This is a genomic window from Pantoea sp. CFCC18179 (assembly GCF_059412405.1).
In genome coordinates this window covers 228,863-285,792 of record NZ_JBNBPM010000005.1, presented here as the reverse complement: position 1 = coordinate 285,792, position 56,930 = coordinate 228,863, and the positions used below count along the sequence as shown (strand labels likewise).

Genomic DNA, 56,930 nt, shown 5'->3' with positions numbered 1-56,930 from the left:
GCTGGCGATTATCTCCGCATTCGTTGGACTGATTTTATCGTGGCATTTCTCGCTGCCGGCTGGACCGGCGGTGGTGCTGAGTGCTGCGGTGCTATTTCTGCTTTCTGTTTTGACAGGACCATGTGGCGGCCTGTTGCGCCGTAAATAATGAAACCAATAAGGGGATATGAATGAAAAAGTTACCGCTGAGTTTGGCGATGGGCATGATGTTAGCGAGCCCGCTGACGATGGCGAAAACCATAGATGTTGTAGCCAGTTTCACTGTGCTGGCGGATATCGTCAAGCAAGTGGGCGGCGAGCACGTACAGGTTAAATCGTTAGTTGGCCCGAATGGCGATCCACATACCTTTGAACCGACGCCGCAGGATAGCCAGGCGTTGTCAAAAGCGGACGTGGTATTTGTTAGTGGTTTGGGCATGGAAGGCTGGATGGATCGCCTGATCAGCGCTTCAGGCTATAAAGGCACCATTGTGGTTGCGTCGAACGGCGTGAACACGCGCAAAATGGAAGAGGATGGTAAAACCGTCACCGATCCACACGCGTGGAACAGCATGCAAAACGGTATGATCTACGCTACCAACGTGATGAATGCGTTGATCAAAGCCGATCCGCAAGACGCGGCGGATATCCGTAAAAGCGGTGAAAGCTATATTCAGCAGTTGCAGAAACTGGATAGTTGGGCGAAAACAGCGTTTGCCGACGTGCCAAAGAACAAACGTAAAGTGCTGACCAGCCATGATGCGTTTGGTTATTTTGGCCAGCGTTATGGCGTGAGCTTCCTTGCGCCAGTGGGTTTCTCAACTGAAGCCGAAGCCAGCGCCAGCGATGTTGCCTCGATCATCAAACAGCTGAAGGCCGAGCACATCAAAACTTACTTTATGGAGAATCAAACCGATCCGCGTTTGGTGAAACAGATTGCCAGCGAAACTAATGCACAGCCGGGCGGTGAATTGTATCCAGAAGCGTTGTCAGAGGCCAATGGCCCAGCCGCGACCTATGTCGCTGCGTTCAAGCACAATGTCGATACCATGTTGCAAAGCATGAAGTAAAAAAAAGGCCGGGGAGCATCCCGGCCAATTATCACGACACTTTCCTACCTTTTTTTCTTTCTTCCCTGAACCGCCTTAAAGCGCGGGTTGGTTTTGCAAATCACATAAATGCGACCTTTACGACGCACCACTTTGCAATCTTTGTGACGGGTCTTGGCAGACCGCAATGAACTCAATACCTGCACGATAATTCTCCGGCTTACTTGTTGCGCGTCAGGAAGCTACCGAAACGCTGGTTGAAGCGCGCGGTGCTGCCTTCTTTGGCGAAGTCTTTCTGCTTGCCGGTATAGAACACGTGGGATTTAGAGGAAACATCCAGCGTCACGTACGGCAACACTTCACCTTCGAACTCAATGGTGCGCTCCGTTTTAATCGTGGAGCCGATTTTGAAATATTCGTTAGCTGAGGTGTCGTGGAACACCACTGGGCGATAATGGGGATGGATATTCGGTTTCATCATAACCTCGATATGTAATGTTATACTATAACAATAGTATGAACCCGAAGCAGAATGATTGCAACCGTGTCGAATATGAGGAATTGGCGAGGGCAGGGAAGTGGCAATAAAAAAGGCCGCATCGGCGGCCTTTTCATCAGGAGGAGAACTTAGTGTTTGTGCTCGACAGGATGTCCCTGTTCAATCTCCGCTTTGTTCTTGCTAAAGCGACGACGCACGACCACGAAGAACACCGGAACGAAGAAGATAGCCAGCGCGGTCGCTGTTACCATCCCGCCCATTACGCCAGTACCTACCGCATTCTGTGCGCCAGAACCGGCACCGGTGCTGATTGCCAGCGGCATTACGCCAAGGATAAAGGCCAGTGAGGTCATCAGAATCGGACGCAGACGCATACGAGATGCTTCCAGCGTTGATTCAACCAAGCCTTTGCCTTCCTTCTCCATCAAATCCTTAGCGAATTCAACGATCAGGATGGCGTTCTTCGCCGACAACCCTATGGTGGTTAACAAGCCCACCACGAAGTAGACGTCGTTACTCAAGCCACGCAGCGTGGTGAAGATCAGCGCACCGACCACACCCAGCGGTACCACCAACATTACTGAGAATGGAATCGACCAGCTCTCATACAGCGCTGCCAGACACAAGAACACCACAATCAGCGAGATGGCATACAGCGCTGGTGCCTGGTTACCGGACAAGCGTTCCTGATAGGACATGCCGGTCCAGTCGTAACCGATACCCGCAGGCAGTTTCGATGCCAGTTGTTCCATCAGGTTCATCGCATCACCGGAGCTCTTACCTGGCGCTGCTTGGCCGAGAATCTCCATCGATGGCAAGCCGTTATAACGTTCCAGACGCGGTGAACCGTACTGCCATTTCGCCGACGCGAAGGCGGAGAACGGAACCATGGTGCCGCCGCTGTTACGCACGTACCACTTGCTGATATCGTCCGGCAACATACGTGAATCGGCCTGGCCCATGACGTACACCTTCTTCACACGACCGCGGTCGATGAAGTCGTTGACGTATGAACCGCCCCACGCGGAGCCCAGCGTGGTATTGATGTCAGACAGCGACACACCCAACGCCTGCGCTTTTTCCTGATCGATAATCAGTTTGTATTGCGGCGTATCTTCCATACCGTTTGGACGCACGCCCACCAACGTATCCGGATGCTGGGCAATCATGCCGAACAACTGGTTACGCGCGGCGGTCAGCTTCTCGTGACCCAGGTTACCCTGATCGGTCAACATGAAGTCGAAGCCGGTGGCGTTACCCAATTCGATAATCGCTGGCAAGTTGAACGGGAACACCATCGCATCTTTGATTTGACCGAGCGCCTTCATGGCACGACCGGCAATCGCAGGCACTTTCAGGTTGGCATCGCCACGCTCATCCCACGGTTTGAGGCTGACGAACGCGATACCGGTGTTCTGTCCACGACCGGCAAAGCCGAAGCCGTTAACAGTAAACACCGAATTCACGCTGTCTTTCTCTTTGTTCAGGAAGTAATCCGTCACTTGATCCAGCACTTTCTGGGTACGTTCCTGGGTTGCGCCGGCCGGCAGCTGCGCCTGCGCCAGTAACAGACCCTGATCCTCTTCCGGCAGGAAGGAGGTTGGCAGTTTCAGGAACAAATACGCCATGCCCACCACAATCACCAGATAGATCAGCAAGTAACGGCCGGTGCTACGCACAATGTGGCCAACGCTATCCACGTAGTGGTTGGTGCTCTTATCAAACAGGCGGTTAAACCAGCCGAAGAAACCGGTGGTTTTGCCGTGCTCGCCTTTCTTAACGGGTTTCAGCATGGTGGCACACAGCGCTGGCGTTAGAATCAACGCCACCAGCACCGACAGCGCCATCGCTGAAACGATGGTGATTGAGAACTGACGATAAATTACGCCGGTTGAACCGCCAAAGAATGCCATCGGAATGAATACCGCTGACAACACCAAGGCAATACCGACCAATGCGCCCTGAATCTGCTCCATCGAACGTTTGGTGGCTTCTTTCGGCGGCAAGCCTTCTTCAGCCATAACACGTTCGACGTTCTCGACCACCACGATGGCGTCATCCACCAGCAAGCCGATGGCGAGCACCATCCCGAACATCGTCAGGGTGTTTATCGAGTAGCCAAAGGCGCTGATAATCGCAAAAGTACCCAGCAAGACGACCGGAACGGCGATGGTTGGAATCAACGTCGCGCGGAAGTTTTGCAGGAACAGATACATCACCAGGAACACCAGCACGATCGCTTCGAACAGCGTTTTCACTACTTCGAAAATCGAGATCTTAACGAATGGCGTGGTGTCATACGGGTAAACGGTTTTCATGCCAGCCGGGAAGAACGGCTGCAATTTTGCCAGCTCGCCTTTAACCGCATCAGCGGTATCCAGCGCATTCGCACCGGTTGCCAGTTTGATACCGATACCGGAAGCCGGTTTACCGTTATAACGGGCAATGATCTCGTAGTTTTCACCACCGAGTTCAATTTTCGCCACGTCACGCAGACGCACCTGCGAACCGTCCTGATTCACTTTCAGCAAGATATTGCCGAACTCGTCTGCGGAAGTCAGACGGGTTTGCGCAATGATCGAGGCATTCAGCTGCTGGCCCGGCACTGGAGGCGTACCACCCAACTGACCGGCGGCGATCTGGGTGTTCTGTACTTTCAATGCACTGATCACATCCACTGGCGTCAGTGAATAGTTGTTCAGCTTGTGCGGGTCGAGCCAAATACGCATCGCGTACTGCGCACCAAACACCTGCGTATCACCGACACCAGGCATACGGCTGACCGGATCTTTGATGTTAGAAGCAACATAGTCAGAGATATCGTTCTGCGTCATGCTGCCGTCATCACTGACGAAACCGGCCACCATCAGGAAGCTACTGGAGGATTTCTTAACCTGAATCCCCTGTTGCTGCACTTCTTGCGGCAGTAATGGCGTGGCCAGCTGCAGTTTGTTCTGCACCTGAACCTGCGCAATATCCGCGTCAGTACCTGACTGGAAGGTCAGCGTCAGCGTCAGCGTACCTGACGAGTCACTGCTCGATGACATATACATCAGGCCATCGATACCGTTCATGTTTTGCTCGATGACCTGCGTCACCGAATCCTGCAGCGTTTTCGCATCAGCACCAGGGTAAGTGGCCTGGATTTCAACCGCCGGCGGCGCAACATTGGGATATTGCTCAATCGGCAGGCTGATAATCGATAGCACACCGGCCAACATGATGATGATGGCGAGCACCCAAGCAAAAATGGGGCGATCAATAAAGAACTTAGCCATGTATCAGTGGCTCCTGTTTATGACGATGATTTAGCAGACGGTGATTCTGGCGCAGCTTTGGCATCATCGGAGACTTCTTGTGGCGTTACCTGCGCACCCGGTTTGGCACGCTGGATACCGGTGGTGATCACCCGATCGCCTGCTTTAAGACCTTCCGTCACCAGCCATTTGTCGCCAAATGCCTGATTAGCGGTGATATTACGAGATTCCACTTTGTTATCTGCACCGACGACCATCGCCGTAGCCTGGCCGGTAGGGGTACGCGTTACGCCCTGTTGCGGCACCAGCAATGCATTGGGATTGGTACCTTCGTCCAGACGTGCACGTACAAACATGCCTGGCAGCAGGCGACCGTCCGGATTGGGGAAGATGGCACGCAGGGTAATTGAACCGGTGGTTTCATCCACGGTCACATCAGAGAATTCCAATGTGCCTGGCTGGCTGTATGCGCTACCGTTTTGCATCAACAAGGTGACGTTGGCTTTACCGTCATTCTGTTTAAGCTGACCCGATTCCAGTTCACCGCGTAAACGCAGGAATTCATCGCTGGATTGGGTCACATCGACATACATAGGATCGAGCTGTTGTACCGTTGCCAGCGCCGTGGTTTGCCCGCTGGACACTAACGCACCTTCGGTCACTGACGATTTACCAATACGACCACTAATCGGCGAGGTCACTTTGGTATACGCCAGATTGATGCGTGCGGTTTCAACATTGGCTTTGGCAGCCTGAACTGCCGCGGCGGTCTGTGCGGCGGTACCCGCGGCGGTGTCATAATCCTGCTGACTGATGTACTTAGTACCCAGCAGCGGCTTATAACGGGTGATAGTTAACTGCGCAACGCGCGCATTGGCTTCGGCCTGGACTAAATCGCCTTTCGCGCTGTCATACGCGGCCTGATAAGTGGCGGGATCAATCTGATACAGCGATTGACCGGCTTTGACGTCACTACCTTCAACAAAATTGCGCTTCAGAATAATACCTGACACCTGAGGACGAACTTCCGCAACGCGGAACGCCGAAGTACGGCCCGGCAACTCAGTGGTAATTTTCAATGGCTCGTTTTTTAACGTCACAACACCCACTTCTGGGGGCTGCTGCTGGGCGGCTTGCTGGGATTTATTATCATCACATCCTGTTAACACAAAGCTGCCTGAAAGCATCAGGACGGCCGCCAGAGGCGCTAATCCTCTGTTTTTATTCATAAATAAACCTCTAGTGTCCGATATCAAATGATCAATGGATCACAAACCGATAAACCCATTGCTGCGTTAAAACACGGGTCGTGCTATGGTACATACATTCACAAATGTATGTAAACTTGATAGTTTGTAAAAAAAGCCCTCTATGGCACGAAAGACTAAAGCGCAAGCTCTTGAAACACGGCATCAAATACTTGACGCCGCATTAGCACACTTCTCTATACACGGTGTGGCCGCCACGTCTCTGGCGGATATCGCAACAGCGGCCGGCGTCACGCGCGGAGCTATCTACTGGCATTTCAAAAATAAAGCCGATCTATTACATGAGATCTGGCTGCGTTGTGACGCTGGGCTGGACGATGTGGACCTTGAGTATCAGACAAAATACCCTGGCGATCCACTTTCTGTTGTACGTTCAATGTTGATCTATATCCTTGACGCCACTGCAAAGGATCCGCAAAGACGCGCATTAATGGAGATTATCTTTCATAAATGTGAGTTTGTCGGCGAAATGTCGACGTTACAGGACATGCAGCAAAGTTTACTGCAAGAGTGTTACGATCGAATTGAAAACGTACTACGTCTTTGTATTGATGCGGGTCAGTTACCGGCGGGACTGAACACACGCCAGGCCGCACTGCTGATGCGCGGCTATATTAATGGCATGATGGAAAGCTGGTTATTCAATCCACAAAGCTTTGATCTGGCGGAAGATGCGCCGCAATTGGTGGATGCATTTCTTGATATGCTGCGGCTTAGCCCGACGCTCATCACTCAGCCTTAGTTTCCGCCGCCTGTTTTTGCTGGTAATCACGCTGCACAATCGCCAGCGCCGCTAAAACCGTGGCGGTGGGAACCTGATTCTCTTCCAGCAGTTGAATCAAATCGACGGCCAGTTTCACTTCATCCGGTGCGCTCTCCAGTGACATCACTCCTCCTAAATACGTAATTTTGCCGCGACCAGCAGCATCAATAGTGCGCCGATTAGCGCGCTGATAAATCCGGCTGGCGCAAGGGTGGCAAGATCGCCGGTGGTAAAATACGTGGCGATATAGCCACCAATCAGCGCGCCAATCATGGCCAGCATCAGCGTGGGAACGAATCCGCCCGGACGGCCGGGAAAAATCACTCGCTTGCACCAGCCTGCGGCCAGGCCAATTACTATCCACATCACCAGCGTCATGATTTTGCTCCTCTTTCTATTGCCATGAGTATAGAGGAAAAGCAGCAACGATCAGCGGGCGGTAAATTGCAGCTCCAGTTTGTAAATCGCCGCGCGGCAACGTGCCAGGCGCTCTTGCAGCTGATCGACTTCACGCATTAATTGCTGCTGGATGCTCAAGGTTTCTGCGCGCGCCAAATGCTGCTCACGCTGTGCAATCATCGTCAATAAGCGTTGTTCATAGCCTTGATACTCATCAAGCTTGTGCTGACGCGGATCGACACGCGGACGTTCGCGCTGTACGCGCAGTTGTTGGCTCTGACATTCACGCTGCAACGCGGCAATTTGATCGACCACTTTCTCTGCTAACCACTGACGACGCGCCACATCGGTATCCGTGGCGCTTAACTGGCTGATGTTGCCTTCCAATTCACTCAGATAATCGGCCAGGCGTGTGCCGCGGGTGCGAAACAGCTGTGTATCGAAACGCGGCTGACGACAAGCACCATCCGGCTGCTGCGCAATTTGCTGGCGCAGTATATCTAGCACGGCGTGCAGGCGCTGTTGTGCGGGCGGTTGGGGCATCACTCTGTTTCCGTCTGTGTTAACGTAACGCTGTTTTGACTCATTTCAGGCATCAGGCATGCAGCGTATTTTACTACTGAGCCTGGGCTGGCTGGCGATTGTGCTAGGAACGCTGGGCATTGTATTACCTTTATTACCGACGACGCCATTTGTGTTGCTGGCGGCCTGGTGTTTTGCCCGTTCCTCGCCGCGTTTTCATCATTGGTTGCTGTGGCAATCGCCGTTTGGTCGTTATATCCGCCATTGGCAGCAGCATCGCGCGATGCCGCCCGGTGCCAAGTTGCGCGCCATGTTGCTGATTGTGATTACCTTTTCTGTGTCAATCTATCTGGTCAATCTGCTGTGGGTACGCATGATGCTGGGCGTGATGTTGTGCCTGTTGCTGCTGTTTATGTGGCGCATTCCGGTGGTAGCAGAAAGCAGCGACAACGCTGAACCGTAGCGTCAGGGTTGCATTTAGCCGGGTATTTGCATAGATTTGGGCATCTTCGTGTGTGGCTTCCCCTATTAACGTCTCTCCTGAACCCGGTTTCCGGGGTTTGGCGCTAGAGAAGCTGCGCGTATTAGATATTTTCTCCAGGCGTAACATTTATGACCGCAACTGCGCAGCAGCTTGAACTCATCAAAAACAGCATCAAAAGCATCCCTGACTATCCGAAGCCGGGCATTTTGTTCCGCGACGTCACCAGTTTGATGGAAGATCCGCAGGCGTATGCTGCGTCGATCGCCATTCTGGTTGAGCGTTATCGTGGCAAAGGCATCACCAAAGTGGTGGGAACCGAAGCACGTGGCTTCCTGTTTGGTGCGCCAGTCGCGTTGGGTTTGGGCGTGGGTTTTGTGCCGGTGCGCAAGCCGGGTAAACTGCCGCGTGAAACCTTCAGTGAAAGCTACGAGTTGGAATACGGCACTGATGCGCTGGAACTGCACAAAGATGCCATAAAACCAGGCGATGTGGTGCTGGTGGTGGACGATCTGCTGGCAACCGGCGGGACGCTGGAAGCGACGGTCAAACTGATCCGCCGCGCCGGTGGTGAAGTAAAAGATGCCGCCTTCGTGATCAATCTGTTCGATTTAACCGGTGAAGCACGCCTGACCGCCATGGGCGTTCAGTGCTTTAGCCTGGTGAATTTCCCCGGCCACTAAGGCCTGTGCGCTCCGCGGTGTGGCGGGGCGCAACCTCCGCAAAGTTATCGGTTGCTGATCCCGTTGTGGCTGTTAAACTACTGCCAAAATAAACAGGGTTTGCGATGCTGCATTTTCTCCCTTCTCCCTAAAATCCAGTGATTGAATCCACATGAGCTATCAGGTACTTGCGCGAAAATGGCGTCCCCAGGCTTTCGCTGACGTAGTCGGTCAGGAACATGTGCTGACTGCGCTGGCCAACGGGTTGTCACTGGGACGAATCCATCATGCTTATCTCTTTTCTGGCACGCGCGGCGTGGGTAAAACCTCCATCGCCCGTCTGCTGGCAAAAGGGCTGAATTGTGAAACCGGCATCACCTCGACGCCGTGCGGACAATGCGATAACTGTCGCGAAATCGAACAAGGCCGTTTTGTCGATCTGATTGAGATCGATGCGGCTTCGCGTACCAAAGTCGAAGATACGCGCGATTTACTCGATAACGTGCAATACGCCCCGGCGCGTGGCCGCTTCAAGGTCTACTTGATCGATGAAGTGCACATGCTGTCACGTCACAGCTTCAACGCACTGTTGAAGACGCTGGAAGAGCCGCCTTCACACGTTAAATTCCTGCTGGCGACCACCGATCCGCAGAAGCTGCCGGTGACCATTCTGTCGCGTTGCCTGCAATTCCACCTTAAAGCGCTCGACGTCGAGCAGATTCAGCAACAGCTGGCGCATGTGTTAACGCAAGAGCAGATCGCTGCCGAGCCGCGCGCATTGCATCTGCTGGCGCGCGCTGCCGACGGCAGTATGCGTGATGCCTTAAGCCTGACCGATCAGGCGATTGCCATGGGGCAGGGCAGCGTCACCCGCGACACCGTAGCGCAGATGCTGGGTACGCTCGACGATGAACAGCCGTTGGCGTTGATTGAAGCGCTGGTTGATGGGCAGGGTGAACAGGTGATGGCGCTGCTGAATCAGGCGGCGTCGCGCGGCGTGGAGTGGGAAGCGCTGCTGGTGGAAATGCTGCGCTTGCTGCACCGCATCGCCATGGTGCAACTGTTGCCGAGTTCGCTCAGTGATGACGATATCAGCCAGGCCGATCGCCTGCGTGAACTCGCGCGCGTGCTGCCGCCTGCCGATGTGCAGCTTTATTACCAAACGCTGTTGATGGGGCGCAAAGATTTGCCGCTGGCGCCGGATCGTCGCCTCGGCGTGGAAATGACGCTGCTGCGCGCATTGGCGTTTCATCCGCAAGCCACTATTGCTGAACCGGTTGCGCGTCCCAGCTTAATGCCGCAGGCCGCACCGCAAGTTGCCGCCAGCGCCGCGCCTGCCAGCGCAAAACCTGCGGCAACGCAGCCGCAAATGGCACCACCTGTTAACGAAGCACCGCCAATGTCGGATGATTATCCCGATATGCAGCCGTCGCCCGATCTGCTCCCCGATTCCACCAGCCAGTTATTACAGGCGCGAACGCAGTTGCTGCGTCAGGGAGCCGGCAAAGCAAAAAAGAGTGAGCCGGCAGCGCGTTCCGCGCGGCCGGCGAATCCGGCGCTGGAACGTCTCGCCAGTGTCACTGAACGCGTGCAGCAGCGTGCCACTGAATCCACGGTAAAAGCGCCAGCCAAACCGGAAGCTTATCGCTGGAAAACGCAGTTGCCGGTGGAAGACAAGCCTGAACCGGTGGCGACGCCAAAAGCCTTGCGTTCAGCGCTGGAGCATGAGAAAACGCCTGAGCTGGCGCTGCGTCTGGCAGAAGAAGCCCAGCAGCGCGATGCGTGGGCAGCGGAAATTGCCGCGCTGACGCTGCCGAAACTGGTGCAGCAAGTGGCGCTCAACGCGTGGAAAGAAGTGGCCGAAAACGGCATTACGCTGCATTTGCGTAGCAGCCAACGGCATCTAAATTCTGCCTCTGCTAAGCAATCGCTAACAGAAGCGCTGAGTCAATCAGCCGGTCAGCCGGTTGAATTGACCATTATTGAAGACGATAATCCCCAGGTATTGACGCCACTGGAGTGGCGGCAGGCCATTTATGAAGAGAAGCTGACGCAAGCGCGTCAGTCGATCAGTAGTGATACCCACATTCAGACATTGCGTCGATTCTTCGATGCCGATTTGGATGAAGAGAGTATTCGACCGGTGTGAACATGCTGCCGCGCGTTAATTGCGCGCAGCCCCAGCAGAGAGAGAAAACTATGTTTGGTAAAGGCGGATTGGGCAACCTGATGAAACAGGCCCAGCAGATGCAAGACAAAATGGCCAAGGTTCAGGAAGAGATCGCCGCGCTGGAAGTCACCGGTGAATCTGGTGCTGGCCTGGTTAAGGTAACCATCAACGGTGCGCACAATTGCCGTCGTGTCGAAGTCGATCCAAGCTTGCTGGAAGATGACAAAGACATGCTGGAAGATCTGATTGCTGCGGCTTTCAACGATGCGGCACGCCGTATCGATGAAACGCAGAAAGAGAAAATGGCGTCCGTTTCTAATGGTATGCAGCTGCCACCTGGCTTCAAGATGCCGTTCTGATGCAAACCAGTCCACTGCTTGAATCTTTGATGGAGTCGTTGCGTTGCCTGCCGGGCGTTGGCCCAAAGTCGGCGCAACGCATGGCTTTTCAGCTGTTGCAGCGCGATCGTAGCGGTGGCATGCGTCTGGCGCAGGCATTGACCCGCGCGATGTCGGAAATCGGCCATTGCGCCGATTGCCGCACCTTCACCGAGCAGGAAATCTGCACCATCTGCGCTAATCCGCGTCGTCAACAAAACGGCCAGATTTGCGTGGTGGAAAGCCCGGCAGATATCCACGCCATCGAGCAGACCGGCCAGTTTGGCGGCCGCTACTTTGTGCTGATGGGCCACTTGTCACCGCTGGATGGCATTGGTCCGCAGGATATTGGCCTGGATCGGCTGGAGCAGCGTCTGGAAAGCGAAACCTTAACCGAGGTGATCCTCGCCACCAATCCCACGGTGGAAGGGGAAGCCACAGCCAACTACATCGCTGAGTTGTGCGGGCAATATGGCGTTGATGCCAGCCGCATTGCGCACGGCGTACCGGTTGGCGGTGAACTGGAAATGGTCGATGGCACCACGCTGTCGCACTCGCTCGCTGGACGCCACAAGATTAAATTCTAATCACTTGCCGATGTCTTCACGGACATCGGCTTGAATTCTCCCGCTTCATCCCCATTTATCTCTCAACGTTTCATTAACCCCGATTCAGTTGAGGTAGCAATGACCACCATTAAAGGACAAGAGACGCGTGGCTTCCAGTCAGAGGTAAAACAACTTCTGCACCTGATGATCCATTCCCTCTATTCAAATAAAGAGATTTTCCTGCGCGAGCTGATTTCCAACGCTTCAGATGCCGCCGACAAACTGCGTTTCCGCGCGCTGTCGACGCCCGATCTGTATGAAGGCGACGGCGATCTGCGCGTACGTATCTCGGTCAACCCGGAAAACCGCACGCTGACGCTCAGCGACAACGGTATTGGTATGCGTCGCGATGAGGTGATTGAAAACCTCGGCACCATCGCCAAATCCGGCACCAAATCTTTCCTTGAATCGATGGGTTCCGATCAGGCTAAAGACAGCCAATTGATCGGCCAATTCGGCGTTGGCTTCTACTCGGCCTTTATCGTGGCCGACAAAGTCACCGTGCGCACCCGTGCCGCTGGCGCAAAAGCCGACGAAGCGGTGTTCTGGGAATCGGCGGGCGAGGGCGATTACACGCTGGGCGAGATTGAGAAAGCCGATCGCGGCACCGAAATCACGCTGCACTTCCGTGAAGGCGAGGATGATTTCCTCGATGCATGGCGCGTGCGTAACGTGATCAGCAAATATTCCGATCACATCGCGCTGCCGGTTGAAATCGAAACCAAAGACGAAGAGAGCGGCGAAAGCAGCTGGGAAAAGATCAACAAAGCCCAGGCGCTGTGGACGCGCAACAAGTCTGAGATCAGCGACGACGAGTACAACGAGTTTTACAAACATATCGCCCACGATTTCAGCGATCCGGCGATCTGGAGCCACAACCGTGTGGAAGGTAAGCAGGAGTACACCAGCCTGCTGTATCTGCCGTCCCGCGCGCCGTTCGACATGTTCAATCGCGACAGCAAGCACGGCCTGAAACTGTATGTGCAACGCGTCTTCATCATGGATGACGCTGAGCAGTTCATGCCGAACTATCTGCGCTTTGTGCGTGGGCTGATTGATTCCAACGATCTGCCGCTTAACGTCTCGCGTGAAATCCTGCAAGACAGCCGCGTAACGCAAAGTCTGCGCGCCGCGCTGACCAAGCGTAGCTTGCAGATGCTGGAAAAACTGGCAAAAGACGACGCGGCAAAATATCAGCAGTTCTGGAAAGAGTTCGGTTTGGTATTGAAAGAAGGCCCAGCTGAAGACAACGCCAACCAGGAAGCGATTGCCAAGCTGCTGCGCTTTGCCACTACTCAGAGCGAAGGCGCTGAGCAGACCATTTCGCTCGAAGATTATCTGACGCGTATGGTGGAAGGTCAGGACAAGATTTACTACATCACCGCTGATAGCTATGCCGCGGCGAAGAGCAGCCCGCATCTGGAGCTGTTCCGCAAGAAAGGCATCGAAGTGCTGCTGCTTTCCGATCGCATCGACGAATGGATGATGAGCTACCTCACCGAGTTCGACGGTAAAACCTTCCAGTCAGTGAGCAAAGCAGATGATTCGCTGAGCAAGCTGGCCGACGAAGAGACCGAAGAGCAAAAAGAAGCGGAAAAAGCGCTGGAGCCGTTTGTTGAGCGAGTGAAAACCTTGCTGGGCGAGCGCGTGAAAGAGGTGCGTTTAACACATCGCCTGACCGATACACCAGCGATCGTCACCACCGATGCCAATGAAATGACCACGCAGATGGCGAAGCTGTTCGCGGCGGCAGGTCAGGAAGTGCCGGACGTGAAGTACATCTTCGAAATCAATCCGGATCATACGCTGGTGAAACGTGTGGCGGATACGCAGGACGAAACGCGCTTTGCCGAGTGGGTTGAGTTGCTGCTGGATCAGGCGCTGCTGGCGGAACGCGGCACGCTCGACGATCCAAACCAGTTTATCCGTCGTATGAACCAGTTGTTGACGGCGTAAGCCAGAGCACGGTCGGCATCAATGCCGACCCTACGTTCGGACCCTTAAGGTCGCCATTCATGGTGACCTTTTTTTATTCCTTTAACGGCTTAATGCAACGCCTGATCGCGCAACCAATCGCGAAACAAGGTGATTTCCGCATCGTGCTGGCGTGAAATTTTGGTCATCATCAACGTCGCGCGATCGACGCGCACAAAACCCAACGGCGCGATCAGCGTGCCATCGTTCAACTCCTGACGTACCAACAAGCGCGGCGCCATAATCACGCCCAAACCGTTTCTTGCCGCTTGAATCCCCAACGTCAAATTATCGAAATGCTTACCAATCCAGAAATTACCGCGCGCGCCGCTGGTTTTCGCCCATTCAGCCCACGCATGCAGCCGCGTATCGGCGTGCAGCAGCGGCAGCGTCGCCAGATCCTGTTCACTGTTAAAACGCGCGGCAAACTGCGGAGCGCACAGCGGGCCGATGTAATCATCGCTGATTAGCGTGGCATCAATATCTTCATCCGGCGACTGCTCAGCGCTCAGGATCAACACATCGGTGTGCTCGCTGCGTAGTTGGTCGATCTCAACCAGCGGCTGAAATTGCACTTCAATATCGGGATAGCACTGATAAAAGCTGGCGATGCGCGGAATCAGCCATTGCGAGAGAAAACTCGGTGCGCACGAGACGCTGAGATGATGACGCATGCCGGTGCGAATGCTTTCGCAGGTGGTGGAGAGTTCGCTGAAGGCTTTCTGACAGCTAACCAACAAGCGCTCACCGTGTGAGGTTAATTTGACGCGTCCATTGGTGCGCACAAACAGCGGCTTACCCATCCAGCTTTCCAGCTGGCGAATCTGATGACTTATGGCGCTGTGGGTCACATGCAGACGTTCGGCTGCCACGCTAAAGCTGCTGTGCAGTGCCGCCTGGTGGAAATAATGCAGTGCACGTAACGATGGAAGCGCGGTCATACTCATCCCCTGTGTAAAAACCTAACAGGGATTGTCAGTTTATATCATTTTAATGTCCAGCCGCATTGGCCTAACCTTTCCCCCAGATTATGGCGGGTTGACGGGTGCGCCTCTCTGTGGTTACCCGCCATTTTGCTGCCACCTTTCAGCTCCAGCACACAGCACAATAACAAAGAGAAATGTCACGCGATGGCTCCACAACTTGCTACTGCCAGGGCGGCGGCGGCGCGCGATAAGCTTCGCGGCTTGCTATCCCGTCATTACCGGCTTGAAAATTACGATCTATTCTTTGCGCCTTCGCTGCATATCGCGCGAGTGCTGCTTTCACAACTTTTTCTGCGTCAGGAACAAGCGCGCAATCAAACACGTTACGCCTCGCATTATCCGGTCAGCGAACTCAGCGTGCTGCCAACCTTGCCGATGATGGCGGGCAATGTGGCGTTGGTGGAACACGTTGATATGCAACAGGGACGCGTTCGTGCACTGAGCGAATGCCAAAGCCAGGGCGTGACTGATGCCTCAGAATCCTTTGCCACTCAACTTCATCGCCGCCTGGTGAGCGACGCGCGCTTATTTGTCGCTCGCCTCGATCGCCATGCCGCGCTGTGCGGCGATTTAGTGTTAATCGCCTTGCGCACCGCCGATTTCAGCACGCTGGTGCGCAGCGAACTGCGGCTGTTCGAACAAGGATTAACCTTGGGTGAGGCACCAGCACAGGCGCTGGCAATAATGGATAACGGCGAATGGCGTCCGTTCAATATCGCCACTGTCGAAAGCATCGCGCTGGATTTCCCGTTGATGCTGCACTCCATTCAGCAACCGGGTTTGCCGTTTGCATTGTTCCCGTTACCGGAAGGTCTCAACATCAGCAAGCTGCCGCAGGATATTCAGGTAGTGACTGAGCACAATCGCATGCAGCTGCATGCCAACATCCGCGGTGCGTTAAACAAACATCAGAACGTCACGCCAACGCTTAAAAAACGCCTGAAAGAAGCGCTGGTGCTTAGCCGTGATTCCTAAAAACAGGCGCTCTGCTAGTATTCGCCGCTAAAGCAGGTCAAAGTAGACCTTTGCCGGCGAGCGTGCCCGTTTCCTTGTGGTGCGCGGGTCATAATGGTATGTTCTTCGCCTTCTCAGATTGATCAATGCGATTCGCAAGGGGAATTACGCAATGCGTATTATTCTGCTCGGGGCACCGGGCGCAGGTAAAGGCACTCAGGCTCAATTTATCATGGAGAAATACGGTATTCCGCAGATCTCCACCGGTGACATGTTGCGTGCGGCAGTTAAAGCCGGTTCGGAACTGGGCCAACAAGCAAAAGCGATCATGGATGCCGGCAAGCTGGTAACTGATGAGTTAGTGATTGCGCTGGTTAAAGAGCGTATCGCGCAGGAAGACTGCAAAAACGGTTTCCTGCTCGATGGCTTCCCACGCACGATTCCTCAGGCTGATGCCATGAAAGAAGCGGGAATCAAGGTCGACTACGTGCTGGAGTTTGCCGTACCGGACGAGCTGATTGTGGATCGTATTGTCGGACGTCGCGTGCATGCGCCATCTGGCCGCGTTTATCACGTCGTCAACAAGCCACCGAAAGTGGAAGGTAAAGATGACGTGACCGGCGAAGAGCTGACCACGCGTAAAGATGACCAGGAAGAGACCGTGCGTAAGCGTCTGGTGGAATACCATCAGCTGACCGCGCCGCTGATTGCCTATTACGGCAAAGAAGCGCAAGACGGCAACACCGAATATCACAAAATCGACGGCACACGTCCTGTCGCTGAAGTGAGCACGCAGTTGGCCGAAATCCTCGGTTAAGGCGTTCAAGGGCCGGTTGACCGGCCCTTTTGCAGCAATTGCTTTCCCCTCCCACGTTTTCCGCTACAATTTCCCCCTGATTTTGAATGTGACCCATTCGTTTCGACATCAAGGAAATACAATGAGGCAAGAAAAGCCCGGGGTTTTGCTGGTCAACTTAGGTACACCAGATGCACCCACCACACCTGCGGTTAAACGCTATCTGAAACAGTTCCTAGGTGATCCACGCGTGGTTGATACGCCGCGTTTATTATGGTGGCCGATTCTCAATTTCATTATTTTGCCGTTCCGCTCGCCGCGCGTGTCAAAACTGTATGCGTCGGTGTGGATGGAGGAAGGCTCGCCGCTGATGGTGTTCAGCAAACGCCAGCGTGATGCTTTAGCCCAACGCCTTGATATGCCGGTTGAACTCGGCATGAGCTACGGTCAGCCAAGTCTCGACAGCGCGTTAAAACGTTTACTGGATCAAGGCGTCACCAAGCTGATCGTTTTGCCGCTCTATCCGCAATTCTCCTGCTCAACCGTTGCGGCGGTGTGGGATGGTTTAGCCACCAGCTTCAAGCCACTGCGTTCGTTGCCGGATGTGGCGTTCATTCGCGATTACGCCGAGCATCCGGCTTACATTGCGGCGCTGAAAGCCTCGGTCGAACGTTCATTTGCTCAGCACGGTGAACCCGATTTGTTGGTGCTGTCGTATCACGGCATTCCGCAGCGTTTCGCTGATGAAGGCGATGATTATCCGCAGCGCTGCAAAGACACCACCGATGCGCTGGCCGCCGCCTTGGGCATTGCGCCGCACAAAATCATGATGACCTTCCAGTCGCGCTTTGGTCGCGAACCCTGGTTGACGCCTTACACCGATGAAACCATGCAAGGTTTGCCAGCCAAAGGCATCAAACATGTGCAGGTGATGAGTCCGGGCTTTGCCGCCGATTGTTTGGAAACGCTGGAGGAGATCAGCGAGCAGAACTGCGAATTCTTCCTGCATGCCGGTGGTGAGAAATTCGAATACATTCCCGCGCTTAATGATGATGCTGAGCATATCGAAATGATGGTGCAGCTGGTCAACGCGCGCCGTTAAAGTGGTGGCAGAGAGTGTGTTATCATTCTCTGCCTGATTTTCCCTGACGGCACTCCAGATGAAATTTCCCGGCAAACGCAAATCCAAACACTATTTCCCGGTCAACGCGCGCGATCCGCTGCTGCAAGCCACGCAGCAAGAGCAGGAAGAGGGCAGTTGGGTCGTGGGTATCGACCAAACGCTGGTGGATATTGAAGCCAAAGTCGATGACGACTTTTTGCAGCGTTACGGTCTCAGTGCCGGTCATTCGTTGGTGATTGACGATGTCACCGCGGAAGCGCTCTACAACGAACTGATGCGCGATGAACTGATCAGCCATCAATTTGCCGGTGGCACCATCGGCAATACGCTGCACAACTATTCAGTATTAGCCGACGACCGCTCAGTGCTGCTCGGCGTGATGTGCAACAACATTCAGATCGGCGGCTATGCCTATCGCTACCTGTGCAATACCTCCAGCCGTATGGACCTTAACTTCTTACAAGGCGTTGATGGCGCAATTGGCCGCTGCTTCACGCTGATTGGTGAGCAGGGCGAGCGCACCTTTGCCATCAGCCCAGGCTTGATGAACCAATTACAGGCCGACAGCATTCCCGAAGATGTGATCGCTGGCGCATCGGCGTTGGTGTTGACCTCGTATCTGGTGCGTTGCCAGCCGGGCGAACCGATGCCCGCCGCCACGCTGCGCGCCATTGAATACGCGAAAAAACACAATGTGCCGGTGGTGCTGACGCTCGGCACCAAATACGTGATTCAGGACAATCCGCAGTTCTGGCGCGATTTCCTGCGCGATCACGTGTCGATTGTGGCGATGAACGAAGAAGAAGCGTTTGCGTTGACCGGTGAGCAAGATCCGCTATTAGCGTCGAATATGGCGCTGGATTGGGTTGATTTAGTGTTATGCACCGCCGGGCCGACCGGCTTGTACATGGCGGGATTCACCGAAGACGAGTTCAAGCGCAAAACCAATCATCCGTTGCTGCCAGGCGCGCTGGCGGAGTTCAACCAATATGAATTTAGCCGGGCGATGCGCCACAAAGATTGCCAGCAACCGTTGCGTATCTTCTCGCACATCGCGCCGTACATGGGCGGTCCGGAGAAAATCATGAACACCAACGGCGCAGGCGATGGCGCATTAGCGGCGTTGTTACACGACATCACCGCTAACAATTTCCATCGCCAAAAAGTGCCGAATTCCAGCAAACATGGCCGCGTGTATCTGACCTATTCGTCGCTGGCGCAAGTGTGCAAATACGCCAACCGGGTGAGTTATCAGGTGCTAAACCAGCATTCACCGCGTTTAACACGCGGCTTGCCGGAGCGGGAAGACAGCTTAGAAGAGTCGTATTGGGATAGGTAAATAGGTAGGGTCGCCATTCATGGCGACCTGATTAATTACCGCACAATATTAAATCGGGCATTCACGCACAATCGGATTCTGCGCAATCTCTTCTTCCAGCACATTCAGCATGCTATTAGCAATTTCGCGCTCGCCCATCACCACGCGATTAGCGCCGCGTTCCAAAATGTACGTCACTTCATCGTCGTAATGTGCACGCGCGATAATCTCGATATCGGGACGCTTCTCGCGTGCCGCCGTCACCACTTCGCCCGCTTCATAGCCATTGGGAATGGTCAGCAGCAGCCAGCGCGCGCAATCCAGACGCGCCAGTTCCATGGTATCGACGCGTGCCGCATTGCCCAGCACCGCTTTAATCCCTTGCTCACGCAGCGCTTCAACGCGGGGACGCGAATTCTCGACCACCACCAATGGCACATCGGCTTCCATCAGTTTTTGCCCTAACAGGCTGCCGACACGACCGTATCCCACCAGCACCGCGTGATTACAGATATCCACCGGAATCTGCTTCTCATCTTCAATGGCTTCTTCCAGCGTCTGCTCTTCAATGGTCTCGGTTTTATCGAGATAGCGTTCCAACAAGGTAAACAGAATCGGGTTCAGCATGATGGAGAGGATTGCCGCCGCCAGCACCAGATTACGGCCTTCATCGCTCAGCATGCCGAGTGAGATGCCGAGACCAGCCAGAATAAAGGCGAACTCACCAATCTGCGCCAGGCTGACCGAAATGGTCATCGCGGTGCGACGCGAATGGCCAAGCAACGTCACCAACAACCAGGCTGCAATCGATTTACCCAGCACGATAATTGCCAGCGCGCCCAACACTGCCAGCGGCTGTTCAATCAAAATCATCGGATCAAACAGCATGCCGACCGAAACAAAGAACAGTACGGCGAACGCATCACGCAGTGGCAAGGTATCGTGCGCCGCGCGATGGCTGAGTTCCGACTCGTTCAACACCATGCCAGCAAAGAAGGCACCGAGCGCAAAGGAGACATCGAAGAATTCGACCGCACCAAAGGCGATGCCCAGCGCCAGCGCTAAAACGGCAAGGGTAAACAGCTCGCGTGAGCCAGTGGCCGCGCTTTTGGCCAGAATCCACGGCACCACGCGACGACCCACCACCATCATCAGCACCATAAAGGCGACAACTTTGCCGATGGTTAGCATCAAATCCCACAGCAGCAGCGTTGGGCTGGCGTTGCCCTCTTCCAGCATGCCCGCAATGGCCGGCAGCAGCACCAGCGTCAGCACCATCACCAAATCTTCCACAATCAACCAGCCAATGGCGATTTGCCCACGCTGACTATCAATGAGTTGACGTTCTTCCAGCGCGCGCAGCAACACCACGGTACTGGCGGTTGAGAGACACAGGCCAAAGACCAAACCGGTCATCCACGACCAGCCCATGGTCCACGAAAGCCCCATTCCCAGCAGCGTTGCCACCGCAATTTGCGCGATGGCGCCAGGAATGGCGATAGACTTTACCGACATCAAATCCTTGAGCGAGAAGTGCAATCCGACACCAAACATCAGCAGAATCACGCCGAGTTCAGCCAGTTCCGGCGCAAGATTGGTATCGGCGACAAAGCCGGGTGTGAAAGGGCCAGCGAGCACGCCAGCTAATAGGTATCCAACCAGCGGGGAAATACGCAGGCGATTTGCCAGCATACCAAGGAGAAAGGCGAGGACCAGTCCTCCGACAATGGTAGTGATCAACGGGGTAGTGTGATGCATGCCTGTCTCCTTGTGTGCAAATGTATCCGCTTGTAACAACTTAGTGTAATGCACAATCACGCACTGCGTTTAAACATTTGAGCGGTAAAAGGCGACTAAATTGAAAAAATGAGACTAAAACGCAGCTGAAGCTCCATTTTCCTCAGTTATCTCATAATATCGGCAGATTTCATGCAGAATGAAGGGGGCAAGGAAAAATAGTTGCCCCCCTAAACAGGCTTAGGCGTGACGATTATCAGGCAGGAAAGCGGTCAAAAGGCCGATAAGTGGCAGCCAGGCACAGATTTGATAGACCCATTCGATGCTGGTGTGGTCAGCCACCACGCCCAACACGGCAGCGCCCAATCCGCCCATGCCGAAGGCGAAGCCGAAAAACAGTCCAGAAACCATACCGATACGTGTCGGCATCAGCTCTTGCGCGTACACCAAAATGGCGGAGAAAGCCGAGGCAAGAATCGAACCGATGATCACGCTCAGTACGCTGGTCCACATTAAATTGGCGTGCGGCAGCAGCAGGGTAAAGGGCGCAACGCCAAGGATGGACACCCAAATCACGTATTTACGCCCAATTTTATCGCCAATCGGCCCACCAATAATGGTACCGGCCGCCACCGCGCCGAGGAAGGCAAACAGATGGAATTGCGACGCTTGCACCGAAAGCCCGAATTTCTGCATTAAATAGAAGGTGTAATAGCTGCTGATGCTGGTGAGATAAAAGTATTTGGAAAAAATCAGCAGCAGCAAAATGCTCACCGCCAGCAGCACTTTTTTGCGTGGCAGCGGATTCACCGGCACCACTTTGGCGGCAGATTTGCTGGCACGTTGTTGATGGCTGTACCAACGGCTCACTTGCAGCAGCACGATAATGCCTAGCAAGGCCGCCAGCACAAACCAGCCCAAATGGCCTTTGCCATAAGGCGCGACGATCATCGCCGCCAGTAACGGACCGAGCGCGCTACCAAAGTTGCCACCGACCTGGAACAGCGATTGTGCCAAACCATGCCGACCGCCAGACGCCATGCGCGCCACGCGTGAGGATTCAGGGTGGAACACCGACGAACCGCTACCGACCAGCGCCGCAGCCAGCAACACTTGCAGATAACTGGTGGAGAAGGTCAGCAAAATCAGCCCGCACAGCGTAAAGGCCATGCCGACGGGCAGCGACCAGGGTTTGGGATATTTATCAGTGTAATGGCCGATAACCGGCTGCAATAGCGATGCGGTGACCTGGAAGGTCAGCGTGATCAAGCCGATCTGCACAAAGTTAAGATTGAAATCCTTTTGCAGCATTGGATAGATAGCCAGCAACAGCGATTGCAGCATATCGTTGAGCAGATGCGCGAGGCTGATGGCACCTAAAATGCCAAAAGCAGTACGGCCGGGCGCGCGCGCCGGTGATGCGATTTCACTTGCCATAAAAATCCTGAAGGGGGGTTTTAGTTATCAGATTGTTACTACTTGCTGACTCTATAAGCCTTTCGTCTTGAGTTAAAGGGCCAACTATGCGACACAAGAGGGCGATAAAGCACATTAGGTTTGGAAAACGCAGCATAAGGAGATCGGCTTTGTTTTTATCACCGCATAAAGGGCGCTGGTTGGCGCTGATCATGTTACTGCTGCCAATGCTGGCGCAGGCGTGGCAAACGGATCGCAGTTATCGTTTTAGCATTCTGCACACCAACGATCATCATGGTCGTTACTGGACCAACGCCCAAGGCGAATACGGACTCGCCGCGCAAAAAACCTTGATGGATCAACAGCGCTATGATGTGCAGGCCAAAGGCGGCGGTGCATTGATTCTGTCGGCGGGTGATGTGAATACCGGCGTACCGGAATCGAACATGTTGGATGCCGAGCCCGATATTCGTGGCATGAATTTGGTTGGCTACGATGCGATGGCGTTGGGAAATCACGAATTCGATAAACCGCTCAGCGTGCTGCAAAAGCAGCAGAAGTGGGCCAAATTCCCGTTCCTGTCGGCCAACATTTACCAAAAAGGCACCGATAAGCGCTTGTTCAAACCGTGGGCAACCTTTAATCGCATGGGATTGAAGATCGCGGTGATCGGCCTGACCACCACTGACACGCTGCGCATTTCCAATCCAGAAAACATCGCCACGCTGGATATCCGCGATCCGGTGAAAGAAACCGAGAAAGCGGTAGCCGAATTGCGCGCCAGCGAAAAACCGGACGTGATTATCGCGCTAACCCACATGGGCCACTACGATGACGGCCAGCACGGCAGTAATGCGCCGGGCGATGTCGAACTGGCGCGCAGCTTGCCGCCGGGCACCATCAACGTGATCATTGGCGGCCATTCGCAGGATGCGGTGTGCATGGAAAAAGACAATGTCAGCGTGAAGGATTATCAACCGGGCCAGCCTTGCCAGCCGGATCGTCAGAGCGGTGTGTGGATCATGCAGGCGAAGGAGTGGGGCAAATATGTTGGACGCGGTGACTTCACCTTCAAAAATGGCGAGTTGACGCTGGATAGCTATCAACTGATTCCGGTCAATCTCAAGCACAAAATCAAGAACCTCGACGGCAGCGAATCCTGGCTGACCTGGCAGGAAGAGATCCCACAAAACAGTGCGATGATGAAACTGTTAACGCCGTTCCAATTGCGTGCCGCTAAGCAGCTGGACGTTAAAGTCGGTAGCAGCGACGGCGTATTTGTCGGTGAACGCGACAAAGTGCGTTTTGAGCAAACCAATCTCGGCCAGTTGATTTTGCGCGCGCAAATGGCCGCCACCAAAGCGGACTTTGCCGTCATGAGCGGCGGCGGTATTCGCACGTCTCTGGCGCAAGGCAATCTGAGCTTGCGCGACCTGTTGCAGGTGCAGCCGTTTGGCAATCAGGTGGTTTCCGTTACGCTAACCGGCAATGAGTTGCTGAGTTATCTGGCCACCGTCGCCAACATTAAAATGGATTCCGGCGGCTACGCGCAGTTCAGCAATATCAGTCTGGTGGCGGATGGCCAAGGCGTTAGCGAGGTGAAAATTAACGGTGAGCCGCTGCAAAAAGACAAAACCTATCGCATGGCGACCAATAGCTTTAACGCCAGCGGCGGCGACGGTTATCCCGCGATTGAAACCCATGCCGGTTTCACTAATAGCGGGCAACGTGATGCGGATGTGCTGCGCGAGTATGTTAGCCAGCATTCACCGCTGAAAATCAGCGATTATGCGCCGAATGGCATTGTACATCTGACCGAAGCGCAGATTCAGGAGCGCAACAAAGCGCAGGAGAAGCCACAAAAGAAGCCCAGCTATCCGCAGATGATTCTGGCGTGGATCTGGCCGCGGGCGGCACAACACTAACATCGTGCACTAACCGTAGCGGCGCGATTCATCGCGCTCTTTTGACCTAATTCATCGCGATTAAAATGCGCAATAAATTGCGCCGCTACGGATTGTGCGAGCCTTAACGGCGCAAAATTATTATCACGCGCGACAGGATTTTTGCGTCACCCAACGCTGACGCAATTTATCCCACGCCCAGTTGTAGGCCATGGTATACGGCAGGAAGAACAGGAAGAACGCCACTTCAACCATAAAGGCTTGCAGCAGGCTAATATCCAGCATCCACGCAGCAATCGGTAGACCAATCACAATAAATCCACCTTCAAAGCCCAGAGCATGTAACGCACGCAAACCAAGACCACGTTTAGCCTGCGGCGGCCAGATACGGTCAAAACCGGCGTTATAAATCATGTTCCACAGCATGGCGACGGTCGATAACATGATCGCCAATGCGCCCATCTGAAACAGCGGTTTATCCATAACCCAGGCAGCCAGCGGTGCAACTGTGATAATCGCCAACACTTCAAAGCCTGCGGCATGACAAAAACGTTCTTTCAGCGAACGGGTACGCATATAAACCTCCAAATTGGTTAGGACGCGCATTTTCTCACTGCGTGATGCTAAGATAAAATGAATACCTATCGATAAAAGCGATGGTTCACCATGAAATACTCCCCAGAATCCCTTGAGGCGTTTGTGCAAACGGTGGCGAGCGGATCGTTCTCGGCGGCGGCGCGCGCGTTAGCAAAAAGTCAATCAACCATCAGCAGCGCAGTGGCGAATCTGGAAGACGATCTCGGTTTCACCTTGTTTGATCGCAGTGGACGCCAGCCGGTGCTCACTGAGCAAGGCCAGCGCGCGTTGGCGCAGGTGCAGCAGATTTTGGCGGCCAGTCAGCGGCTGGATGAACTGGCGATGCGCTTGTCGCAAGGCGTTGAGCCGCGCTTGAGCATGGCGATCTCCGACTTCTGGCAGGCCGATCATCACGTCAATTTGCTCAATCGCTTTGAGGCGCGTTATCCCGATATCGAGTTCGAATGCATGATTGCTGAAGATGCCGATGCCATCGATCTGATTCAGGCCGGTCGCGTGCACCTTGGCGTGGTGCGCGCACAACCACAATTGCCGCCAGATATCGCGGTGGCGCGCTTACAGGTTGGCGCGCAGATGGCGATTTATCTGCATCAGGATCACGCGTTTTCGCAGCTGGATCAGGTCAGTGAAGGGCAACTCGGCGAGCTGCGGCATCTGCGGCTCAATACGTGGGTACAAAACCGCGATCCGTTACCGGCCGGGCGCGTCTGGTCGGCGCCGTCTTATTTATTACTGCTGGAAATGGCAGAACAAGGCTTTGGCTGGAGCGTGCTACCACGCTGGCTGGTGGAGCAGTTTGGTCATCAGGTGCTAAAAGAGTTGCCGGTGCCGGGCTGGCCGCAGCGCATTGCGGTGGATGTGATTTGGTCGCGACGCAATCCACCGGGACCGGCTGGGCGCTGGATGATCGATCAGCTTTGCGCCCAGCAGCCCGATTAATCGCGTCGGGCGATATCGGCCAGCGGCGCGTCGAGCAGGCGAGACAAATCTTGTGCCGCCAGTTCCAGATCCAATCCGCGTTTGCCGCCTGAGATAAAGATGGTAGCAAACTCCGCCGCTTGCTGGTCGATCACCGTTGGCAGACGTTTTTTCTGCCCCAGCGGACTGATGCCGCCCACCAGATAGCCGGTTACGCGCTGCGCCAGTTGCGGATCGGCCATATCGGCTTTTTTCGCGCCCAATGCTTTGGCGACTTTTTTTAGGTCCAGCTGAGTCGAGACTGGCGTGACTGCAACCGCTAAGGCTTTGGCGTCACCGTTGAGCGCCACTAACAGCGTTTTGAAAACCTGGCGCGCATCCAGATTCAATTTTCGTACCGCCTCGTCACCAAAATTGGTTTCGTGGCTGTCGTGATCGTAAGGATGCAGGGTAAAGGTGACTTTTTGTTTTTCCAGAAGTTTTACCGCGGGCGTCATGATCGTTCCTTGTTAGGAAAATTCTTATTTCAGTTTTGGTGGAAAAATAGTGGCGAAATTCTGAACTTTGCGCGAGAATTGCCCCGCGCCAGTAAGAGATTGCTGGTGATAACCAAAATCATAAACAAATTCCTCTTTGACGGGCCAATATCACTATTGGCCTTCTTTTTTGGTTTTTTTCACGTTTGGCTACACACATCCGCATCGTCGGTCACCATAAATGGCGACCCTACAACGGCGGTTCAGTGGGCGTATTTCCGCATCATGGGTATTGGTCACCATAAATGGCGACCCTACAAAAACGCTCAGAATATTCGTAGGGTCGCCATTTATGGTGACCGCAAACCGCGTTAACGCTTCAGCAATTCCGGCAAATTATCGTCGCCGTACAGGTGCAACGCGCCGACCGCCACCACATAACGTCCTTTCGGTAACGCCAACAACAACTCGCGCCAATGCTGATTACGGTTGCGCATCAGCGTATCGTTTAACTCGCTACTAAAGGTGCTGGGCAGCGCGACCGGTTGCTGCTTGGGTGGCGTATCCAGCCACCAGCTGATCATGGTTTGCAGCAGGCGCGCGTTGGTGTGCCAATGCTCCAGCGTATCCAACAGCAGCGCTAAGCCGTCCTGCGGCAGCGATTTCAACAAGGCGATCTGCGTTTCCGGGCCTTCCAGCTCGATAATGCGTTTATTCGCCGCCTTCGCTGCCTGCAACAGCTGATAATCAATACCGAACTGTGGACGTAATCCCAGCCGCTGCGCCTGTTGCGCTTGCAACATCAAGGCGATCTGCCAAAACGGCAGCGTGTCAAACACGCTGATCGATAGCGAAACCTCATCGCACAACGCTTGCAGCCGCTGCAGCGTCGCCTCTTCTAAGCGGGTTGCCAGCGGCGGACATTGATCGTCTTCGCTAAACGGCGAGCCGCCTTGAGTGATATCGGCTTCCACCACCAGCGCATCAGCTTTGTTAAGTTGACGCAGCAAACCTGCGGGCAGCGGCTGCATATCGCGCGTGCCCATATGAATGCTGCCCGCCAGATGCAAACGGCGATCGCCCAGTTGGATATCCATGGCCGGCCAACTGTAGCTAGCCGGGAAAAGGGTCGCGATCCGTTGTTGGATGCTGTGCCACAGACCGTGTCTCATTCCCTGTCCTTTTAAATGCAAAAATCCATGCTAGCGATTTCGCTCACTGAAAAACAGGGCCGTGATGGCTATTCACGCGGCGCAGGCTTGAAGCGCAACAAGCGATTCGCATTGCTCACCACGGTAATCGATGACAGCGCCATCGCCGCACCCGCCACAATCGGGCTGAGCAACATTCCGGTAAACGGATAAAGCACGCCCGCCGCAATCGGAATGCCGAAGCTGTTATAGATAAATGCGCCCAGCAAGTTCTGCCGCATATTGCGTAGCGTGGCGCCAGCAATCGACAGCGCATCGGCAACGCAGTGCAAATCGTTACGCATCAGCGTCATCGCGGCGGTTTCTACCGCGACATCGCTGCCGCCGCCCATTGCGATACCGACATCAGCCTGCGCCAGCGCGGGTGCATCGTTGATACCGTCGCCAACCATCACCACTTTGCGGCCTTGCTGCTGCAACTGGCTAATCGCCTGCGCTTTGCCATCCGGTAGCACACCAGCAATCACCTCATCAATACCCGCTTCAGCGGCAATAGCTTGCGCCGTTTTTTGGTGATCGCCAGTCAGCATAATTAAGCGATAGCCTAACTGATGCAGCCGTTGCAGCGCCGCTTGGCTCTCCGGACGCAAGCTGTCGCGCAGCGCGATCAAACCCAGCAATTGATGACGATCGGCGAGCAATACCGGCGTAGCTCCTTGTGCCGCAAAGCGCTCGATATCGGCTTGTGCGGCGCTGTAATCGATGTGCTGTTCATCCAGCAACGCTTGATTGCCCAGCAGCAGCGTTCTGTCGGCAACTTTAGCGCTGATGCCTTTGCCGCGTATTGTACGAAATTGCTTAACCGCCTCGCTGCTGACATCGGGGGCCGCCGCAATAATCGCTTTTGCCAGCGGATGGCTAGAACCTTGCTCCATCTGCGCGGCGGCGCTGAGTACTTGCTGGCGATTCCAGTCGCCATAGATCAACACATCGCTGACCTGCGGCGTGCCGCGCGTTAAGGTACCGGTTTTATCGAACACGATGGTGTCGACTTCGCTGGCGCGCTGTAAGGCATCAGCATCCCGCACCAGCACGCCCAATTCTGCGGCGCGCCCGACGCCTGCAATCACCGACATCGGTGTGGCTAATCCCAACGCGCAAGGGCAGGCGATGATCAGCACCGTGGTCATGATCACCAGCGTGTAAGCCAATTGCGGCTGTGGGCCGACCCAATACCAGATCGCGCCGCTGATTAGCGCAATCGCTACCACCACCGGCACAAACACTGCCGAAATGCGATCGGCTAATCGACCGATATCCGGTTTGCTGCTTTGCGCCTGACGCACCAAATTAATGATGCGTGCCAACGTGGTGTGGCTGCCGGTGGCGCGTGCAATAAAGTGCAGCGTGCCATCTTGCACCAATGTGCCAGCAAAGATTTTTTCGCCGGGTTGCTTGGCTTGCGGCACGGCTTCGCCGGTGAGCATCGCTTCATCAAACCAGGCTTCACCGTTAGAGACTTCACCGTCCACCGGCACGCGATCGCCGGTTACCAGTTTGATGGTCATGCCCGGCTGCACTTCGCTCAACGGCAGCAGCGTTTCGCTGCCATCCTTGATCACGCGCGCCTGCGCTGGAGTTAAATCCAGCAAACGTTCCAGCGCTTTCGAGGCACGCTGGCGTGCCCGTTGTTCCAGCGCATGCCCCAGATTAATCAGGCCAACGATCATCACGCTGGCTTCGAAATAGAGATGTCGCGCTTGATGCGGGAAAAACGCCGGCCACAACGCCACGCTCATCGAATAGAGCCACGCCGCGCCGGTTCCCAACGCCACCAGCGTATCCATAGTGGCGCTGCCGTGGCGCAAACTGCGCCATGCGCTGCGATAGAAATGGCCACCGGCAATCATCATCACCAGCAAGGTGATGACACCCAGCGAACGCCACAGCGTTTGGTTTTCGGCGCTCAGCATCATATTGTCGCCGAGCATGCCCCAAATCATCATCGGCACACCGAGCAGCAATGCTAATGCTGATTGCCAGCTAAAGCGGCGCATCGCTTGTTGGGCGCTAACTTGCTGGCGTTCGCGGCGGGTTTGTTCATCATCGATCACTTCGGCGGAATATCCGGCTTGATCGACGGCGCGCACCAGCGCATCGGCTTCTGCATCCCCTAAAATCAGCGCGCTGCGCTCGCCGAGATTAACGCGTGCCTGGCTCACGCCGGGCACCTTTTGCAGAGCCTGCTCCACACGGCTGACACAACTGGCGCAGCTCATACCACCAATCAGTAAGTGATGCACCGCTTCCGTGGTTGCTGCCGGTTGCGACTCCGTTGTCAGCGCCTCCGGCGGCGGCTCTGTAGCTGTCAACGGTTCAGGCTTTGGGTGGGTTGTGCCGTCTTTTAATACTGCGTGATAACCGGCCTGTTCAACGGTAGCGATCAGGTCGTCAGCGCTCGCCGCACCGGTCACGCGTGCTTCTTGCTGGGTAACCTCGGCTTGTTCAACATCACCGCGTTGTTCCAGTGCTTCTTTTACGCGTTTAACGCAGTGGCCGCAGGATAAGCCATCCAGCGCCAGCAGTTGGGTATGTGACATGCTTAACTCCTCAGTTAATGATTTTGACTGCATGCAAGATATGCATTAGAACTAGATGCTAAACCTTCCCCTGAATGGAAGGTCAAGAGGTGAAAATGAACATCAGCGATGTGGCAAAAAAAACCGGACTCACCAGCAAAGCAATTCGCTTTTACGAAGAGAAGGGCGTGGTGACGCCACCGGCGCGCGGTGAAAATGGCTATCGCCATTACGCAGCGCACCATCTCGATGAATTGAATCTGCTACGCCAGGCGCGTCAGGTCGGCTTCACGTTAGAAGAGTGCCGCGAGCTGGTGGCGCTGTTCAACAATCCGGCGCGGCATAGCGCGGATGTTAAAGCGCGTACTTTGCAGAAAGCGGATGAGATCGCTGCGCACATTGAAGAGTTACATGCGATGCGCGCGCAGCTGCTGGCGCTAGCGGAAGCCTGTCCGGGCGATGACAGTGCAGAGTGCCCGATTATCAATCACCTTGCCGGTTGCTGCCGTCAGGCGGATGGCGAGCGCGGTTGAATCATCAGCGTGATACCGACAACGCCGGTAACGATCACCTTGGTGCCTGCGGGCAGATCGCTATCGGCCTGCACGCGCCAACTGCTGTCGCCAATGCGCACGTGGCCCAAACCGTTTTGCAGCGTGCTATCTAGCGTCAGTTGCATGCCCATCAATTGGCTGCCGCGCTGATTCAGCGTATTGGCTTGTTGCGATGATTCGCGATAGCGCATCCAGCGATACCAGAAAAACACGCAAAGTAACGTCAAAACCGCAAACAAAACGCCTTGTCCGGTCCAGGATAGCGGAATTACCCACTCAGTGACGCCAACCAGCACCGCCGCTAATCCGCTCCACAATAGATAGCCGCTGGTGCCGAGCATTTCGGCAGCCAACAGCAAACCGCCGAGCGTGAGCCAGAACCAGTGTGGATGCGCGATCAGCTCCATCAGGATCATGGTCTTCGCTCCTGACGGCTCTCCTTCAGCAGTTCACTGATGCCGCCAATCGCGCCCATCAAACTGCTGGCATCCAGTGGCATCATTACCAGTTTGCTGTTGTTGGCTTCACCGATTTTTTGCAGTGCATCAGTGTATTTCTGCGCCACGAAGTAGTTCACCGCCTGAATATCGCCAGCGGCGATGGCTTCAGACACCATGCGGGTGGCGGTGGCTTCGGCTTCGGCCTGACGTTCGCGAGCTTCAGCTTGCAGGAAGGCAGAGGTGCGTTCGCCTTCCGCTTTGAGAATTTGTGATTGTTTATCACCCTCAGCGCGCAGAATCGCTGCCTGGCGCACGCCTTCCGCCGCCAGAATGTCGGCACGTTTGGTGCGTTCGGCTTTCATCTGCGCATTCATTGCGGCAATCAGTTCCTGCGGCGGACGCACGTCACGGATTTCGATACGGGTGATTTTCACGCCCCACGGGTTGGTCGCTTCATCGACGATATGCAGCAGGCGCGTGTTGATGTTATCGCGCTGCGACAGCATTTCATCCAACTCCATGCTGCCGAGCACGGTACGGATATTGGTCATGGTTAAGTTAAGGATCGACAGCTCAAGATTGCTGACCTCATAAGCCGCACGTGCCGGATCGACCACTTGAATGAAGCACACCGCATCAATGGTGACGTTGGCGTTGTCTTTGGAGATGATTTCTTGCGAGGGGATATCGAGTACTTGTTCCATCATATTGATCTTGCGACCAATGCGATCCATGAACGGCACCAACAAATTCAGGCCGGGCGCCAGCGTTTTGGTATAGCGTCCAAAGCGTTCAACCGTCCACTGATAACCTTGTGGAACAATTTTTACGCCAGCCCACACCACCACCAGTGCGAACAGAATCAGAACGGGAATCACCGTTAACATATAACCTCCTGGCTGTCAGATTGTCGGGCCGAGTCGCTTCGGCCCGTTTAACGCGCGGTACCGATCAGTACAGCAGCGAGTAAAGCTGGCGACGATAGCGCGTGGCGAGCGTGTCGCCGGTGCCGAGCGCAGCCAGAATTTCCTGGAACATTTTACGTACTTGGCCATCACCGACGCTGAGATCGCTTTTCAGGAAGCCGAACAGCAGTTCCAGCGCTTCTTCGTTGCGGCCCACTTGATGCAGCTGTAACGACAGTTTAGCAGCCAGTTCGGCATTGGTTGGATCGCTGGCTAACTGTTCCTGCAACAGCTGAATTTCAGGCGTATCGGCGGCTTGTTTCAGTAGTTCGATTTGCGAAATCAGGCTTTGATAACGGGTGTCCTGATCCTGCAACGGCACCGCGTCCAGCACGGTTTCCGCTTCATCGCTGCGGTTCAACGTGATCAGCACTTCAGCTAACAGGAAGCCAATTTCACTGTTTTTGTTGCTGAGCTGCCACGCATCTTTCAGCAGCGGCAGCGCTTCCAGCGGTTTACCTTCATGCATCAGTTGCATTGCCTGCTGCGCTTTCATCTCTTCTTCACGTGGCAAGACTTTTTGCAGCAGGGCGCGAATCGCCTCTTCCGGCTGCGGTCCCTGGAAGCCATCTACCGGCTGACCATTCTGGAACAGATACACGGTTGGGATGGAACGCAGGCCAAACTGCGACGCCACCATCTGCTCTTTATCACAGTCGAGCTTCGCCAAAAGAAACTGACCGGCATACTCCTGCGCCAGGCGCTCCAGCACCGGCGTCAGTTCCTGACAATGCTGACTGCGATCGGACCAGAAATAGAACAGCACCGGCAGCTGCATTGACTGCTCTAACGTCTGTTGCAGGTTGGTTTCGTTGATGTCGATAATCAAAGCGTGTGACATGAATACGTCTCTTGGCAGAAAGTGTATTGAAGATATGGGGGCAAGGCGCCCCGGTTCAAGTTCGAATCTGTGTTGCAGCTTAGTTGCTGCGCAAAATGCGATCCAGTATCCAACCTGGCAGCAGACGTTTGAGCAGGCTCATCGCCCAAGTCACCATCGTCACTGGATAGCGCAGGCGCGGATGTTTGCTCTCTAACGCATGACGCAGCTTTGGCAGAATCGCTTCCGGCGGCAAGGTAAAGCGCGCGGCAATGCCCGGATTGCGCACCGGTTTATCTTGTTGACCTTGATGGACGTTGTCGCTAAATCGGGTGCTGATCGGGCCGGGTTCGATCAGGCTGACGCGCACGCCAGAATCGCGGACTTCAAGGCGCAGCGCATCGCTCCACGCTTCCAGCGCCCATTTGCTGGCGGCATACGCGCCGCGTCCTGGCGTGGAGATCAGCCCTAAAACCGAGCTGGTATTAATGATGCGTCCATTCCCGCTGGCTTGCAGCGCGGGCAGCAGGCGCATAGTCAATTGATGGGTGCCAAACAGGTTGGTGGAGAACTGTTTTTCCAATTGCTGACGTGAAACGCTGCTAAGCGGGCCATATTGACCAAACCCGCCATTGTTAAACAGCGCAAACAGGTGCGATTCGGTGAGTTCCAGCACGCGATTGGCGGCGGCATCCACGCTGGCGGCATCATCCAGATCCAGCTGTAAACCGATAAAACCCAATGCGTCCATGCGCGCCACATCCTCGTCGCGGCGGCAGGCGGCAATCACGCGATAGCCGCGTGATAACAGATCGTTGGCGGCGACTAAACCAATGCCGCTGGAACAGCCTGTGATGAGAATTGTTCTTTGCATTTATTTACCTGTTAAAAATCACACGTCTGCATTAATCATGCTTTACTAGCGGAGCCAGTTCGGTCGCCATCAAATTGGCGATAAACGGCTGAGCATCCGGATTGGGGTGAATTCCGTCCTGCTGCATCCACTCCGGTTTCAGATAGACCTGCTCCATAAAGAACGGCACCAAAGGAATGTTGTACTGCTGTGCCAGACGCGGATAGATGGCGCTAAACGCTTCGGTATAGCGACGTCCATAATTAGCAGGTAGACGAATCTGCATCAGCAGCGGCTGCGCCTTAGCGGCTTTTACCTCGTCGATCACCTTGGTCAGATCCGCGGCGATATTTTGCGGCGGGAAGCCACGCAAGCCATCGTTACCGCCCAATTCGATTAACACCCAACGCGGTTGATGCTGTTTTAATAGGTTCGGTAAACGCGCCAGCCCTTGTCCGGCGGTATCTCCGCTGATGCTGGCGTTAACAATTTTGGGCTGCTGTTGCCAGGTTTTATCCAGCAGGCTCGGCCAGGCTGCGGTCGCTGACATGCGATAACCGGCGCTCAAACTGTCGCCCAGCACCAACAAGGTGTCGGCGGCGGCGATGCGGGACACCAGCAGAAGCAATAACAACAGGAAGGGATAATGCCAGCGGAAAACATTGTTGCAGTTCATCATCTTACTAAGTCCGTCGGTCAGGGAGAGCATCAGCTGACCATCCTTACCGGAGTTGAGCTGGTTGTCAAACCAGCTGAGACCATTGCCTTGATTGGCGAATCGGGTTCGGGCAAATCGACGTTGCTGGGGATTCTGGCTGGATTGGATGATGGCAGCAGCGGCGAAGTGCATCTGCTTGGCCAGCCGCTGCACAGCATGAATGAAGAGCAGCGTGCCGCGCTGCGCGCGCGTGAAGTCGGCTTTGTATTTCAATCCTTTATGCTGGTGCCAACGCTTAACGCATTGGAAAACGTGCAGCTTCCAGCGCTACTGCGCGGCGATAGCGATCGCGAAAGCCGCGCGCAAGCGGTGGAATTGCTCACCGTGTTGGGGCTGAAAGATCGTCTGCATCATCTTCCCGCGCAACTTTCTGGTGGCGAACAACAGCGTGTGGCGCTGGCGCGTGCCTTTAGCGGCCGTCCAGGCTTGCTGTTTGCCGATGAACCGACGGGCAACCTGGATCGCAAAACTGGCGACCGCATTGCCGATCTGCTTTTCTCCCTCAATCGCGATTTCGCTACCACGCTCATTCTGGTGACGCACGATGAGCAACTGGCGGCGCGCTGCGATCGTCGTCTGCGCTTGCGCGACGGCAAATTGTGGGAGGAAACATGATTTGGCGCTGGTTCTGGCGCGAGTGGCGTTCGCCTTCGCTGCTGATTGTTTGGCTGGCCTTAACCTTGGCGGTGGCGTGCGTGCTGGCGCTGGGATCGATCAGCGATCGCATGGAAAAAGGTTTAAGTCAGCAAAGCCGCGATTTTATGGCGGGCGATCGCACGCTGCGCACCACGTCGCCCGCGCCGGATGCGTGGCTTACCAAAGCGCGGGATGAAGGATTGTCGGTCAGCAGCCAACTGCATTTTATGACCATGACCTTCGCGCAAGAGACGCCGCAGCTGGCAGATGTTAAAGCGGTAGATGATGCCTATCCGATGTTTGGTACGCTACAAACCAACCCGCCAGGATTGCGTCCGCAAGCCGGAACGGTGCTGGTTGCGCCACGTTTGCTGGCGCTACTCAATCTTAAGGTTGGTGATAATGTTGATGTCGGCGATACCACGCTGCGTATTGCTGGCGAAGTGATTCAGGAGCCGGATGGCGGTTTCAATCCGTTCCAAACCGCGCCGCGTTTGTTGATGAATCTGGCCGATGTCGAGAAAACTGGCGCAGTGCAGCCCGGCAGCCGTTTGAGTTGGCGCTACAAATTTTCTGGCGAACCGGCTCCGTTGGCGCGGTATGACAGTTGGATCGAACCGCAACTCAAAGCCGATCAGCGCTGGATCAGCGTGGATAATTCGGAAGATGCGCTCGGGCGCTCGATGCAGCGCGCGCAGCAATTTTTACTGCTCTCTGCGCTGTTGACGCTGATGCTGGCGATTGCCGCGGTGGCGGTGGCAATGAGCCATTATTGCCGTAGTCGCTACGATTTGGTGGCGGTGCTGAAAACCCTCGGAGCCTCACGCAAAGCCTTACAGCGGCTGATCATCGGCCAATGGTTGGCGGTGCTGTTGCTGGCCGCTATCGTTGGCAGCGTGTTGGGGCAGGGGATTGAAGTTATCCTGCTATTGATGTTGAAACCGGTGCTGCCGGGCGCGTTACCGGCCGCCAGCTTCTGGCCGTGGTTGTGGGCGATTGGCGCGATGTTTGTCATTTCGCTGCTGGTGGGATTACGCCCGTATCGCCTGCTGATGGCAACGCAGCCGCTGCGCGTGTTGCGGCGTGATGCGGTCGCCAATGTTTGGCCGCTGCGCATTTATCTACCGGTAATGGCGTTGGTGGTGATTGGCTTGCTGGCGCTGTTGATGGGCGGCAGCAAAATGTTGTGGGCGCTGCTGACGGGCGTGGTGATGCTGGCGCTGCTGCTGGCGTTGTTGGGTTGGGGCACGCTGCTGCTGCTGCGTCGATTGGTGGTGCGCAATCTGGCGATGCGTTTGGCGATCAATCGCCTGCTGCGCCAACCTGCGATGACGCTCAGTCAGCTGGCAGCATTTTCGTTGTCATTTATGTTGCTGGCGCTACTGCTGGTAATGCGCGGCGATCTGCTGGATCGCTGGCAGCAGCAATTGCCCGCCGATAGCCCGAACTATTTCCTGTTGAACATCACCAAAGATCAGGTGCCGCAAGTCAGCGATTTCCTCACCGGGCATCATCTTAAGCCGGAAACCTTCTATCCGATTGTGCGAGCGCGTTTAACCGAGCTGAACGGCAAAGAAGCCGATCCAAAGATGGATAACGCGCTGAATCGTGAACTGAATCTGACGTGGCAGGCACAGCGCCCAGACCACAATCCGCTGATCGCTGGTGATTGGCCGCCGAAAACCGGTGAAGTGTCGATGGAAGGGGAACTGGCGGATCGTCTCGGTGTGAAGCTCGGCGATACCTTGACCTTCAGCGGCGATACTCAGCAGTTCAGCGCAAAAATCACCAGCTTGCGTAAGGTGGATTGGGAGAGTTTGCGGCCCAACTTCTTCTTCATCTTCCCGCCGGGCGCGCTGGATCAACAGCCACAAACCTGGCTGACTAGCTTCCGCATGGATAACAATCCGGCGCTGCTGGCGCAGCTCAATCGCGCCTTCCCGACGCTGAGTTTGCTGGATATCGGCAGCATGATGCGCCAGATCGGCCAGGTGTTGACGCAGGTCAGCCAGGCGCTGGAAGTGATGGTAGTGCTGGTGACGATTTGCGGCGTGTTGTTGCTCATGGCGCAGATTCAGGTTGGCATGCGCCAGCGTCAACAGGAGTTGGTGGTCTATCGCACGTTGGGGGCCAGTAAACGTCTGCTGCGCGGGACTTTGTGGTGCGAGTTCGCGCTACTGGGCGTGGTTTCGGGGATTGCGGCGGCGTTAGGTGCTGAAGCGGCGTTGTGGGGATTACAGCGTAAGATCTTTGATTTCCCGTGGCAGCCAGATTGGACGCTGTGGTTTGCGCTGCCAATTTTCGGCGCGCTGCTTTTGTCGCTGTGCGGCGGCTGGCTGGGCGTGCGATTGCTGCAAGGAAAGGCGCTATTTAGACGATTTGAAGCGGCTTAGGTAGGTGGTCGCCATGAATGGCGACCCTACAAAATCTGCGTAAGGTCGCCATTCATGGCGACCTTGTTAATTACAGCTTTTCAACCGCCCACGCAATACCACTCGCATACTCTTCTGGCAGCAGCGGCACCAGCGCATTCAGCGCGGATACCAAACGTACCTGATCGCTATCGGTCAGATTAAGATGTCCGACCTTACGGCCCGGACGTACTTCTTTATCGTACCAATGCAGATGCACCAGCGGTTGTTGCAGCCAATCGAGATTCACTGCGGTGCCAATCAAATTCACCATCACTGACGGCGCAAACACCACCGGCTGCGGCAGTGCTAAGCCCAGAATGGCGCGCAGATGCAGTTCGAATTGGCTGATTGACGCGCCATTTTGCGTCCAGTGTCCGCTGTTGTGCACGCGCGGTGCCAGCTCATTAATCAGCAAGCCTTCTGGCGTGATGAAACACTCCATCGCCATAACGCCGACATACTTCAGCTCATGCATGATGGCGCTGAGCATCGCTTCGGCTTGCTGTTGCTGTGCGGCATCGGCCTGCGGGAAAGCCACGCTGGTGCGCAGAATACCGTCCTGATGCAGGTTATGCGTCAGCGGATAAAACACCGTGCTGCCATCGTGTCCGCGCGCGCCGACCAGCGACACTTCGCCGCTGAAGTTGATGCCTTGCTCGACGATGCATTCGCCGTAGCACTCGTCCGGCAGCGCATCAGTTTCATTGGCGCGCAAACGCCATTGACCGCGACCGTCGTAGCCGCCGGTACGACGTTTAACAATCGCCAGCTCACCCAACGTGTTAAACACGCTCGGCCACTCGGCTTTATCTACCAGCAATTGCCACGGCGCGGTAGCGAGATTGAGTTGATCCAGCAGCTGTTTTTGCGTCAGGCGATCGGCCAGACGCGGGAAAATATCGCGATTCACAAACGCCGGATGGCTCGCCAGTTCGCGGGTTAACGCGGTTTCCGGCCAACGTTCGATCTCAGCGGTGATCACGCTTTCGGCGATAGGCAATGCCGACGGTTCGGCATCCAATCCCACCGGAAATACCGCGATGCCCAGTGGTTCACCCGCCTGGCGCAGCATGCGGCCTAACTGACCATTACCTAATACGCAAACCGGCTTCATGCGTCCTCCCGCGGGTCCGGGTTATTCAGCACTTCATCGGTCTGCGTTTGACGCCAGTTGGCGAGGCGCGTGGACAGCGCTTGATCGTGGATCGCCAGGATTTGCGCTGCCAGTAACGCCGCGTTAGCCGCACCGGCTTTGCCAATCGCCAGCGTACCGACCGGAATGCCGCGCGGCATCTGCACGATGGAATACAGGCTATCGACACCGCTCAGCGCGGCGCTTTGCACCGGCACGCCCAGCACTGGAACCAGCGTTTTCGCGGCCAGCATGCCCGGCAAATGGGCTGCACCGCCGGCACCGGCGATGATCACCTGATAGCCGTTTTCGGCAGCGCTTTCGGCGAAGCTGAACAGTTTGTCTGGCGTGCGGTGAGCGGAGACCACTTCGACGTGGAACGGAACATCCAGGCTGTTAAGAATTTCCTCGGCGAACTGCATGGTAGCCCAGTCACTTTTGGAACCCATGACAATGGCGATACGAGCCGGGGTGGCGTTGGATGACATGCGGTCAACTCCTGTGAATATGCAAAACGAACCTGGCCGGGCGGGCAGGCGAAGAAGGGCACAGAGAATAGCATGAGATGGCAGCAAGGAAAACGGTTGCGTAGGCGGAAAACGGGCATTGATGCCCGGATTTCAGAAGGGGAATTCGATCAAGCTGACGCCGCTGGCATCCACCTGAATCATCGAGCCGTTTTCATGCCAGGCACCGAGCACCGCACGTTGCACATTTTCGCCGTGCAGCGAGAATTGATGAATGGCGGGGCGATGGGTGTGACCGTGAATCAGAATCGGCGTCTGTTGGCGCGTCATCGCCGCTTCCACCGCTTGCTGATTGACGTCCATGATGCTCAATGATTTGTGCTGATTGGCTTGTTTGCTGCCATTACGCATGCGCGCGGCAATGCGCATCCGCAGGCGCAGCGGCAAGGCGAGAAACAGCCGTTGCAACCAGCGTTGATGCACTTTGGCGCGAAAGCGTTGGTAGCCTTGATCATCGGTGCACAAGGTATCGCCATGCATGATCAACACGCGTTGGCCATAGAGTTCCAGCACTTTTTCTTCCGGCAGCAAGGTCATGCCAGCGGCGCGCGCAAAACGCTGACCGAGCAGGAAATCACGATTGCCATGAATGAAGAATTTCGGCACCGGTAGTGCCTTGAGCGCCGCAGCGATTTGCTGATGCAGCGGATTGGGATCGTCGTCGCCAATCCACGCTTCAAACAGATCGCCGAGGAGATAAAGCGCATCGCATTGTTGCGCTTCACCCTGCAAAAAATGCAGAAAACCGGCAGTAATTGCCGGTTCTTGAGTGCACAGATGCAGATCTGCGATAAACAGCGTGCGCGACATTACTCGCTAACAGTCACTTTCTGGATGACAACGTCGTCAACCGGAACGTCCTGATGCATGCCGCTGCGGCCAGTTTTCACCGCTTTGATTTTCTCAACAACGTCCATGCCTTCAACCACTTCTGCGAACACGCAGTAACCCCAACCTTGCAGGCTTTCGTCACGGAAGTTCAGGAAGTCGTTGTCTGCCACGTTAATGAAGAACTGGGCAGTAGCAGAGTGAGGAGCCTGGGTACGCGCCATCGCCAGCGTGCCTTTGGTGTTTTTCAGGCCATTGTTCGCTTCGTTGCGGATGTCTGCTTTGGTGTCTTTCTGCTTCATGCCAGGCTCAAAACCACCACCCTGAATCATGAAACCGTTGATTACGCGATGGAAGATAGTGTTATCGTAAAAACCTTCCGCGCAGTATTCCAGGAAGTTCTTCACGGTAGCCGGCGCTTTGTCATCGAAGGTTTTAATTACGATATCGCCATGGTTCGTCTGGAAAGTGACCATTATTTTCTTCCTGTAAAGTTTGTCGTCAGTGTCAACTACCACGCCGCAAGGCAGCGCGGCTTTTTTGTAGACGCTTCTTATATCACAATTTCCAATAACGCGTCAGTAACCGGACTTCAGTTGGCAAGCGAGCGATGCACAAGTCAGAAAAATACGGCACAATAACCGGCTTGATGTTTGTCAGTTAAGCGATGTGGTTGTGGTCACCCTAAAGGGCGACCCTACAAACCCTGTCGTAGGGTCGCCCTTTAGGGTGACCACATAAAAACCAAACTCACTTTTATAACGTTCGAATCCCGCACACGTAAACCAAACGGAACCGTCAATGCTAAAGATCTATAACACCCTGAGTCGACAGAAAGAGGAATTTAAACCTATCCACGCCGGTCAAATCGGCATGTATGTCTGTGGTATCACGGTTTACGATCTCTGTCATATCGGTCATGGGCGGACTTTTGTGGCATTCGATGTGGTGGCGCGTTATCTGCGTTACGTGGGCTACACGCTGAAGTATGTGCGTAACATCACCGATATTGATGACAAAATCATCAAACGTGCCAATCAGAACGGTGAAAGCATTGAAACGCTGACCAACCGCATGATTGCCGAAATGCACACCGATTTTGCCGCGCTGGGCATTTTGCCACCGGATCTCGAACCGCGCGCCACGCGCCATATTGATGAAATCATCGAACTGGTCGGCAAGCTGATCGAACGCGGTCACGCATATGTAGCCGACAACGGCGACGTAATGTTCGACGTGCTGAGCGACAAAGATTACGGCGCGCTATCGCGTCAGGATCTGGAGCAGCTGCAAGCTGGCGCACGCGTTGAAGTGGCGGATGTGAAACGCAATCCAATGGACTTCGTGCTGTGGAAAATGTCTAAAGCCGATGAACCGGCGTGGAATTCGCCATGGGGCAACGGTCGTCCAGGCTGGCACATCGAATGTTCAGCGATGAACTGCAAACAGCTCGGCACCCATTTCGACATTCACGGCGGCGGCTCGGATCTGATGTTCCCGCACCATGAAAACGAAGTGGCGCAATCCACCTGCGCGCACGACGGCCCATACGTGAATTACTGGATGCATTCCGGCATGGTGATGGTTGATCGCGAGAAGATGTCGAAATCGCTGGATAACTTCTTCACCGTACGCGACGTGTTGCAGCATTACGATGCCGAAACCGTGCGTTATTTCCTGATGTCGGGCCACTATCGCAGCCAGCTCAACTATGGCGAAGATAATCTCAATCAGGCGCGTGCCGCGTTGGAGCGTTTATATACCGCGCTGCGTCACACTGATGCCAACGCCACCGCAGCGGGCGGCGAAGAGTTTGAAGCGCGTTTTCGTCTGGCGATGGACGACGACTTCAACACGCCGGAAGCCTATTCGGTGCTGTTCGACATGGCGCGTGAAGTCAATCGCTTGAAAGGTGAAGACAACGCGGCGGCAGATGCGCTGGCAGCGAAACTGCGCCAGATCGCCAACGTTCTCGGTATCTTGCAGCAAGATCCTGAGCAATTCTTGCAAAGCGGTGCGCAGGTCAATGACGAAGAAGTGGCGGAAATCGAGCATTGGGTGAAAACCCGTGCCGATGCGCGTGCCGCTAAAGATTGGGCGCAAGCGGATGTGGCGCGCGACAAGCTCAACGAATTGGGCGTTATCGTCGAAGACGGGCCGCAAGGTTCCAGCTGGCGTCGTAAATAACCGGAGAGGGCGAGAAATCGCCCTTTTTTATTATGTCGATTGAACAGATCCAGATTCGCGGCTTTCGCTCGGTACGCAACCTCACGTTACCGCTGCAACAGCTCAACGTAGTCAGCGGCCCAAACGGCTGCGGCAAATCCAATCTCTACAAAGCGGTGCGATTGCTGCACGAAGCGGCCAGCGGACGTTTGGCCTTGGCGCTGGCGGAAGAGGGCGGCATCCAGAAAGCGATGTGGGCGGGCGGATTGCGACGCGGCGATCGTCGCCACGATCCTAAACGTCTGTCGCTGGCGGTGGTGATGGACGATATGGATTATCAGCTGGAGGTCGGTTTTCCTGAGCCGCTAGCCACCAGCATGTTCAATCTCGATCCGCTGGTGAAAGACGAACGCATTTGGCTGAGCGGCCAGCGGCGACGTCCTTCGTCGTGCATTATGCAGCGCGAAAATCAGACTGCGTTTCTGCACAACGTCGATGGCGAACGCGTGGCGTATCCGGCGGTGCTGCATCCTGAAGAGTCGCTGTTTGGGCAACTGGGTGAACCGCATCTTTATCCGGAACTGTCGCAGGTGCGCGAACGGCTGCGCGAGTGGCGCTTCTATCACGAATTTGCCGTGTGGCCGGGATCACCGATTCGTGCGCCGCAAATTGGCGTGCGTGCGCCGGTGCTGTCGCATGATGGCAGCAATCTGGCGGCAGCGTGGGCGACGATTGTCGAGCGCGGTCATTCCGAATTGCTGTTTCAGGTGATGGCCGAAGCCTTCCCCGACAGCGAATTTCACGTTGATGTACAGAATGGGCGTTTTCAGATGCTGATGTCGCGGCGCGGCATCTTACGTCCGCTGGAAAGTGCCGAGTTTTCGGATGGCACGCTGCGTTTTCTGTGCTTAGTGGTGGCGCTGCTCAGCCCGCGTCCGCCGCAGTTTATGGCGCTCAACGAACCGGAAAACAGCCTGCATGAAGATTTGCTACCGGCGTTAGCACGACTGATCGCCGAAGCCAGTCAGTTCAGCCAACTATGGATCACCAGCCATTCGCCAAAACTGGCAACGCTGATTGCTCAACATACGGCGGTGAATCATATCGAGTTGCAACAAGTAGAAGGGGAAACCCAGATTTTGTAGGGTCGCCATTCATGGCGACCACCACAATCTTAAGCAACAACCGTAATCTTATAACCGGCAAACTCAACTTTCTGGCCTGCCACAATCTTGCAACGCTTGCGCGTTTCAACTGCGCCATCAACGCGCACTTCACCATCAGCAATCACGGCTTTCGCCTGCGCACCGCTTTCCACCCAACCTTCGATTTTCAGCAGATCGCACAAATCAACGTGGGCATGTGTACCGAGAGAAAAACTGGCCATTATGCCTCCTCTATATCGTGAAATTCTTCGCACGCTGTCAGCGTGTTTTGGATCAAGGTGGCAACGGTCATTGGACCGACGCCGCCCGGAACGGGCGTGATGTAAGAAGCGCGCTCAGACGCCGCTTCAAACTCCACATCGCCCACCACTTTGCCGCTCTCCAGACGGTTGATGCCGACATCGATCACCACCGCGCCCGGCTTAATCCAGTCGCCCGGAATAAAGCCCGGTTTACCCACCGCAACCACCAGCAGATCGGCGTGCTCAACGTGATGACGTAAATCTTTGGTAAAACGGTGCGTCACTGTGGTGGTGCAACCGGCCAGCAACAGTTCCATGCTCATCGGACGGCCAACGATATTCGACGCGCCAACCACCACGGCGTTCAGGCCGTAAGTATCGATGTTATAGCGCTCCAGCAGCGTAACGATGCCGCGCGGCGTACATGGACGCAGCTTTGGCGCGCGTTGGCACAGACGACCAACGTTGTACGGATGGAAGCCATCGACATCTTTGTCCGGCGTGATGCGCTCCAGCACTTTGACGTTATCGATGCCAGCCGGCAGCGGCAACTGCACCAGAATGCCGTCGATTTCGTTATCGTTGTTGAGCGTATCAATCAGCTCCAACAACTCCGCTTCGCTGGTGGTCGCGGGCAGATCGTAAGAGCGCGACACGAAGCCGACTTCATCACAGGCGCGACGTTTGCTGGCGACATAGATCTGCGAAGCCGGGTTTTCACCCACCAGCACGACTGCCAAACCTGGCGCACGTTTACCGGCCGCCAGACGCTGCTGTACTTTTTCGGCAACCTCAAGGCGCACCTGCTGCGCAATCGTTTTACCGTCAATAATTTTTGCTGCCATCAGAGAGGAAATCCATCTGTAGAGGGTTAGATCGGGGATGGCGCCTATTCTGTCAGAAGCGCGTGCGGCTGTCAGGTAGAGATTCGCTTTGCGCGCCGCATTCCCGATTTTTTCGCCGTGACGAAACACCGCGTTAGCGCTTATGATGCCGGGCAGTGAATGATATGGATGACGTGATGATTTGGTTAATTCTCGCCACGCTGGCGGTGGTGTTTGTAATAGGTTTTCAGTTGCTGACCGCCAGCTCGCGCCATGCGGTGCAGGCGCTGAACAAACGGCTGCAACTGCCGCCGGTGCATCTCGAATCGATGCTTTCATTGATGGGCAAAGAGGCGGCCAAAGAGTTCACCGACTACATCGTGGGCGATAACGACACCCATCTGCACAATGGCGCGGCGGTGCTGCTGATTTGGCAAGTGCTGATTGTCGATGGCAGCGACGAGAATGTGCAGCGCTGGCACGGCATCTTAAGCCGCGCAGGCTTTCCGGCGTTGATATCACGGCAGCAGCTGTTGCTGGCGTTGGGCTTCTTACGCCAGCTTGAGCCGGACAGCCAGGAACTGCACGCGCTGCGTGAGCAGTACAATGCGCACTTCACGCAGCAAGGGATTGAGCTGGAAGGCGAAACCGCGCAGGGCGGCAATTTGGTGTCGATGAGCGACTGGCGCAAGCGGCATTAAGGCGTTTTGGTTAATCTGCCAGCACTTCGCTGCGCTTCAAGGGCAAAAACGTTGACGCGCGAGCCGCTGGACGTATAATCCGACCCCATCACTATGCGCCCTTAGCTCAGCTGGATAGAGCACCGGCCTTCTAAGCCGTAGGTCACAGGTTCGAATCCTGTAGGGCGTGCCAAGTGATTTCAATGAGTTACGCCAGATTTAATCCCACCTGATTTTCACCTTGTGTCGTATTTGTGTCGCCACTTCCCAAAAGTGAGTCAATTTTGCGCGCATGCTCCGTTAAATGATTCGGTGCCAAGTGAGCGTAACGACTAACCATTTCGATACTTTTCCATCCTCCTATTTGCTGTAATGCCGATAAAGGCTCTCCAGCCTGAATAAGCCAGCATATCTAGGCGTCTCTTAGGTCATGGAAGAACGATCAATGCAAACTTAAGCAAATTACTCATTCAAAGAATCGGTACTTCAGCCATGATTAACCAAATCTTAAAGCTGCGAATAAGTTAACTCAGTGATTACTTCACACGCGAAAAAATGCAGCCTCTAGAGCCATCGTTGTTATCTCAACACTCATTCTTTCTCGAACCTTAGAATTAATTGTATGCTCATCAGATAGTTTCGTAGCATTTCTGCTCCAAATAAGCGTCATCATGAAGCTTGCCAATATTTGTGATTCGAAGTGACCTCCAGGAAATTTGTACTCATTGGGCCTATGGTAATTAAGTCCGGCAGCTTTTATGAGATAATCCGGATAAATATCACTTTGTTTACATTGTCGAATACTCGCTTAGAAATTAACCCATAATGATGTTTCCGCTCATCAGGGCTAAGTTTCTAAACCGAGTGAATCCGACGAGTTTTGATTAGAAAATGAGAACATATTTACATGGCTAAATCACCAACCAAGAAAGCTGGCAAAGGCTTCGAAGAAACTCTATGGGATACAGCTAACCAGCTGCGTGGCAGCGTAGAATCCTCCGAATACAAGCACGTGGTGTTGAGCTTGGTCTTTCTGAAATTTATTAGCGACAAGTTCGACGCTAAGCGCACAAAATTGATCGACAACGGTCAGGAAGCCTTTGTTGATATGGAGGTCTTCTATCAGCAGGATAATGTTTTCTTCCTGCCAGAAGAGGCACGCTGGTCTTATGTTAAAGCCCATGCCAAGCAGGATAACATCGCAGTAATCATCGATACGGCGCTGTCTACTATCGAGAAACGTAACGCCTCGTTGACGGGGGCCCTGCCTGACAACTACTTTTCCCGTCAAGGTTTAGAAGTAAAAAGACTCGCCTCCCTCATTGATAGTATTGAGAACATCGACACCCTTGCTAATGAATGCGATGTTACCGAAGAGGATTTGGTAGGAAGGGTCTATGAATATTTCCTTGGCAGGTTCGCGGCAACTGAAGGTAAAGGCGGTGGTGAGTTCTATACACCTAAAGCAGTGGTGACCCTGCTCGCTGAGATGCTTGAGCCTTATCAGGGCAAGATTTACGACCCTTGCTGTGGCTCAGGCGGCATGTTTGTCCAATCTCTCAAATTTATCGAGAGTCATCAGGGGAAAAGCAAAGACATCGCTATTTACGGTCAGGAGCTGACCAGTACTACTTATAAGCTGGCTAAAATGAACCTGGCTGTACGTGGTCTTTCCGCTAATCTAGGAGAGCGTGCTGCCGATACCTTCTTTGCCGATCAGCACCCGGATCTAAAGGCTGATTTCATTATGGCCAATCCTCCCTTTAATCTGAAAGACTGGCGCAATGATGCGGAGCTGACCAACGATCCACGTTTTGAGGGATTCCGAACTCCTCCAACCGGCAATGCTAACTATGCCTGGATCCTGCATATGCTCTCCAAGCTGAGCGAAGACGGTACTGCTGGCTTTGTGCTGGCTAATGGCTCCATGAGCTCGAATTCCAGCGGTGAAGGCGAGATTCGCCAAAAGCTGATAGAAGATGACCGTATCGAATGCATGATTGCCCTACCGGGGCAGTTGTTCTTCACCACCCAGATCCCGGTTTGTCTGTGGTTTATCAGCAAAAGTAAGCAGGCCAGCGCTAAGTATGGCTATCGCGATCGCCGCGGTGAAACCTTATTTATCGATGCCCGCAAGCTTGGCACTATGGTGAGCCGTACCCAAAAAGAGCTGACTAAAGAGGATATCGCCACCATTGCGGATACTTATCACGCTTGGCGTAGTAGCGAGAGCGAACTCAAGCGCCGCATTGAGGCCAAGGAGATCGGTGTCAAGCGATACCAAGATCAAGCCGGTTTTTGCAGGGTTGCTACCCTTGAAGATATTAAGGCCAACGACTTTGTGCTGGCTCCGGGCCGCTATGTAGGGGCCGCAGATCAGGTGGATGACGGCACCGACTTTGAAACCTCGATACATACATTGACCCAAATCCTCTATAGACAATTGGATGAAGCTGCAAAGCTGGATCAGGCGATTCGCTCCAATATGGAGGCGTTGGGTTATGGGGAATAATTGGAAATTGATCCGGCTGGCTGAAGTGATTGAGCAAGTAATTGATAATCGTGGGCGAAATCCTGAAAGCTATACGGAGGTGGGAATACCAGTAATAGATAACGTATTAATCAAAAGCCAAGGAATGGTTGATTTATCCATGACACGGCGTTTTATTGACCAAAACACCTACGACACTTTTTTGAGAAAGTACTCCGAACCTGGTGATGTGCTCCTAACTCTTGTTGGAAACGGTTATGGGCAAGTAGCAATTACGCCAGATGAGACTTGTGCAATTATACAAAATACAATTGGTCTTCGCTGCAAAGAAGGTTTCTCGAATAAATATCTTTATTATTTACTGAAATTTAACGTTGGCAAATTACGTAATCTCGATCGCGGTGCTGCACAACCCAGTATTAAAGTTGGTGATATTCTCGATCTTGAATTTAGTTTCCCTGATTTTTCTCGTCAAACTTCTATTAGTGAGAAACTTTACAGGCTCGACGAAAAAATCACTATCAACCACAAGATTAATCAGACTTTAGAACAGATGTCACAAGCGCTGTTTAAATCTTGGTTCGTAGACTTCGATCCCGTGGTTGATAATGCGCTGGATGCAGGTTTTTTTGAGCAAGATTTAGAATTGCCTGATGAACTATTGCGCCGTGCTGAGGCCCGAAAATCCGTGCGCGAAAGCAGCAATTTCAAGCCATTGCCGGACGATATTCGTAAGCTATTTTCTGCTGCTTTTGAGCAATGCTCCGAACCTTCTCTTGGCTTGGGTGGTTGGGTGCCAAATGGGTGGCCAATTAAAAGTGTGTCTGAAGCTATTTCTATTAATCCAAAAGTGAGTTTGGCTAAAAATATTATTGCAAAATTTGTCGATATGAAAGCTCTTCCTACAACTGGTTATTCAATAGAAGAGATCATCGAAAAGCCTTTTACTGGTGGAATGAAATTCAAGCAGCATGATGTATTGCTTGCCCGTATAACACCATGTTTACAGAATGGAAAAACAGGTGTAGTAGACTTTTTGTCCGATAATGAAGTAGGTTTTGGCTCAACAGAATTTATCGTTCTCCGTGGTAATGAAAATATACATTTCTCTTATGTTGCTTGTTTAGCTCGACATGAAAAATTTAGACAGCATGTTATGCAAAGTATGGTTGGTTCATCGGGACGCCAGCGGGTACAAAATGGTTGCTTTAATAACTATCAGATCGCAGTTCCATCCCTCGAAATAATGAATGGTTTTGCTAGTTTAGTTTCACCTTCTTTTATGAAGTTAAAACAAAATACTAATGAAAGTATTTCGTTAAATCGGCTTCGCGATACCTTGCTACCTAAACTAATCTCTGGTGAGCTGCAAATTAGCGATACCAAGGTCGATACCGCTGATAATGTATTGGCATAAAACACACGACCGCTATACGAATTATTTATGATGAGGAGGTAATTACCTCCTTAGCTACATTGACAAAAACAAGACAAGAAGCCATTGCCATGAGCCATATTTTCACAGAAGCGAAGCTGGAACAGGCCATTATTGCCCTACTGGGACAGCACTCGAATGCGGTTGGCCAACCCTGCTACCCTCATTTTGTTGGTTGCAATGTGCCGCGCAAAGAGAAAAGTGAGGTGCTGATTACCGATGACCTGCGCCAGTATCTGGCGAAACAGTATCAAACTGAGGGGATCACGGAAGGGGAGATTTCTCACATCCTTCATCAGTTGCAAACTCTACCTGCCAGCGATCTCTATCAGAGCAATAAAACCTTCTGTCACTGGCTCAGCAACGGCTTTTTACTTAAACGTGAAGATCGTAATAAGAAAGACCTCTATATCGAGCTGATAGACACCAACACCTTGCCAGAGCAGTTAGCCAGCTTATTTTCAGGGCATGGCGAAGAGGTGGTTGAGGTGGGCAATAATATCTACCGATTGGTCAATCAACTAGAAATTGAAGGCCATACCCGTGACGGCGGGCTGCAATTGCGTATTCCCGATGGCATCTTGTATGCGAACGGCTTGCCGCTGGTCGTCTTCGAGTTCAAATCGGCTGTACGTGAAGAAGAAGCCACTACCTATGATGCGTGGCGCCAACTTTGTGTGCGCTACAAGCGCGATATTCCTAAGCTGTTTGTCTATAACGCCCTTTGCATTATCAGCGATGGGGTGAACAATAAGCTGGGTAACCTGTTTGCTCCTTACGAGTTCTACTACTCTTGGCGCAAGGTGCACGGTAACGAGTCCACAGAGCAAGATGGCATCAATGGCCTCTACACTCTGATACAAGGGCTATTTCATCCGGTCCGTCTGTTAGATGTGTTGAAGAACTTCGTTTTCTTCCCAGACACCAGCAAACATGAGGTGAAGGTTTGCTGTCGCTACCCGCAGTATTACGCCGCCCGTAAGCTTTACTACAACATTAAAAAAGAGCGCAAGCAGATAACGGGCAGCGGCGAGAATATTGGTGGTTCGGGTAAAGGGGGAACCTACTTTGGTGCTACCGGCTGCGGCAAGAGCTATACCATGCAGTTTCTTGCACGACTGCTGATGAAGAGCGTTGATTTTGCCAGCCCGACCATTGTTCTCATTACAGACCGCACTGATCTCGATGAACAGCTCGCGAAGCAATTTTGCAATGCCACTGCTTTTATCGGTGATGCGGTGATTGAACCGGTCACCAGCCGTCAGGATCTGCGTGACAAGCTGGCCGGATGCGCCAGCGGTGGGGTATTCCTGACGACCATCCACAAGTTTACTGAAGATATTCAATTGCTCTCCAGTCGCAGCAATATCATCTGCATTTCTGACGAAGCTCACCGAAGCCAGATTAACCTCGACCTGAAGATCAGCATCGATTCTGAAAGCGGAACGGTGAAAAAGACCTATGGCTTTGCTAAGTATCTACACGACTCGCTGCCTAACGCGACCTATGTTGGCTTTACCGGCACCCCAATCGATGCCACCCTGGATGTGTTCGGTCCGACCATCGATAGCTACACTATGACCGAGTCAGTTAACGATGAAATCACTGTACGTATTGTCTACGAAGGGCGAGCTGCCAAAGTGGTACTCGATAACAGTAAGCTAGAAGAGATCGAGCAGTACTATCAAGAATGCGAAAAACTGGGTGCTAGTGAACAGCAGATTGAAGAGAGCAAGAAAACCACAGCCAATATGAATTCCATCTTGGGCGATCCGGATCGCATCGAGGCATTGGCTAAGGATTTCTCCCAACATTACGAAAAACGTGTGAAAGAAGGCTCGACTATCAAAGGCAAGGCAATGTTTGTCTGTGCCAGTCGCGAGATTGCCTATGATTTTTATAAAAGATTGAAGCTACAGCGCCCCGAGTGGTTCGAGGCGAAACAGGCTATCGAAGGTGCAACCCTCAGCGAGCAAGAGAAAAAAGAGTTGATGAGTCTTCCTCTGGTAAACATGGTAATGACCAGAGGCCAGGATGATGATGAGGCGATGTATGCTTTGCTCGGTACTAAGGAGTACCGCCGTGAGCTGGACAAGCAGTTCAAGAATCCTAAGTCCAATTTCAAAATTGCCATTGTGGTAGACATGTGGTTGACCGGATTTGACGTGCCTGAACTTGATACCATCTACATCGACAAGCCGTTACAAAAACACAACCTGATCCAAACTATCTCGCGGGTAAATCGCCGTTTTGAGGGTAAGGAAAAGGGGCTGGTAGTCGATTACATAGGCATCAAAAGCCGAATGAACGTGGCATTGGCTATGTACTCAAAGGCTGATAAATCCAACTTTGAAGATATACAGCAGTCACTGATCGAGGTGCGTAATCACCTGCATCTGCTTGCGCAGGTGTTTCATAATTTCGATAGCAGCGATTATTTCTCTGGCGCACCGACATTACAACTGGAATGCCTCAATCGTGCTGCGGAGTTTGCTTTACAGACTAAGAAAATTGAGCTGCGCTTTATGGGATTAGTGAAACGCCTGAAAGCCGCCTATGACGTCTGCGTTGGCAGTGAAGAGATCACTCAGGCAGAGCGTGAGCGAATCCATTTCTATCTTGCCGTGCGTTCTATCGTCTACAAGCTGACCAAAGGTGATGCTCCGGATACCGCGCAGATGAATCAGAAAGTGCGTGAGATGATTGCCGAAGCACTCAAGGCAGAAGGGGTAGAGGAGATCTTTACCTTAGGGGAAGACAAAGCCGAGACCATCGACATATTTGATGACGAATACATGGCTCGCATTGGCAAGATCAAGTTGCCCAACACCCGTATGCAACTTCTGCAAAAAATGTTGGCAAAAGCCATCAGCGATTTTCAAAAAGTGAACCAACTTCAGGGCATCAATTTCTCAAAGCGTTTCCAGGCCTTGGTCGAGCAGTACAATCAGCGTAAAGAGAACGACGTGCTCAATGGTGAAGAGTTCGACACGTTTACCCAGCAGATGACCGATATGATCTACGACATTAAAACCGAGATGATGTCATTTGCAGATATTGGCATCGACATTGAAGAGAAAGCCTTTCTCGATATCCTGGCGCATATGTGCAAGAAATACGATTTCACATATGACGAGGATAAGATGCTGGAATTGGCCAAGGATATGAAGGTGATTGTCGACGACAGCGCCCAGTATCCGGACTGGAGTAACCGCGACGATATTAAGGCCAAGCTGAAAGTAGACCTTATCCTGCTGCTACACCGCTATGGCTTCCCTCCTGTGGCAAACGATGAAGTCTACAAAAGTGTGTTAGAGCAGGCAGAGAACTTTAAGAAGTACCTGTATAGCTGATTTATTACATTGAGGTTTGGTATGAAGTTGCATAGATGGCTGTTTACCGCCTCAAACTGAACTTTCTATTATTTATAGGCACTTTAAAGTCATTTTAAAGTGCCTTACCCAGAGAACCTGTGAAGAATATTTCACAAAGTTGATTTTTATTGTTTATTGCAGTTTCTTAATTTATAGAAAAATCCTGTCTTGCTGTTCTCAATAATAAATCTGTCATCATATTTTGCTCGACGGAAAAATGTTATTCCATTTATTGTTGCCTGCTGCTTAATGCCATCCATCACTGTTTCAAGTCGAGGGGAGGTAACATTATTACCCAGCATGTGAACAGTGAATTTATCTCCTTCATCAAGCACTTCAGCTGATTGAGGCATAAGTACGTTTTCGGAGTGTGAGCTGGTAATTCTTATATCGCAAATATACGAGCCGGGGCCCAAATCTTCACTAGAAAAAGCTGAGCTTGGAGCTATGAGGATAGATACGATTAAGATTATATTTTTCATGTTTCTCCACATTTGGATGCGTTTATGTCACTTAATTGCTTATCGACCACACTAAAAAAAACTTCAATGAACAGCTCTTTTTACAAAACAGTGATTGATGATGGTTTAAAAATCTTCTTCGTAGCCTTAGCAAAAAAAAGGCCGTTCTAATTTTGGTAGCTGAAGGAGATAGAGTTAATGGATGGCGCATATGGTTATGCCCGCTCAATCTGGGTATTTTCATCTCGCAGCTTTCCGACTTTAATCCGCACCGTTTCCGGCATCGCATTCAGATTAGCCTCCCGCAGCCCCAGCATCATGTTGTATCCATTAAACAATCCGGCATCGCCCAGCCGGGGCATTGGCAACAATCTAGTTGGAACCGTCAGCCAAAACCGCAAATCATAGTCACAGCCCAGATAGGTTCGCAGCAGCGCCATCACATCATTCCTCAGCTGTCCGCTAGGCATCCAGCCCTTGGCTTCATCAGGATCGTCTGTTGAAAGCTCAACCCGTGAGCAGTAACCGACTACGCGAGTTTCATCGCCCAAGATCGGATTCTGATCAAGCCTCATGCTGTTGTTCAGTGAGAGCCGGGCGCGTTTTGCCACCGGCATCGTCACTGGATGGTGTGCGAAAACCTCAACTTTCGTGTTCGGTGCCTGGCTGTTGATCACCGCTGCGATGCCTTCAGCTGTGTGCGTGGTGTGCAGCAGCGGTTTCAGTATCGCCAGAAGGCGTGACGAGGGCTGATCGCCGCTGTGGGTGATACCGGTTAGCGCCATCAAGCTTTGCGAAACCGTATCGGTACCGCCCGGCTCAAAGGTGGCCGGATAACTGTACTTGCGCCAGATGCGGTAAAACTGCGTCATCAGTCGGTGATTGAAGATATCCAGAAACGCGGCCATCGCATCCGCTCCATCACGTCCTTGGTTGATGTCATCAATGATGCTGGTGGGTAGTGGCGAATCCACGCCGTACAAGCCGAAGAAGTTGGTTCTGACCGTTGGCGGCGCATCCGGATTATCAGTGTCAATTTCCGTGCGTTTCAGTTCCCCAGCGGGAAAGCCCAGGTGCGGGTTAGGGCGAAAACGCACCGGATCACTCTCCGGCGTGCGACCCGTGCCGAGACGGCTGCCGGTTGTCTGCTCGAGCAACTGGCAGAAGCGGTAAAAGTTATATCGCGCCGTCTGGTCATTGCCTTGATCGTCCAGCCAGAAAGGCGGCAGCGGTTGACTCTGTTCGTCGCTCACATCAGCACCCGGTCAATGCGTCGTTCGGGCCAGGCCCATTCGGTTCCTGAAGCGGTCAGCAGCACCGTCAACTGGGTAAAGCGGATGACGCTGGCGTATTGCGTAAGGAACTGTTCCAGCAACTCGCAGAACAAACGGGCATCGCCAATGCCGCTAAACTGCGTTTCATCAAGCGCCACGCGGATGCGCACGCCGTGCCAGCGATACGAGGAGTTGTAATCCTGACGCCAGCTGACATGACGAATACCGTTGATGCGGCGGCGGTTGTTATCGTCGTCGCTCCAGTCGAATAACGTCAGCACGGCTCTGAGGCTGGCAGCATCCTTAATCATCTGGCTCAGGGCTCGAGGATGCAGCAGCGACATCAGATGCCACTGATACCGCTGTGTGGTTGGCGGGTAGTACGGCAGCGTCGGCACGCTGCGGGTCTGTCCGCGCATCACAAGATTACCGGTGGTGTAATCAGCATCAAACAGCGCCTGTTGCAGCGCCATACGCGGAAACGCGCCGTTGGTACAGGTGAGATCCAGCAGCAGCTTCACACCGAACTGCTGCTCATGCGCCCGGCCACCCAGCATCAGCAGGGTGTCATGTAAGCCGCTGACGCTGCGCCAGATGCGCGTATGGAAGTAGCGCTCAGGCCACGTGGACGCATATTTCAGCATCCCACCTTTCTGCCGGAAGTGACTGTAGGGCGTATAGGGATAGTGTTCATCATCCTCCTCATCCTTCTGCACCACCGTGTCGACGCTGTAGATTTCGGTATGCCCGTCGGTAAGGCGGTGTGGGCGCAGGCGATAGTCCAGCTCCGCAGGGCGGGTCAGCAGCGGCTCTCCGGCAAGGCGGAACAGATTAATCAGCGTCACGCAATGCATGCGAAGGGCATCTTTCGCGATGGCAACGTCATACGGTAATGCGCGGCTCAGCACCAGTTCCAGCTCAATGTGCGTGGAGTCAGGCGCGAGGCTGATGTCTTGCGGGCAGTTCAGCATCAGAAAGAAAAAGCGCGACGGCGCGGTGAAATATTCCAGCCACGGTCTTATTTCACCGCACAGTGCCGGGCTGTCGCTGCCGGGCCACAGTGAAGGTAGTGAATGCTGCCAGCACGGCGTGAAGCTGGCCGCAAACGGATACGGTTCCGGGTCACCGCTGTAATGCAGCCGCACGTCGCGGATATGCTGCGTCAGCGTCTGATAGAGCAGCGACTGCTGCACGCGGTCACCTGTGATATAGAGCGGAATATCACGCAGATGAAGCGTGCGTGGCTCGCTCTGCACGGGAAAAGAGAAGCGCAGCCTCAGTGTCTGAAGGCCGTCCGGGCGGGTATGACGCATGACGCGCTGCAGCCGGAAAGGATGAATGACCAGATCCTGCGTGGTGCGGTACGGGCAGCGCATGCCGCTCTGGCGTTCAGCGGTACTTACTGGCAGGCTCAGCAGGCAGGTTCCGGCTGCAAGCGTCTGTGCCTGCAGGTACGTCTCTGGCTCTGCCGGATTCAGCTCCACCACAGCGGTGGAAGGCAGTGTGCGGTTGATGACCGGCAGCAGCTGGCTCAGCAGTGGCTCAGTCAGCTCGGGGATATCATCATCAAGCTTGCGCCGCATCTGCGCCATCATCAGCGAGAAGCCCTGGAACAACTGCTCCACCGACTCCTCTCTCTTCAGCGACATGCCATCTACGCCGAGACGGCGGCCGGCCTCCGGATGTTGCTCAGCAAACTCACGCGCAGCGGCCTTTAGCCAGCGCATCTCACTGTCAAAGTAGCGTAAAAATTCGTGGTCTGACACGGTCACTCCCTGTTCCGTACCCGCAATTCGCGGTTATTCAGTTCGATAATGCTGGGGTTATCCGCGTCCATCTCTGTGCGCGGCAGCGTAATGCGCCAGCTGTCCTTCGCCATATCCGGATAGAGGAAGAAGGCCGCCACCGCCACGGCCTGTACGTCATCCTCCAGCGGAACATCCACCGTGGTGGTGTTGCCCGGCAGCACCCTGACGCTGACCGGCGTGCCCGACAGACTCTGCGCGAGCGCGACACCGTCCTGCCTGAGCAGAGTGCTGTAGCTGGCCTGGGTAAATGCTGCGGTGCTGCGCAGCGGCCAGATGCGCACTTCGACCGGTGAGGACATCTGGCCTTCATCGCTGTTCAACGCGGCGCGGGCAGTCAGTTGCAGGTGCAGCGTCTCCACCGTCGGGTAAAACACCGCCCGGCTGACGCTGGTGGCCCCTTTTTTCACGCTCTGAGTGAGACCACAGCTTGTCAGCATCAGTGCCACCGCCAGCGGCAGGACAATACGGGACAGTGCTAATAACTTACTGCTCATCGTTACCTCCGTAATCGGCAGAGAAGACGGTAGCTGGCAGCTTAAAGCCCCGCAGCTTCAGCAGGTCGAGCGGCCCGCCATAGCTTTCCGTGCGCATAATTAACGAGAGCGGCTGTCCGTTCCTGCCGCTCCAGCTGACCCGCCAGCGGCTGCCGTCAATCTGCTCGCGACGGCTCTGGTCCAGCAGGCGTATCAGCGCCCACGGACCGCTGAAACTCTGTGCTGTTTCCGGCGGCAGTGCGGCGTCACCGCTCTGATTGAGAGGAATGTAGCTCAGCACCGCCTGTGGGCTGGCGGTCTGCCTGTCCGGCCAGCGGAAGGACTTCCATTCTGCCTGCTGGTTGAAATACTTCAGCACGGCGTCGTCAAGCAGCAGCGTGGTTTCCATAATGCCGCGTTGCGGACGCATCTGAATGTCGAAGCGCAGGCTGGCTTCTCCCGAGGCAAAAGCCAGCCGCCCTGTACGTGACAAAAGGTTGATGGCGTCGAAAAATGCAGGACTGACAGTCAGCGTCTGCTGCGCGGAAGCCACCGGCACCCATTCATCGCCCTGCTTTTCCACTAAGCCATGTAACTGCTGGCTGACAAACTGCTCAACGACACCGCTATGCGGAGCAATGAAATGAGCCAGTAGCGGTACAGAGGCGTCGCTGGTACTGCTGACA

General features: G+C 54.0%; 54 protein-coding genes, 1 tRNA gene, 1 pseudogene and 1 other annotated feature (2 of these 57 running past the window's edge). Of the genes and pseudogenes, 25 read left to right on the top strand and 31 right to left on the bottom strand.

Annotated elements, in window-relative coordinates:
- Nucleotides 1–148, top strand: partial view of a metal ABC transporter permease gene (locus ACPUC7_RS12685; RefSeq protein ID WP_343552212.1) — the end only. It extends 692 nt beyond the left edge of the window; only the last 148 of its 840 coding nucleotides appear in the window; its start codon lies off the left edge, out of view; it ends in the stop codon at nt 146–148.
- A 22-nt stretch (nt 149–170) separates the two neighbouring features.
- A complete protein-coding gene (locus ACPUC7_RS12680) occupies nt 171–1,049 on the top strand; it encodes a metal ABC transporter substrate-binding protein (protein WP_494923176.1) in 879 nt (292 codons plus the stop codon).
- 44 nt (nt 1,050–1,093) lie between these two features.
- Here ACPUC7_RS12680 and ykgO read toward each other — a convergent pair whose 3' ends face one another.
- From ykgO to ACPUC7_RS12660, 4 genes are all read right to left on the bottom strand, one after another.
- The gene (gene ykgO / locus ACPUC7_RS12675; protein ID WP_008103894.1) at nt 1,094–1,234 is read right to left on the bottom strand and encodes a type B 50S ribosomal protein L36; all 141 of its coding nucleotides are present in this window, start codon (nt 1,232–1,234) and stop codon (nt 1,094–1,096) included.
- 14 nt (nt 1,235–1,248) lie between these two features.
- Complete coding sequence (locus ACPUC7_RS12670; protein WP_343552210.1) at nt 1,249–1,506, bottom strand: type B 50S ribosomal protein L31; 258 nt, start codon at nt 1,504–1,506, stop codon at nt 1,249–1,251.
- A gap of 149 nt (nt 1,507–1,655) precedes the next feature.
- Complete coding sequence (locus ACPUC7_RS12665; protein WP_494923175.1) at nt 1,656–4,805, bottom strand: efflux RND transporter permease subunit; 3,150 nt, start codon at nt 4,803–4,805, stop codon at nt 1,656–1,658.
- Between the two features lie 17 nt (nt 4,806–4,822).
- Nucleotides 4,823–6,013 carry an efflux RND transporter periplasmic adaptor subunit gene (locus ACPUC7_RS12660; RefSeq protein ID WP_343552208.1) on the bottom strand — a complete coding sequence of 397 codons (1,191 nt, stop codon included), beginning with the start codon at nt 6,011–6,013 and terminating at the stop codon, nt 4,823–4,825.
- 142 nt (nt 6,014–6,155) lie between these two features.
- Here ACPUC7_RS12660 and acrR point away from each other — a divergent pair, with 142 nt between their 5' ends.
- Nucleotides 6,156–6,794, top strand: a complete 639-nt coding sequence (gene acrR / locus ACPUC7_RS12655) for a multidrug efflux transporter transcriptional repressor AcrR (protein WP_494923174.1) — start codon at nt 6,156–6,158, stop codon at nt 6,792–6,794.
- On the opposite strand, the gene rsmS is transcribed toward acrR, so the two are convergent.
- Genes rsmS through priC form a run of 3 tightly spaced genes read right to left on the bottom strand, consistent with a single transcriptional unit; the run spans nt 6,781 to nt 7,757 of the window.
- A complete protein-coding gene (gene rsmS / locus ACPUC7_RS12650) occupies nt 6,781–6,939 on the bottom strand; it encodes a pleiotropic regulatory protein RsmS (RefSeq protein ID WP_343552205.1) in 159 nt (52 codons plus the stop codon). The genes acrR and rsmS overlap by 14 nt on opposite strands.
- An 8-nt stretch (nt 6,940–6,947) precedes the next feature.
- Nucleotides 6,948–7,193 (bottom strand): GlsB/YeaQ/YmgE family stress response membrane protein, encoded by a 246-nt coding sequence (locus tag ACPUC7_RS12645; protein ID WP_343552204.1) that lies wholly within the window; start codon nt 7,191–7,193, stop codon nt 6,948–6,950.
- 51 nt (nt 7,194–7,244) lie between these two features.
- Nucleotides 7,245–7,757, bottom strand: coding sequence for a primosomal replication protein PriC (gene priC / locus ACPUC7_RS12640; RefSeq protein WP_494923173.1), 513 nt, complete (start codon nt 7,755–7,757; stop codon nt 7,245–7,247).
- A gap of 58 nt (nt 7,758–7,815) precedes the next feature.
- Here priC and ACPUC7_RS12635 point away from each other — a divergent pair, with 58 nt between their 5' ends.
- The 6 genes from ACPUC7_RS12635 to htpG all read left to right on the top strand — a co-directional run bounded on the left by ACPUC7_RS12635 (nt 7,816) and on the right by htpG (nt 13,990).
- The gene (locus ACPUC7_RS12635; protein WP_494923172.1) at nt 7,816–8,199 is read left to right on the top strand and encodes a DUF454 family protein; all 384 of its coding nucleotides are present in this window, start codon (nt 7,816–7,818) and stop codon (nt 8,197–8,199) included.
- A gap of 149 nt (nt 8,200–8,348) precedes the next feature.
- Complete coding sequence (gene apt / locus ACPUC7_RS12630) at nt 8,349–8,900, top strand: adenine phosphoribosyltransferase (protein WP_494923171.1); 552 nt, start codon at nt 8,349–8,351, stop codon at nt 8,898–8,900.
- 151 nt (nt 8,901–9,051) lie between these two features.
- Nucleotides 9,052–11,028: a DNA polymerase III subunit gamma/tau gene (gene dnaX, locus ACPUC7_RS12625; protein WP_494923170.1), complete on the top strand. Its 1,977-nt coding sequence runs from the start codon at nt 9,052–9,054 to the stop codon at nt 11,026–11,028.
- Nucleotides 10,370–10,431 (top strand) — a sequence feature (DnaX frameshifting element). Its footprint overlaps the gene before it by 62 nt.
- Nucleotides 11,029–11,078: 50 nt before the next feature.
- A complete protein-coding gene (locus ACPUC7_RS12620) occupies nt 11,079–11,408 on the top strand; it encodes a YbaB/EbfC family nucleoid-associated protein (protein ID WP_343552199.1) in 330 nt (109 codons plus the stop codon).
- Nucleotides 11,408–12,013 (top strand): recombination mediator RecR, encoded by a 606-nt coding sequence (gene recR / locus ACPUC7_RS12615; protein ID WP_343552198.1) that lies wholly within the window; start codon nt 11,408–11,410, stop codon nt 12,011–12,013. Before ACPUC7_RS12620 ends, recR begins: the two co-directional genes overlap by 1 nt.
- 99 nt (nt 12,014–12,112) lie before the next feature.
- Nucleotides 12,113–13,990 carry a molecular chaperone HtpG gene (gene htpG, locus ACPUC7_RS12610; protein WP_343552197.1) on the top strand — a complete coding sequence of 626 codons (1,878 nt, stop codon included), beginning with the start codon at nt 12,113–12,115 and terminating at the stop codon, nt 13,988–13,990.
- Between the two features lie 89 nt (nt 13,991–14,079).
- Here htpG and ACPUC7_RS12605 read toward each other — a convergent pair whose 3' ends face one another.
- On the bottom strand, nt 14,080–14,949 hold the full coding sequence (locus tag ACPUC7_RS12605; RefSeq protein ID WP_494923169.1) for a LysR substrate-binding domain-containing protein: 870 nt from the start codon (nt 14,947–14,949) through the stop codon (nt 14,080–14,082).
- Nucleotides 14,950–15,138: 189 nt separating this feature from the next.
- Between ACPUC7_RS12605 and ACPUC7_RS12600 the strand changes: the two genes are divergently transcribed.
- From ACPUC7_RS12600 to ACPUC7_RS12585, 4 genes are all read left to right on the top strand, one after another.
- Nucleotides 15,139–15,969, top strand: coding sequence for a DUF6024 family protein (locus tag ACPUC7_RS12600; RefSeq protein ID WP_494923168.1), 831 nt, complete (start codon nt 15,139–15,141; stop codon nt 15,967–15,969).
- A 151-nt stretch (nt 15,970–16,120) separates the two neighbouring features.
- Complete coding sequence (gene adk, locus ACPUC7_RS12595; protein ID WP_343552194.1) at nt 16,121–16,765, top strand: adenylate kinase; 645 nt, start codon at nt 16,121–16,123, stop codon at nt 16,763–16,765.
- A 121-nt stretch (nt 16,766–16,886) separates the two neighbouring features.
- Nucleotides 16,887–17,846: a ferrochelatase gene (gene hemH, locus ACPUC7_RS12590; RefSeq protein ID WP_343552193.1), complete on the top strand. Its 960-nt coding sequence runs from the start codon at nt 16,887–16,889 to the stop codon at nt 17,844–17,846.
- Nucleotides 17,847–17,904: 58 nt separating this feature from the next.
- Nucleotides 17,905–19,206 carry an inosine/guanosine kinase gene (locus ACPUC7_RS12585; protein WP_494923167.1) on the top strand — a complete coding sequence of 434 codons (1,302 nt, stop codon included), beginning with the start codon at nt 17,905–17,907 and terminating at the stop codon, nt 19,204–19,206.
- A 48-nt stretch (nt 19,207–19,254) separates the two neighbouring features.
- On the opposite strand, the gene ybaL is transcribed toward ACPUC7_RS12585, so the two are convergent.
- Together ybaL and ACPUC7_RS12575 are read right to left on the bottom strand one after the other, a co-directional pair.
- Entirely contained in the window at nt 19,255–20,943 is a 1,689-nt protein-coding gene (gene ybaL / locus ACPUC7_RS12580) for a YbaL family putative K(+) efflux transporter (RefSeq protein ID WP_494923166.1), read from the bottom strand.
- Between the two features lie 219 nt (nt 20,944–21,162).
- Nucleotides 21,163–22,359, bottom strand: coding sequence for an MFS transporter (locus ACPUC7_RS12575; RefSeq protein ID WP_494923165.1), 1,197 nt, complete (start codon nt 22,357–22,359; stop codon nt 21,163–21,165).
- A 149-nt stretch (nt 22,360–22,508) separates the two neighbouring features.
- Between ACPUC7_RS12575 and ushA the strand changes: the two genes are divergently transcribed.
- The gene (ushA, locus tag ACPUC7_RS12570) at nt 22,509–24,263 is read left to right on the top strand and encodes a bifunctional UDP-sugar hydrolase/5'-nucleotidase UshA (protein ID WP_494923164.1); all 1,755 of its coding nucleotides are present in this window, start codon (nt 22,509–22,511) and stop codon (nt 24,261–24,263) included.
- A gap of 123 nt (nt 24,264–24,386) precedes the next feature.
- Here ushA and ACPUC7_RS12565 read toward each other — a convergent pair whose 3' ends face one another.
- The gene (locus ACPUC7_RS12565; RefSeq protein ID WP_494923163.1) at nt 24,387–24,818 is read right to left on the bottom strand and encodes a multidrug/biocide efflux PACE transporter; all 432 of its coding nucleotides are present in this window, start codon (nt 24,816–24,818) and stop codon (nt 24,387–24,389) included.
- Nucleotides 24,819–24,908: 90 nt separating this feature from the next.
- Between ACPUC7_RS12565 and ACPUC7_RS12560 the strand changes: the two genes are divergently transcribed.
- Nucleotides 24,909–25,778, top strand: coding sequence for a LysR family transcriptional regulator (locus ACPUC7_RS12560; RefSeq protein WP_494923162.1), 870 nt, complete (start codon nt 24,909–24,911; stop codon nt 25,776–25,778).
- Here ACPUC7_RS12560 and ybaK read toward each other — a convergent pair.
- From ybaK to copA, 3 genes are all read right to left on the bottom strand, one after another.
- Nucleotides 25,775–26,254, bottom strand: a complete 480-nt coding sequence (gene ybaK, locus ACPUC7_RS12555; RefSeq protein WP_343552186.1) for a Cys-tRNA(Pro)/Cys-tRNA(Cys) deacylase YbaK — start codon at nt 26,252–26,254, stop codon at nt 25,775–25,777. The genes ACPUC7_RS12560 and ybaK overlap by 4 nt on opposite strands.
- Before the next feature lie 350 nt (nt 26,255–26,604).
- Nucleotides 26,605–27,405 carry a TraB/GumN family protein gene (locus tag ACPUC7_RS12550; protein WP_494923161.1) on the bottom strand — a complete coding sequence of 267 codons (801 nt, stop codon included), beginning with the start codon at nt 27,403–27,405 and terminating at the stop codon, nt 26,605–26,607.
- A gap of 68 nt (nt 27,406–27,473) precedes the next feature.
- A complete protein-coding gene (copA, locus tag ACPUC7_RS12545) occupies nt 27,474–29,984 on the bottom strand; it encodes a copper-exporting P-type ATPase CopA (RefSeq protein WP_494923160.1) in 2,511 nt (836 codons plus the stop codon).
- Nucleotides 29,985–30,079: 95 nt separating this feature from the next.
- Between copA and cueR the strand changes: the two genes are divergently transcribed.
- Nucleotides 30,080–30,496 carry a Cu(I)-responsive transcriptional regulator gene (gene cueR, locus ACPUC7_RS12540; protein ID WP_494923159.1) on the top strand — a complete coding sequence of 139 codons (417 nt, stop codon included), beginning with the start codon at nt 30,080–30,082 and terminating at the stop codon, nt 30,494–30,496.
- Here the strand turns inward: cueR and ACPUC7_RS12535 are convergent.
- From ACPUC7_RS12535 to tesA, 5 genes are all read right to left on the bottom strand, one after another.
- A complete protein-coding gene (locus tag ACPUC7_RS12535) occupies nt 30,472–30,933 on the bottom strand; it encodes an NfeD family protein (protein ID WP_494923158.1) in 462 nt (153 codons plus the stop codon). The genes cueR and ACPUC7_RS12535 overlap by 25 nt on opposite strands.
- Nucleotides 30,930–31,844: an SPFH domain-containing protein gene (locus ACPUC7_RS12530; RefSeq protein WP_343552181.1), complete on the bottom strand. Its 915-nt coding sequence runs from the start codon at nt 31,842–31,844 to the stop codon at nt 30,930–30,932. Before ACPUC7_RS12530 ends, ACPUC7_RS12535 begins: the two co-directional genes overlap by 4 nt.
- A 64-nt stretch (nt 31,845–31,908) precedes the next feature.
- On the bottom strand, nt 31,909–32,763 hold the full coding sequence (locus tag ACPUC7_RS12525) for a co-chaperone YbbN (RefSeq protein WP_343552180.1): 855 nt from the start codon (nt 32,761–32,763) through the stop codon (nt 31,909–31,911).
- Nucleotides 32,764–32,842: 79 nt separating this feature from the next.
- Nucleotides 32,843–33,616 (bottom strand): SDR family oxidoreductase, encoded by a 774-nt coding sequence (locus ACPUC7_RS12520; protein WP_494923157.1) that lies wholly within the window; start codon nt 33,614–33,616, stop codon nt 32,843–32,845.
- Nucleotides 33,617–33,647: 31 nt separating this feature from the next.
- Nucleotides 33,648–34,274, bottom strand: coding sequence for a multifunctional acyl-CoA thioesterase I/protease I/lysophospholipase L1 (gene tesA / locus ACPUC7_RS12515; RefSeq protein WP_494923156.1), 627 nt, complete (start codon nt 34,272–34,274; stop codon nt 33,648–33,650).
- Between tesA and ybbA the strand changes: the two genes are divergently transcribed.
- The gene (gene ybbA, locus ACPUC7_RS12510) at nt 34,242–34,928 is read left to right on the top strand and encodes a putative ABC transporter ATP-binding protein YbbA (protein WP_343552176.1); all 687 of its coding nucleotides are present in this window, start codon (nt 34,242–34,244) and stop codon (nt 34,926–34,928) included. The two genes, tesA and ybbA, sit on opposite strands and share 33 nt — an antisense overlap.
- Entirely contained in the window at nt 34,925–37,342 is a 2,418-nt protein-coding gene (gene ybbP, locus ACPUC7_RS12505; protein ID WP_494923155.1) for a putative ABC transporter permease subunit YbbP, read from the top strand. Before ybbA ends, ybbP begins: the two co-directional genes overlap by 4 nt.
- Nucleotides 37,343–37,412: 70 nt before the next feature.
- Here ybbP and purK read toward each other — a convergent pair whose 3' ends face one another.
- From purK to ppiB, 4 genes are all read right to left on the bottom strand, one after another.
- A complete protein-coding gene (purK, locus tag ACPUC7_RS12500) occupies nt 37,413–38,477 on the bottom strand; it encodes a 5-(carboxyamino)imidazole ribonucleotide synthase (protein WP_494923154.1) in 1,065 nt (354 codons plus the stop codon).
- Nucleotides 38,474–38,983 carry a 5-(carboxyamino)imidazole ribonucleotide mutase gene (gene purE, locus ACPUC7_RS12495; protein WP_343552173.1) on the bottom strand — a complete coding sequence of 170 codons (510 nt, stop codon included), beginning with the start codon at nt 38,981–38,983 and terminating at the stop codon, nt 38,474–38,476. Before purE ends, purK begins: the two co-directional genes overlap by 4 nt.
- A gap of 132 nt (nt 38,984–39,115) precedes the next feature.
- Nucleotides 39,116–39,832 (bottom strand): UDP-2,3-diacylglucosamine diphosphatase, encoded by a 717-nt coding sequence (locus ACPUC7_RS12490; protein WP_494923153.1) that lies wholly within the window; start codon nt 39,830–39,832, stop codon nt 39,116–39,118.
- Complete coding sequence (gene ppiB, locus ACPUC7_RS12485; protein WP_097094653.1) at nt 39,832–40,326, bottom strand: peptidylprolyl isomerase B; 495 nt, start codon at nt 40,324–40,326, stop codon at nt 39,832–39,834. The genes ACPUC7_RS12490 and ppiB overlap by 1 nt, the downstream gene beginning before the upstream one ends.
- Nucleotides 40,327–40,651: 325 nt before the next feature.
- Here ppiB and cysS point away from each other — a divergent pair, with 325 nt between their 5' ends.
- Nucleotides 40,652–42,037, top strand: a complete 1,386-nt coding sequence (cysS, locus tag ACPUC7_RS12480; protein ID WP_494923152.1) for a cysteine--tRNA ligase — start codon at nt 40,652–40,654, stop codon at nt 42,035–42,037.
- Between the two features lie 32 nt (nt 42,038–42,069).
- A complete protein-coding gene (locus ACPUC7_RS12475) occupies nt 42,070–43,161 on the top strand; it encodes an AAA family ATPase (RefSeq protein WP_494923151.1) in 1,092 nt (363 codons plus the stop codon).
- Nucleotides 43,162–43,190: 29 nt separating this feature from the next.
- Here ACPUC7_RS12475 and ybcJ read toward each other — a convergent pair whose 3' ends face one another.
- Together ybcJ and folD are read right to left on the bottom strand one after the other, a co-directional pair.
- Complete coding sequence (gene ybcJ, locus ACPUC7_RS12470) at nt 43,191–43,403, bottom strand: ribosome-associated protein YbcJ (RefSeq protein WP_343552169.1); 213 nt, start codon at nt 43,401–43,403, stop codon at nt 43,191–43,193.
- Nucleotides 43,403–44,269 (bottom strand): bifunctional methylenetetrahydrofolate dehydrogenase/methenyltetrahydrofolate cyclohydrolase FolD, encoded by an 867-nt coding sequence (gene folD, locus ACPUC7_RS12465; protein WP_494923150.1) that lies wholly within the window; start codon nt 44,267–44,269, stop codon nt 43,403–43,405. The genes ybcJ and folD overlap by 1 nt, the downstream gene beginning before the upstream one ends.
- Nucleotides 44,270–44,445: 176 nt before the next feature.
- Here folD and ACPUC7_RS12460 point away from each other — a divergent pair, with 176 nt between their 5' ends.
- Both ACPUC7_RS12460 and ACPUC7_RS12455 read left to right on the top strand, forming a co-directional pair.
- Nucleotides 44,446–44,949, top strand: coding sequence for a DUF1198 family protein (locus ACPUC7_RS12460; RefSeq protein WP_494923149.1), 504 nt, complete (start codon nt 44,446–44,448; stop codon nt 44,947–44,949).
- A 95-nt stretch (nt 44,950–45,044) separates the two neighbouring features.
- Nucleotides 45,045–45,121: transfer RNA gene (locus ACPUC7_RS12455), tRNA-Arg, on the top strand.
- Nucleotides 45,122–45,136: 15 nt separating this feature from the next.
- Here the strand turns inward: ACPUC7_RS12455 and ACPUC7_RS12450 are convergent.
- Nucleotides 45,137–45,364, bottom strand: a pseudogene (locus ACPUC7_RS12450) (tyrosine-type recombinase/integrase); the annotation flags it as partial.
- A gap of 471 nt (nt 45,365–45,835) precedes the next feature.
- Here ACPUC7_RS12450 and ACPUC7_RS12445 point away from each other — a divergent pair.
- The 3 genes from ACPUC7_RS12445 to ACPUC7_RS12435 all read left to right on the top strand — a co-directional run bounded on the left by ACPUC7_RS12445 (nt 45,836) and on the right by ACPUC7_RS12435 (nt 52,207).
- Nucleotides 45,836–47,440 (top strand): type I restriction-modification system subunit M, encoded by a 1,605-nt coding sequence (locus ACPUC7_RS12445; RefSeq protein WP_494923148.1) that lies wholly within the window; start codon nt 45,836–45,838, stop codon nt 47,438–47,440.
- Nucleotides 47,430–48,836 carry a restriction endonuclease subunit S gene (locus ACPUC7_RS12440; RefSeq protein WP_494923147.1) on the top strand — a complete coding sequence of 469 codons (1,407 nt, stop codon included), beginning with the start codon at nt 47,430–47,432 and terminating at the stop codon, nt 48,834–48,836. Before ACPUC7_RS12445 ends, ACPUC7_RS12440 begins: the two co-directional genes overlap by 11 nt.
- 89 nt (nt 48,837–48,925) lie before the next feature.
- Nucleotides 48,926–52,207, top strand: a complete 3,282-nt coding sequence (locus tag ACPUC7_RS12435; protein ID WP_494923146.1) for a type I restriction endonuclease subunit R — start codon at nt 48,926–48,928, stop codon at nt 52,205–52,207.
- A 146-nt stretch (nt 52,208–52,353) separates the two neighbouring features.
- On the opposite strand, the gene ACPUC7_RS12430 is transcribed toward ACPUC7_RS12435, so the two are convergent.
- The 5 genes from ACPUC7_RS12430 to ACPUC7_RS12410 form a co-directional block, all read right to left on the bottom strand.
- Nucleotides 52,354–52,710, bottom strand: coding sequence for a hypothetical protein (locus ACPUC7_RS12430; protein ID WP_494923145.1), 357 nt, complete (start codon nt 52,708–52,710; stop codon nt 52,354–52,356).
- A 194-nt stretch (nt 52,711–52,904) separates the two neighbouring features.
- Nucleotides 52,905–53,942, bottom strand: a complete 1,038-nt coding sequence (tssG, locus tag ACPUC7_RS12425) for a type VI secretion system baseplate subunit TssG (RefSeq protein ID WP_494923144.1) — start codon at nt 53,940–53,942, stop codon at nt 52,905–52,907.
- Nucleotides 53,939–55,729, bottom strand: a complete 1,791-nt coding sequence (tssF, locus tag ACPUC7_RS12420; protein ID WP_494923143.1) for a type VI secretion system baseplate subunit TssF — start codon at nt 55,727–55,729, stop codon at nt 53,939–53,941. Before tssF ends, tssG begins: the two co-directional genes overlap by 4 nt.
- Before the next feature lie 2 nt (nt 55,730–55,731).
- A complete protein-coding gene (gene tssJ, locus ACPUC7_RS12415) occupies nt 55,732–56,265 on the bottom strand; it encodes a type VI secretion system lipoprotein TssJ (protein WP_494923142.1) in 534 nt (177 codons plus the stop codon).
- On the bottom strand, nt 56,255–56,930 hold the 3' end of the coding sequence (locus ACPUC7_RS12410) for an ImcF-related family protein (protein WP_494923141.1). The gene runs 2,618 nt beyond the window's last position; 676 of the gene's 3,294 nt are visible here — the last part of the coding sequence; its start codon lies beyond the right edge, outside the window; it ends in the stop codon at nt 56,255–56,257. The genes tssJ and ACPUC7_RS12410 overlap by 11 nt, the downstream gene beginning before the upstream one ends.

Bases quoted from the DNA above. Each gene is read 5' to 3' on its own strand.
- ppiB (WP_097094653.1), bottom strand. From the start codon at position 40,326: ATGGTCACTTTCCAGACGAACCATGGCGATATCGTAATTAAAACCTTC.
- ACPUC7_RS12435 (WP_494923146.1), top strand. From the start codon at position 48,926: ATGAGCCATATTTTCACAGAAGCGAAGCTGGAACAGGCCATTATTGCC.
- ACPUC7_RS12635 (WP_494923172.1), top strand. From the start codon at position 7,816: ATGCAGCGTATTTTACTACTGAGCCTGGGCTGGCTGGCGATTGTGCTA.
- ACPUC7_RS12620 (WP_343552199.1), top strand. From the start codon at position 11,079: ATGTTTGGTAAAGGCGGATTGGGCAACCTGATGAAACAGGCCCAGCAG.
- ACPUC7_RS12585 (WP_494923167.1), top strand. From the start codon at position 17,905: ATGAAATTTCCCGGCAAACGCAAATCCAAACACTATTTCCCGGTCAAC.
- cueR (WP_494923159.1), top strand. From the start codon at position 30,080: ATGAACATCAGCGATGTGGCAAAAAAAACCGGACTCACCAGCAAAGCA.
- tesA (WP_494923156.1), bottom strand. From the start codon at position 34,274: ATGATGAACTGCAACAATGTTTTCCGCTGGCATTATCCCTTCCTGTTG.
- ACPUC7_RS12575 (WP_494923165.1), bottom strand. From the start codon at position 22,359: ATGGCAAGTGAAATCGCATCACCGGCGCGCGCGCCCGGCCGTACTGCT.
- copA (WP_494923160.1), bottom strand. From the start codon at position 29,984: ATGTCACATACCCAACTGCTGGCGCTGGATGGCTTATCCTGCGGCCAC.
- ACPUC7_RS12475 (WP_494923151.1), top strand. From the start codon at position 42,070: ATGTCGATTGAACAGATCCAGATTCGCGGCTTTCGCTCGGTACGCAAC.
- ybcJ (WP_343552169.1), bottom strand. From the start codon at position 43,403: ATGGCCAGTTTTTCTCTCGGTACACATGCCCACGTTGATTTGTGCGAT.
- ACPUC7_RS12440 (WP_494923147.1), top strand. From the start codon at position 47,430: ATGGGGAATAATTGGAAATTGATCCGGCTGGCTGAAGTGATTGAGCAA.
- ybbP (WP_494923155.1), top strand. From the start codon at position 34,925: ATGATTTGGCGCTGGTTCTGGCGCGAGTGGCGTTCGCCTTCGCTGCTG.
- ACPUC7_RS12535 (WP_494923158.1), bottom strand. From the start codon at position 30,933: ATGATCCTGATGGAGCTGATCGCGCATCCACACTGGTTCTGGCTCACG.
- folD (WP_494923150.1), bottom strand. From the start codon at position 44,269: ATGGCAGCAAAAATTATTGACGGTAAAACGATTGCGCAGCAGGTGCGC.
- ACPUC7_RS12670 (WP_343552210.1), bottom strand. From the start codon at position 1,506: ATGAAACCGAATATCCATCCCCATTATCGCCCAGTGGTGTTCCACGAC.
- rsmS (WP_343552205.1), bottom strand. From the start codon at position 6,939: ATGTCACTGGAGAGCGCACCGGATGAAGTGAAACTGGCCGTCGATTTG.
- hemH (WP_343552193.1), top strand. From the start codon at position 16,887: ATGAGGCAAGAAAAGCCCGGGGTTTTGCTGGTCAACTTAGGTACACCA.
- ACPUC7_RS12490 (WP_494923153.1), bottom strand. From the start codon at position 39,832: ATGTCGCGCACGCTGTTTATCGCAGATCTGCATCTGTGCACTCAAGAA.
- dnaX (WP_494923170.1), top strand. From the start codon at position 9,052: ATGAGCTATCAGGTACTTGCGCGAAAATGGCGTCCCCAGGCTTTCGCT.
- ACPUC7_RS12445 (WP_494923148.1), top strand. From the start codon at position 45,836: ATGGCTAAATCACCAACCAAGAAAGCTGGCAAAGGCTTCGAAGAAACT.
- ACPUC7_RS12645 (WP_343552204.1), bottom strand. From the start codon at position 7,193: ATGACGCTGGTGATGTGGATAGTAATTGGCCTGGCCGCAGGCTGGTGC.
- cysS (WP_494923152.1), top strand. From the start codon at position 40,652: ATGCTAAAGATCTATAACACCCTGAGTCGACAGAAAGAGGAATTTAAA.
- apt (WP_494923171.1), top strand. From the start codon at position 8,349: ATGACCGCAACTGCGCAGCAGCTTGAACTCATCAAAAACAGCATCAAA.
- ACPUC7_RS12550 (WP_494923161.1), bottom strand. From the start codon at position 27,405: ATGAGACACGGTCTGTGGCACAGCATCCAACAACGGATCGCGACCCTT.
- ACPUC7_RS12660 (WP_343552208.1), bottom strand. From the start codon at position 6,013: ATGAATAAAAACAGAGGATTAGCGCCTCTGGCGGCCGTCCTGATGCTT.
- purE (WP_343552173.1), bottom strand. From the start codon at position 38,983: ATGTCATCCAACGCCACCCCGGCTCGTATCGCCATTGTCATGGGTTCC.
- ACPUC7_RS12665 (WP_494923175.1), bottom strand. From the start codon at position 4,805: ATGGCTAAGTTCTTTATTGATCGCCCCATTTTTGCTTGGGTGCTCGCC.
- tssJ (WP_494923142.1), bottom strand. From the start codon at position 56,265: ATGAGCAGTAAGTTATTAGCACTGTCCCGTATTGTCCTGCCGCTGGCG.
- ACPUC7_RS12460 (WP_494923149.1), top strand. From the start codon at position 44,446: ATGATTTGGTTAATTCTCGCCACGCTGGCGGTGGTGTTTGTAATAGGT.
- ACPUC7_RS12565 (WP_494923163.1), bottom strand. From the start codon at position 24,818: ATGCGTACCCGTTCGCTGAAAGAACGTTTTTGTCATGCCGCAGGCTTT.
- htpG (WP_343552197.1), top strand. From the start codon at position 12,113: ATGACCACCATTAAAGGACAAGAGACGCGTGGCTTCCAGTCAGAGGTA.
- ACPUC7_RS12530 (WP_343552181.1), bottom strand. From the start codon at position 31,844: ATGTTAACGGTGATTCCCGTTCTGATTCTGTTCGCACTGGTGGTGGTG.
- adk (WP_343552194.1), top strand. From the start codon at position 16,121: ATGCGTATTATTCTGCTCGGGGCACCGGGCGCAGGTAAAGGCACTCAG.
- ACPUC7_RS12520 (WP_494923157.1), bottom strand. From the start codon at position 33,616: ATGCAAAGAACAATTCTCATCACAGGCTGTTCCAGCGGCATTGGTTTA.
- ACPUC7_RS12560 (WP_494923162.1), top strand. From the start codon at position 24,909: ATGAAATACTCCCCAGAATCCCTTGAGGCGTTTGTGCAAACGGTGGCG.
- ACPUC7_RS12430 (WP_494923145.1), bottom strand. From the start codon at position 52,710: ATGAAAAATATAATCTTAATCGTATCTATCCTCATAGCTCCAAGCTCA.
- purK (WP_494923154.1), bottom strand. From the start codon at position 38,477: ATGAAGCCGGTTTGCGTATTAGGTAATGGTCAGTTAGGCCGCATGCTG.
- ACPUC7_RS12605 (WP_494923169.1), bottom strand. From the start codon at position 14,949: ATGACCGCGCTTCCATCGTTACGTGCACTGCATTATTTCCACCAGGCG.
- recR (WP_343552198.1), top strand. From the start codon at position 11,408: ATGCAAACCAGTCCACTGCTTGAATCTTTGATGGAGTCGTTGCGTTGC.
- ACPUC7_RS12680 (WP_494923176.1), top strand. From the start codon at position 171: ATGAAAAAGTTACCGCTGAGTTTGGCGATGGGCATGATGTTAGCGAGC.
- ybaK (WP_343552186.1), bottom strand. From the start codon at position 26,254: ATGACGCCCGCGGTAAAACTTCTGGAAAAACAAAAAGTCACCTTTACC.
- ACPUC7_RS12525 (WP_343552180.1), bottom strand. From the start codon at position 32,763: ATGTCACACGCTTTGATTATCGACATCAACGAAACCAACCTGCAACAG.
- ybbA (WP_343552176.1), top strand. From the start codon at position 34,242: ATGCCAGCGGAAAACATTGTTGCAGTTCATCATCTTACTAAGTCCGTC.
- acrR (WP_494923174.1), top strand. From the start codon at position 6,156: ATGGCACGAAAGACTAAAGCGCAAGCTCTTGAAACACGGCATCAAATA.
- ybaL (WP_494923166.1), bottom strand. From the start codon at position 20,943: ATGCATCACACTACCCCGTTGATCACTACCATTGTCGGAGGACTGGTC.
- priC (WP_494923173.1), bottom strand. From the start codon at position 7,757: ATGCCCCAACCGCCCGCACAACAGCGCCTGCACGCCGTGCTAGATATA.
- ACPUC7_RS12600 (WP_494923168.1), top strand. From the start codon at position 15,139: ATGGCTCCACAACTTGCTACTGCCAGGGCGGCGGCGGCGCGCGATAAG.